This is a genomic window from Desulfopila sp. IMCC35008 (genome assembly GCF_010646885.2).
In the GTDB taxonomy this organism is placed as follows: domain Bacteria; phylum Desulfobacterota; class Desulfobulbia; order Desulfobulbales; family Desulfocapsaceae; genus Desulfopila.
In genome coordinates this window covers 931372-989042 of sequence record NZ_CP050700.1, presented here as the reverse complement: position 1 = coordinate 989042, position 57671 = coordinate 931372, and the positions used below count along the sequence as shown (strand labels likewise).

Here is a 57671-nt window from a genome sequence, read left to right as displayed (position 1 = left end):
GGTCTTCGGACTTACAGGCTTGTTTCTCTTCCTACTCTCCATCGCTTCCCGGAGCCTCGTCCAGTGCTTGAAATGGATTTCGTTCCTGTTCACCGCTGCGCGTCAGTTCCGGCTTCTCACCGGATTCCCTTTTCATTCCACTGATTGTTACCAGTGGAAACCACGTACTGATACATATATAGTATAGCTTGCCTGTTAACACCACAACAAATTGTTCATTTTACTCTTAATTGGAGACAGTCACACCTGCAAAAAAGAGGCAATCTCATCTATTGTTTCAATTTCAACATGTTACCACTTGAACTTCCCGACCGTTTCGGTATAGTTTAGGAATCTATACTTTTTTTCTTACCAATATGTGTCATGAAAACTGCAGCGAGCAAAACGTACACTGCTTATTTCACCAAAAGGAAATCATAATGACATCCAAACTATACTGTAAAAGAGCCGTTCTTCTGGCAGTCGTGTTGCTCGCCTGCCCGGCAGTTACCATGGCGAATCAACCTGTAGCCGTTAACAGCACAACGACCAATACCAGCGAGAGCTCAACGACCATCAACGTTAATCAGAATATTGTCAAGGTGTCCGGCAGACTCTCCTTAGGACTCCTAAGCGTTGAAGCCAACGAGTCGGTCTATGACACAAACGGAACCAACAAGGCCAGCCACCTGATCTGGGAGAGCGACAACGTGGCAATGCTTGGTTTCGGCGGCTCCATAACACCGGTCCACTGGCTGAAATTGAATGCAGATTTCAAGATCAATGTATCAGAAGGGTCCAGCACCATGGACGATTATGACTGGTTTATTACCGGCGCCGACTGGACCCATTGGTCACATCATGAGGATACTGACGTTGACTCCCTCACCATGTTTGACATCAATGCAGAATTCACCATGATGGGCAAGGACCAGACCCGGCTTTATGGTGTTGTTGGTTACAAACAAGATACTTTCGAATGGTCTGCTTACGGCGGAACATATGTTTATTCCGTTAACGGTTTCCGTGACAGTACAGGTTCCTTCCCGGATGGGGAAAAGGGAATTTCTTATGAGCAGACCTACAAGACACCATATCTCGGTCTCGGTTTTGAAATGGATGTAAACCCCGTCACTTTTGCCGCCCGTTTTACTTATTCTCCAGCAGTCGACCTGGAAACCGTGGATAATCATTACCAGAGAAACCTGGAGTTCACTGATGATTTTGAATCCGGTGACATGTTCGGACTGGACATTGCCGTTGCCTACGCCCTGACAACAAACCTGAAGTTAGCGGGGTCCCTCCACTACCTCTCCTATGATGAGGTCAAGGGTTCCACCAATGTCAAGGACACGGTGAGTGGGTATACCGTCCATTACGACGGTGATGTCGCCGGATCTGACAACAGCAGTACCCTTATCGCCGCAACACTTATCTACGAATTGTAAAGAACAGGATTCAGCGGTCTGGAAACCATCCCCTCATTTCACCTCCAGCCTGTACCCCACGGCGGGAACAGAACTGACAAGGATAGAGTTTTCCAGGCCGTTTTTCTTTAATTTACGGCGCAAATTAGCAATATGCATCACCAAAGCCTTGGTTTCAGCCTCAGCATTGTAGCCCAATACATTTTCGAGTAACTCCCCATGGGGGACAACCCTGGGGCTATTTTCTGCCAGGTATAGCAGCAAATCAAATTCAGTTTTAGTCAATTGATCAATCGGCTTGCTATCAAATAAAGCGGTGCGAGCCAAACGGTCGATTCGAAGCTGATCGACTATAACCTGCTTGGTTATGCCCCCCTTACGCCGCAAATTACTCCGAATTCGAGCATACAACTCCCTGAAACTGAAAGGCTTGGTGATATAGTCGTCTGCCCCTGTCTCCAAGCCATGAACTTTGTCGTCCACCTCTCTTTTCTCTGTTAACATGAGTACGGGAATATCAATCTTTGCCGCCCTCATTTCCGCAAGATGCGTAAATCCATCTTTAATCGGCAACATAACATCAAGCAGGATAATATCAGGTTGTGTATTTTTTATTCTCTCGATGAGATCCGCTCCATCCAGACTCTCAATGACCGTATCGCCCTTTTTCTCAAAATTTGCCGCCAACATCCGCATAACAGTCGGATTATCCTCGACAATCAGAACCGTAAATGACACATCGCTGGTCGTATTCATGCTCGTCTGTCCATCCCTTTGATGACAATACTATTTGCCTTTCTAAAAGGCCTAAAGGCCCTCGAATTGTTATTGAGGTTGTCCGGGTGTTGTATGAATTCCGGAGCAGTGCAAGATAACACGCACCATTTCAACCCTGCAGAAGTAGTATTTACACAAAGAAAAAGAAAAAGCCAGTATATTGAACAAATTGAAAGACAGTGGTACAGACAGTCAGCACGGAAGCAGTACTGCAGAAAAAGAGGCAATAAGCCTGGACAATGAAAGTGGTCAGGGGACTTTTACCCCCGGCAGCAAGGTAAATATCGGCCACCACTTAAGATGGTAATCGAATTTTATGGCAACACCTTTCCGATCAGTCCGTACGATCCGGCCCTCCACGGAAATAGTTAACTTGCACCCTTGCCGTTCAAGGAAGATATTAACTTCGACCGGTTCGTCAAGCAGGATGAAATCACTTACAATTCCATCAATATACATATACATACTATCCAGAGAGATATCCCGAAGCTGGCCTTCGAGTACACGGTCATCTCCGGATCGAATCTCAACTAAGGCCTCCCGGTGCAAACGAAGACGCCCCCGGGAGTCGTTATCAAAAACATCAGCTTCCTCTGTTACATCAACAAACTCTGGCAACGATTCTTCCATACCCTGCATAATACCCTTGGACTACATGTGATTGCTACTACGCTTACCGATTGGCTTGATTATATACTCTCGTAAGGCACACGTTCGAAGCTATTTTCACCGTTTTGTGAATTTTCCGTAATGGTTACCTGTAATCTCCCTGTCGTCAACCTGGGTTAAGTAGAATTTACTAGATACTTACCCAACAAATATAACATCTCCGGAAGAATACACTTAACAGCTTCTTGCCCCCTGTCACACATCCATTAATAAAGCCAAGACATCTTGTTTCCCCCTCCATATCAGTCAAGCACTGAAATGTCCTGACAGGCAAAGGATTTTTTTATGTATAGCATACCCACTTTCATTTATCACGCTGCAACGATACAAACAGAGGAAAAAGATGTTAACATGAGTTTTTCATAAACAATGCGTCGGCATAGTTCCGGACCAGGCCATTGGATGGTCTTCCATATGTAATCGCCAATTAAAAAATCGTACACAACCTTCACCGAAAGTCGGCAGCAGGTGATAAACGAAGACGTCCAAGGCCCTTGGGGTGCAGCATATGCGTTACTATCTTCTTCAGTCTTTTAACAGTGTATAGAATTTTCTCTGATTCACTGCTAAAACCTTCGAAGGTTCTACCACCTGAACTGACGAGAAAAACCTGGGCTAGGAAGCTTCAGGAGTTTTCCTGACAAAAAAGAGGTGAAAAAAGTAAGGAAGACGTCGAAAAAAAAATGGCCGGGGTTATCTTGTTCTCCCGGCCATAACATTACAGTAAAAAAGACACCTCACGAGCTATTTGCCCGAGATCTCCTTGCGTCCCCGGTAGGCAGCCTTACCCGCCAACTCTTCTTCAATCCGGACAAGCTGGTTGTATTTGGCAACACGATCCGAACGACAAAGAGAACCGGTCTTTATCTGCCCAGCCGCTGTCCCAACAGCCAGGTCAGCGATAGTCACATCCTCAGTCTCCCCGCTCCGGTGAGAAATAACCGCTGTAAAACCAGCCTCTTTAGCCATTCGTATCGCTTCAAGGGTCTCGGTCAGGGAGCCAATCTGGTTGAATTTGATGAGAATAGAGTTGGCCACACCCGTATCGATCCCACGTTTGAGAATTTTTGTGTTTGTCACAAAAAGGTCATCACCGACAAGCTGGATAGTCGAACCAATCTTATCTGTAAGACTCTTCCAACCATCCCAGTCACTCTCGTCCAGGCCATCTTCGATGGAGATAATCGGGTATTTCCGGGTCAACTCCGCCAGGTAATCACCGAAGCCTTCAGAATCAAAATCCTTCCCTTCTCCACTCAGGTTATAACGCTTATCCTTGTAGAACTCAGATGCTGCGCAGTCAAGTGCAAGAGTAATATCGTCACCCATTTTATAACCGGCGGCTTCCACTGCCTGGACAATGACAGCAAGCGCCTCTTCATTGGAACTGAGGTTCGGAGCAAAACCGCCCTCGTCACCGACAGCAGTATTCAGCCCTTTACCCGTCAGTACTTTTTTAAGATTATGAAAGACCTCAGCACCCATACGAAGAGCCTCGGTAAAAGTCTTGGCCCCGACCGGTTGGATCATGAATTCCTGAATATCCACATTATTATCCGCATGCTCCCCACCATTGATGATATTCATCATCGGCACCGGCATCGAATACTGTCCGGGTGTTCCGTTCAGTTCAGAGATATGTTGGTACAATGGAATCTGCTTATCAAGTGCAGCCGCTTTGGCATTGGCAAGTGAAACGGCAAGAATGGCATTGGCACCAAACTTCTCTTTGTTATCCGTACCATCCAGTTCGATCATGAGCTGGTCGATACCTTTCTGGTCATAGGCATCCTTGCCGAGCAGCGCCGACTGGAGCTCATTATTCACAGCCCCGACGGCCTTTAACACACCCTTCCCCAGATACCGGTTTTTATCACCGTCACGTAGTTCAAGTGCTTCCCGCGAACCGGTTGAGGCACCAGACGGCGCAGCGGCCCGCCCCCAGGCACCCGAATCAAGATATACATCCGCTTCAACAGTTGGGTTTCCACGTGAGTCCATAACTTCACGACCGACAATTCTGGTAATTTTTGCCATGATTGTTTCCTCGCTTTTATGATAGGCCGCAAAACACGCGGCTGTTACATGATTTTCGGAAGGTATCAACAGGAATCTGCCAAACGATCCTGCGATGCTGCAATTTAGTAGAAAAATGTACTTCTGAAAAGAACCGCTTTCAATATGAAAACAGGACTATACTACAACATGGAGACGTCATCCATACTTTTCCGAATCCCTTGTCCCCCATACTTTTATTTCTCACTCTCATTCTGCCAGGCCTTCTCGGCGATGTCTGCAAGGTGCTGAATGAAAGCTGTGGACTTCAATCGATTATTCTGCAATTTTATCGGTACCGCCCCTGGTCCTCCATACTGTTGCCTGAAATATCCCTCAATAAAATCATCATGGAGTTCAGCTGATTTAGTGAGCATAAGAGGAGCATTTTCTCTTATGTGTTGGGGGAGGGATGCCAATTCATCAAGAAATGTCTTTTCCTTGTCAACAGACAAGAGCATCTTCACCATTGACTCTAAACCACCATCATTTACATACCTGGTAAATCGGTTGAAATCATCATGGCTCAGCTGATCAGCTCCACCAAACAGTTTAACGATGGTAAATATCGCTGCGATAAAGCTGCTCCGGCTCACTTCTTCAAGAAACGGCCTGTTTCTTTCAATGACCTTAGCGGTCTCAGCCATCAGCCATTCATGCCGACTCCCTTCCTGACCACTGTGCATGGTATATAATGGCTGCAGCACATCGTTTTGTAATTTCGATATTTTCGATTGCAGCGAAAATGGGTTAATCATCTCAGTCCCTAGAAACTCCACACCGATAAACGGGATAGGTGTGATAATGAGGAGGAATAGACATTGAATTCGATTTTGACGTTTACATTCGCAGAGTCCATTTGTTACAATTGTAGTACATTATTCAAGCAACTGACAACAACAGATGCGTCGCTATTATTTTACGCCCCTTAACTTACCCATATGTCATTTAAAAAGCGGATGAGACAAAACCTGGTTTCTTTAGCACTTATCCTCAGCGTTGTCGTTGCATTATGGATGCCGGCAGAGGCGAACGCGTCCAGCCAACCGGAACAGATCAAGTTTGTATTCAGCGAATGGAAACCCGTCTTCTACCTGGATCAGAACAAAAGGATGCGCGGAGTCTACGCAGAGATTCTGACCGAGTTATTCGAAAAAAAGCTGGGCATGGAGATCCGGTATGAAATGCTTCCCTGGAAAAGATGCCAGCATTACATCCAGACCGGGGATGCCGATATCACTATTATGTTTCCTACGGAAGAACGTCTGCAGTATGCAGCCAAGTCAGCATCACCCCTCTACCAGTTTTCCCTGAATATATTCACCTACAAAAACCATCCGAAACTGGAAGAAATAAAGAAGGTTACATCACCTCAGGATATCAAGCTGCTCAACCTGGTACCGGTGACCAACCTTGGTAACGGCTGGCATAAAAACAATATCGACAACCATGGTATCAAGACCCATTATCTGGCAGAAGATATCCAGTTATTTGAATATCTGGCAAGAAAGAGGGCTGACATTGTCATAGACCTGTTGGTCCCCTCACTCCACTATATTAAAGAACAGGAACTTGAAGACGCCATCGAGGTGACGGATGTCCGATTCGGCCCTCTCGAAATGCACCTCATGCTCAGTAAGAAGTCAAGATTTCTAAACAGATTGCCGGAAATCGACGAGGCATTCGAGCAGCTCAAAAGTGAAGGCGCTATGGACAGCATCATACAACGTTACGAATCACTGGATGGGAACTCTGATTAAGCTTTCCTGGTTCTCATTATACCGACAACAAAGACTACTTGATCCGTCGGTACATCCATCCAAGAGTTGTATCCAAAAGAAGCATGACCATTCTCCCAAATGACATCACCAGCAAAAACAGCAGGAAGTGAAAAACATAATCTTTCACAAAACTACCCAGCATATCAATCTGATAGCCTCTTGAAAACCCCGGCTCACCGAATTTGGCCCAAAAGAAACTCACCAGATTTGCCGATACGGCAAGAAGGCCTGCAGCAGCTGTGAGGCATTTAAAGCTTGCAGACTTCAAACCCGCTAATAACAACACAATCGTAATAGGTGCCAGATAGCAGAGCCACCAATACAGGGGTATGGATTGCAGAGACTCCAGACCCGGTATCATCAACAGTCGATACAGGACAAAATGTTGTATCAGCAGTGCCCCGATACCAGCAAGAACGACCCGGAACAGATACCTCAATGGGTTGTTCCTCTTTTTCTTAGCCATCCTGCGTAACCAATAATTCAAGGACATACTTCTCCAATTCATACTGCAGGGACAGCAACCGCCCGGTCAACTGTTCCATCTGTTGTACGTCTTTCGCCTGTTTCTTCTCATGAATATGTTTGCAGTTGTAGTTCAGGCAAAACATAGGCTTGAACAAAAAGATACATCCTGTATCACTTAAGAAAACACACTCCTGACCTTTATCACACACCAGATGCACATCCACACCGGCAAGACTGTTGAGTGCCATCTGCACAGCATCGGTTTCGCCACTCATAAACAAACTGCAGCACCCACCGGTTGGCTGGGAGGCGCAATGACTGCAAAGAGACCCGAGACCCATACCTCCCATGTGATTATTGAGATCTCCCGCAACGTGTTGCAAGTTCCTAAACATCTGGTGAAACTGCCCGTTTTCATGCAACCGTGGTCCTATCTTTTGAACTATCACCCGGCTATAAACCAAGCGGGAGTGAACCGGTCCTTCAAAAATGTCTTTAAATAATTGCTGACTTATTTTCATTCAGTAAATCCTGATGTCTTTCCTGGTTGTATTTAAGGTTTTTCCATTTCCATCTGTCGGATTCCGCTTCTCCTCTACGCATCTGGATACGTAACTCGTTCAATCCATGAAAAAATATCTACCCAATCAATTGCCCCGTATAGCAGGTAAAAAAGGTCCACACTACTACGACATCGGCAACATGATATCAGTGATGAAGTGTAAAATGGAAAAACAGGCGGGATAATCGAATAATACCCCAAAGAAATAAGAGGGGCAGGGCAATGGCACTGAGGAAAAAAACCACAATCAGATCAACAACACGGTCAATCAGGTCAAGCGAGGCCCTCTTCACCGCCTCAATCCTGCTGTTTACATCCAGCATCCGTACTCCTTGATCCATGGTACTATTTACCAGGTTTCTGGCCCGATCCCATACCCCCAACTCCTCAGGATTGGCTCCTTCAGCCATAGAGTCATACTGTTGTGATTCCATTTCAGCAACGGTCTGGGCCAACGCTTCCATTGACTCATTATGCTGGTCCTGCAAAAACACAATATATACCTGTTCGTTCAAGTAGGCCATGGCCGGAACTCCGAACCGTAGCACAACAGCGCTTAATAACAGGACGGAACCTATCCGACCCAATCTCAGGCCTTGGGTTTCTGGTAACCAAACTCCGAGGAGCAGACAGAACAATGCACCAGTCAGAACAATTCGAGTACTGATAAAAGGAGTTATCTCAATAAGAAATTGTTGTGAGCCAAGTGAAGTGAGGCTGGCAAGCATAACCCAGGAAAATCGCTCAACCAAATCATTCACCGGGTCAAGGGCTGCACCAAGTGCCAACGAGACACCGATCCCACCCGGTTCCAGTTGCAGTTCACTTTCTCTGAAAACAGAAACCACACCATTAAAAGTACGGGCCATAGCAAAGGCCGAAGCAGCACGCATCAGCCCCTGTTGCACATATTCGTCACCCGCCACATCAATCTTCCGAAACAGGCTATTATCAAAAAGCAAATCCCTCGGCACCTGGAGACATACGGCCAACAACAGTAACGCCAGAATCAAAGATTTTCCTGTTTTGTATTTCAAGCTCACCTTCCTCCTGCTTCATTGCTGTGATATGATGTTGGTAGTCCGGCTTCTGCCACTTTCAAGATGAAAACGGACTATACAATCGTAACGACAATAGCACACGTAAAACCCGCAATGTTCCCCTCAACACAAGGAGACCGCTATGACCCTGAAAGGAAAAAAAGTCGCTATCCTCGTTGAAGACATGTTTAACATCTATGAGTTATGGATCCCTTACTACCGACTTCTTGAGGAGGGGATCAAGGTGACAGTGGTCGGCTCAGGTCGCAAAAAATTTTTTTCCGGTAAACCTGCGACTGAAATAGAGGTGGATGTCTCTGCGGATAACGTGATGGCCGCAGACTTTGACGGCATTGTCATCCCCGGCGGTTATGCTCCTGACATGATGCGCCGGTTTCCGGGTATGGTAAAGCTGGTTGCTGATGCCGTACAAGCCGATAAAATGGTGGCAGCAATCTGCCATGCCGGCTGGATGCTCTGCTCGGCAAAAGTTCTTGAAGGCAGAAAGGTAACCTCGTTTTTTGCAATCAGGGACGACATGGAAAATGCAGGAGCAACATGGGTTGACGAACCGGTGGTAATCGATCAAAAACTTATTACCAGCAGGACCCCGGACGACCTTCCGCAGTTTATGCCTGCCATACTCAAAGTTTTAGCTGGATAAACGATACCGTCATAACCTTGCCAGATTTCATATCTAACCGGGAGGAAAAAATCAATCCTGCACGACAACGAGTTTTAATTTACACAAAGAAGCAGACACATTTCCAGACTCAGAAATTTTCTATAAACCACAAAAACTTTCAGAAGAGCACCTATCCTGCTGGCCTCCTCCTAAAGGGAGGTCAGCAGCAGTAAGCATCCTCCCACTTCGACACGAGCAGGGCAGTTCTTCTAAAAGTGTTCTTAACCCAATCTTGTATTCAAACTCCTTCATTTTCCAATGGTGGGTTCAGGAAACGTTTTGACTTGAAATAAAGCGACCACATTAGACTTCAGAAAAAATCTATACCACGTCCAAAATATGCCCACATGAATTTGCGAGGGAGCCTGCTGAATTGCTGCAGGCCCTCAATAATTTACTCCATGGTTTTTATTCCTTGCTGATGCATTCAGCCGGGCAGGATGCAATCGCCTCATCGACACAATCCTCTGCGGCATCGCTATCTTCCAGCACTACTGCTTTCCCTTCATCCTCATCCATAACGAAAACCTGAGGGCAAATTTCCACGCATGCTTCGCAGCCAATGCATTCATCCTGATCAATTATAACTTTCTCAGCCATGACATTCTCCTTAGTTTTGTTACCAAACAACTTCTTCCAACACCAATTTTCATTGGGGGGGGGAGCTATGATAACTATAATCCTCATTTCCAAGCAAGCCCGTACCCTGTGAGTATAAATATCAGAATTTCTATTGAAGCCCCCTCCGAACCTAACTAGTTTCCGTCCTAAAACGACCCTCCTGCCCCATCTCAGCGTTCCGGCTACATTATTTATCCTCCAAATATCGTACATATGCGTGCGGTAAATAATGAAACCACACCTTTATATTGAACAGAATGCTGAGTTGTAGGATGGGAACTAACTACAAGATCTCATGTAGTCCAGAATTGATACGATGCTCATGAAAAATACGGGATAGACCTTGGCTTGGGCAATCATGGTAATGGGTATGAAAAGCCGCAATCTGCATGACCTTGCCACACGGCTTGTTAGTCGAAACAATAATAGAAAGTAATCCGACATCGTTGCCTGTCCACCAGAACTCCCTTCTCATTGACATCATTCCCTGATAAAACTATCATCAATCTGCAATACACTCTGTGCAGCCATAACGTTCCCCCAATAAATCATTCGTTGTTATTAATGCCAAGAAGGAGATCTGGGATGTTAGTTAGTGTCGATTTTTCAAAATGCAATAAAGACGGCCTTTGCGTTCTTGAATGCCCCGCCAGGATACTGGAGATGCAAGACAACGGACCATTTGCAATCGAGGGAGCAGAAGATATCTGCATACAATGCGGGCACTGCGTGGCGATATGCCCGGAGGCTGCAATAAGCCTTGATTTCCTTTCACCAGACGACTGTATGGAGGTCGACCAAAACCTGCACCTGCCCGCAGATCATGTTGAGCATTTCCTGAAATCACGCCGATCAATAAGGACATACAAAAAAAAGCCGGTTCCAGTGGATCTTCTGGAAAAAGCATTGTCTATTGCGTCCTACGCCCCCACTGGAAGCAACAGGCAATCCGTAAGATGGCTCGTTATCCACGACCAAAAGGACGTTCATGCTATCGGTTCTCATGTCATTGACTGGATGCGGTTTGTGATAAATGAACATCCTGATATCGCCTCTAACTTTAATATGCCGAAACTGGTCGGTGCCTGGGAAGAAGGCATTGATAGAATCTGCAGAGATGCACCTCATCTCATCTTTGCATACGCCTTAAAAGAGAACACCAGCGGCAAGGCAGATTGTGACACGGCACTTGCCTACCTGGAACTAACCCTCCCCTCTCTGGGCCTTGGAAGCTGCTGGGCTGGATATGCAACCGCCGCAGCGAACCAGTGGCCACCGCTGACAGCCTTCTTAAAATTGGAGGACGACCACTTAATCCACGGTGCGGTGATGGCTGGATATCCTAAATTTGCCTACAAACGGATACCCACAAGAAACAAGGCTGACATTGTCTATTTAAAATAAATGATATATTGAGAGACAGACGCCTGTGTCGATTTGACTTTAACTCAGGGCATTGCTTGACATTTGCACGGCCTTGTCCATTACCAAATCGGCACAACATTCACCAAAGGTGAGCTGAGAAAGAGATAAGCGAAGACTTCGAATACCCTTGTCTTGGGAACAACCCATGCGGTACCTTTCTTCGGCATTTTTTTAGCAATAGATTTCGCTTGCCACTATTTACTGACCAAAACTGTGAATCAGGCGGCGCCTGTACTGATGAAATTCGAGCTAGACACTTTAGCTCCTGACGTCATAACCGACTGGTGAGAGATCGCTATTGACAATATAATTCTGCCTGGGTGCCTCACACGCGGTGACCCGGTAGGAATAGTATTTCCTTTTCTTCATTGTTTCACATAAAATCAGGGGAAAATCGGCATAACAGCCCGAAAGTGTCAGCGGCGTTCTGGAACTACCCCTAACCGGGCGGCTTGAAAATACGTAATCCGTCTTCTTCGTTTTACTTCTCACCAAGTGTGTAACACTCTCTTCTTCCTGCTTCTTTTTCTTCCTTTTTTCTTACCTGTTACAGTTCAAAATCAGTAAACATATCCCTCAGGAGGACACAGGGATATGGCACGGTCACGACGACGGAAATGTAAGCATTGCCGGGAGTTATTCATCCCGGATCATCGTAACAGAAATAAGCAGCGCTACTGCTCCAAACCGGAATGCAGGGTGGCAAGCAAAGCTGCCGCCCAGGAGAAGTGGCTGCAAAAAGAGGAAAACAAAAACTACTTTCGGGGACCGGATAATGTCCGTCGTGTACAGGCATGGAGAGAGCACAATCCAGGGTACCGGCAAAAGCAGCGATTAAGACGAAATGCGTTACAAGATCACTCGTCTGGAAATAACAAAAGAAAACAAGAGGATAAGCCAAAGTTAACGAAAGAGCCGTTACAAGATCTCTTGACGAGCTATCCCATCGTACTTGTGGGCCTATTGGCACATTTTAGCGGTTCACTGTTACAAGATGACATTGTCCATACCGGCCTTCGTCTGCAACAATTGGGGCGGGATATTCTTACCGAACCATCAATAGATAAAGGAGGTCGTCATGACAGTAGAAAAACAACCCATACTTCCGCACATGATCCGCAGGGTGCCGGAACAGTTCAGCTGGCTGGATCACCGCCTGGTCCGTGAGAAGTACATCGATCAGCTCAGCCACCAGGCATCGGCGCTGTACTTGTTCCTGGTTACGGTCTCAGACAATCAGGGACTGAGTTATTACAGTGAGAAAACCCTGAGCAAGCGGCTCAACATGGACACTCTCAGCCTGGCGGAAGCCAGGAGTATTCTGGTGCAGCACCGCCTGGTCGCGTACCGGAAGCCGTTATACCAAGTGCTGGCCCTGGAACAGCCCAGAGAACTGGCGCAGACGGATTCCGAGGCAACTTCACTCGGACAGATCCTGCAGCAACTGGCGGGAGGGGTACGATGATAACGTACGAGCAGTACTGCCGGATAAAATCCTACAGGGAAGAAGGGTTGAAAGCGGGTCAGATCGCAGAAAAGCTTGCGCTTAACCCCCGTACCGTCTCCAAGTGGATGGAACGAAATGGCTACCAGCCAAGGTTACCGGGCCATCGGACAAGTAAACTCGACCCCTATAAATGCGACATCCTGTCCATGCTGGAGCGACACCCTTTTACCGCCGCCCAGGTTTTCCAAAAGATCAAGGATCAAGGTTTTGACGGAGGCTATACCATCGTCAAAGAGTATGTCCGGAAAGTCCGGCCGAAACGGCATAAGCCTTATCTGAAGCTGAGCTTTGGCCCAGGTGAGTGTGCACAGGTGGACTGGGGCTCTTATGGCTCCATTCGCGTTGGAAGCACCCGGAGGCGGTTAAGCTTTTTTGTCATGGTGCTCTGTCACAGCCGCATGATGTATGCGGAGTTTACCGTCTCCCAGACCATGGAGCACTTTCTCGGTTGCCATCAGCGTGCCCTGCAGTACTTCGGCGGCGTACCCGACAAAATCATGGTCGATAACCTCAAGTCGGCGGTGCTGAGAAGGGTCACCGGACAAGCCCCGGTATTCAACCCAAAGTATCTGGATTTTGCAAACTACTACGGCTTCACCATTGTTCCCTGTGGTGTCGGTAAAGGTAACGAGAAAGGCATCGTAGAGAATGCTGTCGGTTACATCAAGAAGAACTTCCTGGCGGGACTCGATCCCGGTGACTTCAAGACCGTAAATCCGGCCGCTGCCCACTGGCTCGCCAACATTGCCAACGTCAGAAACCATGGGGAAACACGGAAAAGACCGAAGGATATGTTCGCAGAGGAGCAGCTGTCCGGGTTGCCGTCCGAACCCTACGATATCGGTACGGTCTCCCAGATACGAGCAACCAGCCAGTTCCGCATAACCCTCGACACCAACCGTTATTCCGTCCCGGCGGAATATGCCGGAATCCGGCTGACGATGAAGACCTACCCGGACCGACTCTGCATCTATCATGACAACAAACTTATCGCCAGGCACACCAGAAGTTACGACAGGCATCAGGACATAGAGGATCCTGATCACCCGAAAGCACTGCTGCAACAGCGCCGTAAGGCTAAGGATCAGAAGGTCCTTATGCGCTTTCTGGCCCTGTCTTCACTCTCGGAACAGTACCACCAGGGGCTTGTCGAGAAAAACCTCAACACAATGCATCATATCAGGAAAATCGTCGGGTTATCGGAAATCTACTCGAAAGAGCGGGTGGCACGAGCCATGGCGGATGCCTTGGAGTTCCGGGCTTTCTCCTGTGACTATATCGCCAATCTCCTTGAGCAGAGAAAATACTTCACAGAACCACAGGGTGCCCTGCACCTGACCAGATCTTCCGACCTCCTGGATCTTGAACTCAAAGAGCCAAATATGGACGTGTACGCAAAGGGGAAAAAGGATGAATAGCAAACCGCAACACCTCACAGAGCAACTCGACTATCTCAAGCTGAGATTTATGGAAAACAATCACGAAGAACTTGCAGCGACGGCGGCCGGAAACGGTTGGAGCCACCAGGAATACTTTGAGCAACTTATCCGCGGGGAGACAGATCTGCGCTGGGACAATGCCATTCAGCGCCGGATCAGAATGGCTCGCTTCCCCGTCATTAAAACCCTCGATCAGTTCGAGTGGAACTGGCCGGAGCAAATCAACGAAATGCAAGTGAAGCACCTCTTCCGGCACAACTTTATTGCCGATAAAGCCAATGCCATCCTCCTTGGCGGCGTCGGCCTGGGTAAAACCCATCTTGCAACCGCTATCGGCTATGAAGCTTGCCTGCGTGGTTACTCCGTACTGTTTACTACGGCGGTTGATGTGATCAACACTTTGTCCGCTGCTCAAACAGGCGGACAACTGAAAACATGTCTAAAAAAATATCTCAAACCTTCCTTGCTGATACTCGACGAACTTGGGTACCTGCCAATAGATAAACGAGGAGCCGATCTGCTCTTCCAGGTGATCAGTAAACGGTATGAGAATGGAGCGATACTCATTACATCAAATCGGGCTTACAAGGACTGGCCGGCTATCTTCAATGATGATGCGACACTGACATCGGCAATGCTGGACAGACTCCTGCATCATGCGGATACGGTTGTTATTGAGGGGAAAAGTTACAGAATGAAGGCGCAGGTAGAAATGTAAAAAGGAAAGAACCAACCGTCGCCGGTGGTCGACTTACGGCGGCGGTTAAGTCGTGTTTAACGGCTGCACTTTCAAACCGCCGTTTCTTGGTACTTCGACGCCGCCGCTAACACGAAAGTGAAATGTTATGCAAACATGTCGTTTTACCTTATCAGAGAGTTATCATATGCTAAAAAAAGTTTTCAAGTTCCTGCTTTACAGCCTTGGATTTATTTTAATTATTTCTACTGTTTTCATAGTTGCCGTCGTTTTCTTTTTCCCTGACATCGAAGAAGAGGTTGCACAACCCGGTTCAGAGATCTCTATCGATTCCACAGAGGGGAGTACCTATCACCATCAACCGTCAGGCTGGAGATTTAAGATCCCTGCAGGATGGCTTTTACAAGATGCTGCACTCGCCCAACAATCATACGAACAAAGCAAGAATTTTATTGAATCCTCCACCGGGCAGAGCATTCGACAGTCAGCAAAACCTTCCGGAGACCTGGCACTTATACATAGCCCGGGAAACACCCTGAATTACAAATACCAGGCATATGACCAAAAACGGTTTCCGGCGTTTGAGCAAGCCGCAACCTTTGTATATCAAACGCTATCTGAGGCATACAAGAAGTCCGCCGAGCAGGATGGCACTAAGGCAGTTATTGAACGATCAAAGACCAGGATTGGACATATTGATTTTGACACCCTCAACGTCTCCATCCTTGATCCTCAAACACAAAATGTATTGTTACGGAACATGAGCTATGTTGCTGATATTAAAGGTCTCATGGCCATGATAACCTTCACTTGCGTCTCAGAAGATCTCTGCTCAGCTGTAGAGACAGCAGTTATCTCATCGTCTTATGAAACCACAGAAACTCTGGCAGCCTCACCCTCGATTGAAACCGTAGAGACAACGAGTACTTCATCATCTTTTGAACAAGCACCTAGTGACGTCAGCGTATTATACAATAAAGCGATAAATGAACTCCGGGAAAATAATGCTGCTGAAGCATTTGATCTTGCGACGCAAGCAATCGAAATCGATCCTAATATCGCTATACTCTACATAGTGAGGGCTGACGCGGCTTCAAGGATTCAAGGCCAGTCAGCAACGTACTTCAGTGACCTGGATAAAGCAGAATCTCTCGAACCACAGCTTCCTGATATATACTGGTTAAGAGGGGTGGTTGCAAAATCTGCAGGGGATACGGTTGGCGATTATTATTATTACCTCAAATCTAACCTGTTTCAAAAGCTCCAGCAAAACGGTACCCCCCTGCCTCGATACATGATCGGCATGACGGAAAAGGAATATCTGTCAACAGACGGGGAGGAAGGATATGTTCAATCAGGTGTGGACCTGAACTTTCAAGTAATGCTACCTATCCCAATAACAGGCGAAAATGCCGATGTAGTGTTCAAAAAGATGGAAATCGTCGATGAAGCAGGTACTATAAAATGCTCGGATAATCTCCCTGTCGGTGATGAGAATTATAGAATTACGGCTTCCAACCTTATTACCGCATTTGAAGATTCCTCCGGACAATTTTATCAACTTTATTACAGGGTCAAGTTCATAAGGGAATGAGTTGATAGTGTAACGACTTCTATGCAAAATGAGAATAATTATCGGTAGAGGTATGCGATGCCTATTCCTTTCTGTTTCATTGAGTAGAATGAACAGGTGCTTAGGTAGCGTGTCGAGATGACCTGCTAGTCAGGCTGCACAATGAATTGCCCTACTCGGGCAGGCAATTCGCTGTTGCAACGAAGGATATCTGGTCATCTCGACACGTCTGCAGAGTGAAAAGTCTGTATAAATGATCTCGAAATCTTTAGGGACAAATCTTTATTCTGGACGGTCACAGAGTCAGGGATAATTTGAAGTCCTTCGCATAACCAATGAAATGCACCCATAATCAGCATGATATAGTTATTAATAACAAAAACTAATTCAGATCAGAATAATCAACTGTGCCCTTTGTAACAAACTGACTTACATCATTTGCAAATAAAACAGGTAAATCAATATGGGGGGAAGTGTCCGCTGCCTGGATATATTCTAATATAAACTTTACAGCCGGCAGCAGTCATCCGATTTTAAAATGGCTTTATCAAATTTTCCTGTAAATCTTTTAACCCACTTATCTTTTTAGGATAAAAAGGCTCATCTTCTCCAAAAATCAACAGGATTGGTACTCTTATCCGATCGTACCGTTTGAAAATGGAGGTGGGATTTTCGTTGAAGATTTCAACTCCTAAATTGTATATGTCTCGAAAGCTTGTCATGCTATATCGGTCAAATTCGCCAGGGTTCCCTGTTATTATTTTTTGCCTATTTTCCGTTGCTAATCGAGCATCAATCGTGTCATTTTTGAAAAATCCTGATGGAACTCATTTGCCGTCGATCTTCAGTTTAACATAATAGAATTTCTCTATATTTTCAGAATTTATACTATAATCAAAACGTCATCTCTTTTGATAATAGGATATCTTGGTGAAGTCCTCCAGTTGACTGCTCTGTGCAAGATTTGCGGGAAAATACTTGCCAGGCAACTCTTCAAGTAATTCTTGATCCTGAGAAGGGTAGAAACTAGCCGGACAAAGTCGCTTATGCTCCCCTTCTGTTTTTCAGCAATAGAGGAAGAAGGCTTTATCTGATTCACAGTGTGTTGAGCTTTCCTAATCTAGCGATTTGTTTATCATTTAAACCTTGAAAATTATCATTCAAAGAGACGACTGGAGCTTTCTTGAGAGGGTTATCGCCTACGATGTCCACTATTCTGTATTGCAGAGCTTCAAGTTGTTTAATCTTTCGACGAACTATAGTTGGGTTTTTACCATCCAATATCTGTTTGACGCCTGGAATAATATTCCCTATGATCCCATTATAATCAGGAACTATCAGTGGCAGACCGTCATTTTCCCCAACAATTGATAGGAGCCCCTTGTACAGACTGAACGGTTCATAATTAGTTTTTTCAATTGTGTCTCCACTCCACGGTTCTATTACACTTGGCTTACTTGATCTCACGATACCAGCGAGTATCTGAGTAGACATACCACGCTCAAATGATGATAAGTTATCAGATATGAAGGAGGCAAAATCATTGTCATAAATTCTGTTAAGAGCATGTTCTTTGGGGTTGTAGTAAATAATACTTAGTTCTCTTATGGTAGTGCCATTTTTCTTGATTTTCACTAATGACAACACTGGAACAACTGGCGTCTTCGTGTCAATGAGTTGATCAAAATATTGATATGTTGGCTCAGGAGTATGATCAATCATTTATATATCATTTTGTTGTCGTACGATGAGAGATTTTTTCTAACCAGGCATCATCCTAAATTTTGCATTCACTTTTACGATTTATCACCTTTGACATAATTTTAATCTAATCACATTAACACAATGTTTCATATAGGCATAAATACCTATTTCCATCTTCCACAAATGAAGTTATACAAGCATTCTACTGATATTGTTAGTGAATTTAGCAAAGTTATAAGTTGAGACTATTTTGTGAATCTCAAAATTAATCTATGATCAAATTAAACAAAAAGAGCACCGAAGCATTACTCCATTGCAGGCAATCCTAATGGCAGATAGTGCTTTTGAAAGGTAGGCTGAGATGGAGCCGTAAATGGAGGGTCTGATCAAGCGAAGAACTGAGATATGACCTTCCCTTTTCTTTCGTGTAGACCTTGTTTTGCTAACTACGAATAGCACATAGATGATTATCGACCATTTACCGACCGGAATCACCTGTAATATAGTATTGTAATTATTAAAATAAGATGGTGGGCGAGGCGTCCACCAATCTTTGAATTCATAACAATGATTTAATTATAATTATTCAGATTCGAATTATATTTATACCGTCATAAATACCGACATATATTTTCCTTACCTGATCTATTTTCATGCTGTTCCCCCCACTCCCCTCTTCCTGAAAAAAAAATTGAAACAGGGTACTCACCATATGACACCCCTCCCGATGTATTGTTGCTGGATATATTACAGGAGGCATTATGTCAAAAGCACTGAAAATGGATCTGGACCCAATAGATTCCGGTGAAGCACAGGAAATGTATCATTGCGATACCGACAGGCTGCTTCGTGCCGCTTACCTCAAAGCGTTCACCCCAGATGAGTGTAAGAGGTGCATTAAGAAGTTTCCCCAGTTTCGGTCCTGGTGGGTTACGTTAAGTGAACGGCAAAAGGAGAGGGTGAAGGGGGCTTTGGCTGCTGAGATGTTGCATCTGTCTCGGGAGTAGCGTTGGTCAACACAGAATGAGTATCGAGCATCTATACAGTCCTGTCAAAACAGAGGAAATGAAAGTATTGTCCTGCATCAGGGTGTGACTGGGATAGAGCAACAAACCAGATATCTTGTGCCGTGTATCTTCCATGTTGCCTAACACATAATCTTTGTATATAACATTACAACATCGACGTTTCACAGTTTCTGTATAATTACTTGTTCTGTATAAAAAAATGAATGGAAAACGTACTGCGATAATATTAGGCGCCGGAGCATCATTTTGTTATGAGGATGGTGCAACTAATTACCCCACTCAATATAATATTCTCGGTAGGCTGATTGCCCAAATTAAATCTTCTACTGGCGGCGCACCTACTTTATGTGATGCCTCAGGAATGAAACATTCTCATGGGTTAAGTCAGTTTCTGCGTCAAAAATACAATATACCAGAGGATGTGGCCAAAGGGGATATGCCCACAGACTATTTCCCTGAATTGCAAAAAAGTGGATTTAACTTAGAATCCTTGTATAGCGAGATTGAAGAAGAAGTTATCCAGGCTGAGTCTCACGGCTATTCACTGAGTTGGCTGCTCGATGATTTTGAAGCTATCATAAGAACATCTGTTACAGAACCCAATACTCCTCGTGATCAAAAGCGTGTTTGCCGTTACCATAAAATGTTATGTGAAGCTTTAGAGCCTGGAGATTATATAATCAATTTTAATTGGGATTCAATTATGGCAGATGCTTTGCTATACAATTCCAATTTTTGGTTTCCTAGCACAGGCTTTGGTTTAAGCTCACTCTTTCCTTTGATTGCCCCCTCTCAAAAAGCTCTAAATATCCCATCTATGGTGCAACTTTATCATATACACGGATCAATTTGTTTGTATGAGTGGCAGCATAAGGAAGGGAGATTCGGGCAACCTGCAACGCTATATAAAGGGCCAAATTCTCATAGCCAAATGAACGATCTGCATGAATTGATGCAAATTTCAAATAGTGAAAATGGCGTTGGAAAGATTAACAGAGAAGCAACAGATGATGAAATTAGAAAAAATACTTTGGGCTATATTTATCATCAAAATGAATGGTTTAAGCCAATATTTGTATCACCCAGCAAATACAAAAGTGAATACGCAAACTGGTATTCGTTGGTCATGAGAAGAAACATACATTCATCACTACCTACCACTAAGCAATTTATAGTAGCAGGTTATAGCTTCCCAGATGCAGATATAAATCACCTTTCAGATATTTTCGTGAGAACCATTATACCAAGTAAGGCACAGGTGACAGTAATTGATCCTTCGAATCAAAAGGAAGACTTCCAAGAACGAGTAAAGAAGATATTTCCAGAGATGGATGAAATCAATTATTCATATCAAGATTATAGGAAATTTTGCCATGATCTTCCAACAACAGCATCACTAAATATGGGAAAATTTCCAATCTAGGAGGAATAATGAAAACCCGATGGCTGTTAGTGTTCGCCGTTATGATTGTGGTTGGAGGGTGTACAAAGTCTACAGGTGTTGTCCCAGATGGAGTAGATGCTTTTAGAGTGATGCATACAGGAGACACAGGTTTTACAAATTCAGCCACTCTGCAGAAAAATGCTTACCAAGAGGCCACGACGTTTTGCGCTCAACAGGGAAAGATTGTTGAAACTATCAACATGGAATCGAAACAGGCTCGTCCTTTCGGTGGTTGGCCTGAGGCTACTCTTCTTTTTCGCTGTGTAGATCAAGAATGAGGTTAGAATTATATACAAATGAACATCAACAAAAATTTCAGGTTAAAGCGTATGTAGATTCCAAATAACTCGAGTGATTGTAAAATGAAGATATACCACTACGACAAGTTCTACAAATTCTACACACATTCTGAAAATATTGTTGACAGGATAGAAGGCCAGGGATTACCAGCCAGTAGTACTGAAATACCACCACCGCTGGATCAATGTCAGGAAGATGAAATCCCAATTTTTTCTGATGGGGAGTGGCTCATTGTAGAAGACAGGTTCTGGAGGCCGCAGATTGTTGAAGTTAATTATGATGCTGGCAGATCTATATCAGATTTTCATTTCGAGGATCTGTCGTATATGGATTTTCCTGTTTACCCTGAGATGCCACAATTATGTAATACCCAGCTGGTAGTCCAAAAAATTATCCAAAGCATAAGGGTGGTCAATAAGAAATTTTTGAAGTCATTGTCGCTACTTAAGAAGTGCCATGATCGCGATGATATTCAGATATTAGACTCACCCAAAAGGAATGATTTAGTTTTAAGCCCGACAACCCTATACGAATATAAATGTGAGGTAGAGTCACTGGTATTCATAATGCGTCGAATCATTGATTCACTAGTTCAATTGACTGACCTATTAGTAAATTTTGATGCTTTTGTGGAAAAGAAAAAACTGTACTTTGAGTCTATAGGATCTACGTTTGCTTCTAAAAATTCTGATCAATTGGTTACAAAAATAATCATGGGTGGTGATCAGTATGAAAGGGACGAAACGAATTTCCTGCCAGTCATAAATCAGCTATTTAACGCTTTTAAACACACGCTTATGCATGATGAGACTACTACTTGGATGAGGGAGGATGGGCCTACGATTCTATGCCTGTCTGTAAAGTACTCAGATTACAAAAAAGAAATAACTTACCATAACCATAATGCTTATCACATTATGATGGGCTTCCAGGATTGTATAAAGCGAATCTTAGCTAACCAGAAAAAATACATTGCCCTTCAACAGATCTAAGTTCTTAATGACATGGCGCTCCATACTCTTTATTCCAGGCATATTACTATGAGAGAATTTCATTCAATACCTCTAAGCCTTAAAGAATATGCTGCAAGGCGTACACGATTCCTACCAGCTCTATGTTTGACTCCTTTTATCGGGCGAGTAGATGCGGATGGGAAACCGCTGTTGGCTCAAGTCATGAAACGCCGAGCCGCTGCAGAAAAGGAACTGCGATATCAGAATTGGCTAGCAAGACCTCGGCATACTTCAGACTCTCCTATTGATATATTGTCGGATATGTCATTTGGCTTTTAGCTTTAATGATATTCATGTCAGTTTTCTTCTCTAACTAATTGTTAACATATTGCATATTGATTTGGATAGGTAAATGAATCATCTACGTGAGAGGGTAGCATGTTTGGTTTATCCAAAGAAGAAAAGTTTTGGTCAGCTTGTAAAAAATCTGATTATTGGTCTATAGTTTCGCTGTTGAAAAACTCCCCATATTTAACCGTTCGTACAGACAGACATGGCAAACATGGTTTAACATATGCAGTTGATGCGGGGGATTACCAATGTGTAGAGGCTATATTAGAATCAGGTCGGCGCATTCCGATAAACGAATACGATAAAACAGCATCGAATCCATTATCAATAGCTATTAAGAAGAGGAACTTGCTAATAGCAAAACTATTAATTGAGCACGGAGCCGATGTTTCCCAAAATGATTATTTAAACATTACTCCTGTATGGGACAGTTCGCACAGAGGAGCTATGGAGAGATCTGGCGTCGGCGGTTTCTGTGATCTAGCCATGAATTGCTTTATCGAGCAAAACAATCCTCTGACGAATCAGTGGGGGAAAATAAATACACCTAAAGTCGATACGTACAATACCAATGGGACTATTGAGCGTCAATTTGGCATGGAGATGGGTAAGTATTGCACATGGCTTTCATCATATAGTGGAATTTTTGATGACCTAAACCTCCGACGACTTCCCAACACCGATATAGTCTTGAGAATGCTAATATTGGCAATATCTGAACAATGCATCCAAAAAGTCTTTCACATTAGCGATGAGAGAGTGGCGCGCATTTCAGAACCTCAAGCAAAAGAGGTTTTTGATAATTTCATAATGGCCAACCGCATGAGCTTATCAATAGGAGATTTGAACCTTCCCAGTAACTATTATGGAGCCCTCACTAATTTTTATAATTACAATATTGAAGACGATTTGACCTATGAGTTTTTGTTTGACCTGTATGAACTTGTAAATGAAGTCTTCCGGAATTCTTCCAAAGAAATACGACAAAGGTGGTACTTGATTCAGCAAGGACATGCAATTGACTTTATGCCAATTACTGAAGCCGCCACAAACTTGCTATGTCAATGCTATGATTATGATGAGAATATCCTCAAAGGGGGGCTATCTAATAAAATACCACGACTATTTGGCGAATTGCAGTGTAAATGCAAAGCCCATCATTCTCTCTTTTGATGCAAATGTAAGCCAATTATGGTTGCTTTAGAAAGCATAAAACAAGCGCTCATCCTGGTGCCAGATTGCGCTAAGTGCCTGTGACGGTACTATGCTTTTCTACTTTTTAAACTAGTTCCTCACTTTAATAGACCGAGTTTTTACGGCGCAAAATTGCGCCACAAGTTGACTGGGAAATATTTCCTTACGAGATTCCTAGATTTGAAATCTTGGAATAGATTGGCTCGTAAAATTATCCGAGCGAGATCCTGTTATGGGATATCACATAACGGCTAGCGGGTTTTCCACGCTTTGTGTGAAACCCATCGCGCCACTTTTCAGCCAGTTCTGATATTTCCAAGCTGGACATTGCGGGTGAATCCGCCGCCATCTGATTTTACTATTGGTACAATGTTCATGTCGCCCCTTTTTTTGCTTGTTTGATGCGCTCCTTGTCTCCAGACAGCATCGCGGCCCTTGCAGCCGCCGCCTGTTCTCTGATTGTCATTGCTGATCGTGGGTTGTTGAGGCGCGCGATTGTTTCCTCTAAAATGGCAACACGCTTTTCGAGTTCTCGGATGGTAGTCATGTCAGTCTCCTTTTCGCCTTGCTTTTGGATTGTGTATTGAGAGCAATGTGAGTCGTGTCAAGCCTAGTAAGCCCTACAAAATACCCTGTATCATTTTCTCGGGTCTCTGCTTCTGCGGTGCACCTTTGTGGACATAAACCATGCGTCTGCTTGTGTAAGGTCGAGCAGGTAGCTTTTACCAGGTTTGTAAGCGTCGATCTTTTTGGAATCAACAGCCCGCTTGATAGCCTTGCGGTCACACGTATAGCGCTTCACTGCTTCTGCATATGTGATGGTTTCAGGGATCATGCTATTGCATTGCTTTTTATCGTTTTCGTTCTGCAATACTGCCATTTCTTCACGGACAATTTTCCGTATCTCTTTTTCACTTAAATTTTCCATCGTCTTGTCCTTTGGCTTGATAGATATCTGTAGGGTTCTGATTGATACAATAAAATATATTCTTGATTCTGACCAGCCAGTGGAGTATTCTCTAATTGTTGCTGGCAAAATCCAGCACCGGGTTTGACGGCCCGACTTCAGAGGCGGACGCACCGCCACTATTCTATACTGGCGGTATTTTTGTGCCCGTAGTTCAGCCATTGCTCTTTGCTTGGGCAGGCTGAGCAGGGAGCTATATGCTCGCCAGCCCTCTGACTGGTCCGTCAACCTGCTCGGTTCTGCCCTTTTTGTTTGACGGCAAAAGGGGCGGATATTTCCAAACCTTTTTCAGAGGAGCAAGCCATGAATGAACAAACCCAACCCACCTACACAACTACCCCCTGTATTCCATTCTTCATCACCGACAGCGAAAAGTACAAGGATGAGGATCCCTTCTTCGAACTTCCCTTTGTTGTCAGAAGCAATAACCACCACAAGTGTTGGCATGTACACCCAACGGATATAATCCACGCCGACGAAGCCTTGGGCATCATCTATGCTACAGAGTTCATGAAATTCGTTGCCGTGGACCCAGATGAGCGCCGTGAATGGCTGTTCGACATCATTAAGGATATGGCTCACAGCAATAAGGGTGATCTGGAAACGATCGAAATGGCTTTCCTGACACAGGTCCAGGCTGTATTTGCTCTCGGAATAGAAGCAATCATGAAAAGGGAGGTGGCATAATGGAGAATTGGAAAGACATCGATCCCAGAATTTATCTGCAGACTATTGACCAGCGCCTATCCCTCTTGCATCACACCCTTTATAATGCGTCACGGAACAGCCTTACTGAAAACATCCTTTCTGCAATGATTCTGAACATCGAAGATATTCAACAAGACCTCGCCATCCCTATGCAATACTGCGAAGATGCTGAAGGATTCCTGTGGCCCTTGCAGGACAAACTGGAGAACGGTCCACAGATCACATCAACCCTTTTCGAGTTACTGGTCAATATCGATCCTGGAGGTAAGATCCAGGAGCACCTGTTTCGGCAGTTGATTGATGATAAAGGTGAAGTGAAGAGGGAGATCTTGGCTATAGAGAGTTAGGGTTACCTTTTAAACGCCCTGGGTGCTACGGTGTCAGGGCGTTTTTGTTTGCATTATATGAATTATTAAGTCGGGTCTTTTTTCTTAAGATATTAAGAATATTCGACTTGAAAACAGGCGTGATCAATTAGAAAATTAGGCAATTATACCCATTGATAAAAGCGAGGAAATTGTGCTAACGTGATATAGAATGATGTTTTGATGCTAGTGAAATCGTCACCCATAATTGGCACAGGAGGTTGTTCAATCCTCCTGTCTCGTTCCCACCATCTCGACAACCTGTGCATAGTGAAGCTTTAGGCCAAACACTAATACTCCGTGCGTTGTTTCGATTGAAAAGAAAGCACCTTCAACCATCTTCCCATTCTATGATCGTGACTGGCACGAGAGTACTATTGGTCATGAACTAGACCGTTAGACTCGGACCAACTCTATACGAGTATCAATCTTTATATTACTCTATAAGAAAAATGAAATAATGAACCAATTACCATGCTAATCTTTCCAAAACATACTAATATGCAACATATGAAGTGTATGATTGTTTTTTATCTAAAAAAGTTCAATCAAATCATTTAAATCATACTACATTATTGTTTTGTCTCATTATATTCTTTTTCAACATTGACATCCCAGATATTATGTTTTGTTTTAATTCCGCTACAAATATTTTTAACAGCAGCCATTGCTGTCAACATGGAATGATCTGCATTGTTATACCGATGCATTCCATTTCTTCCGATTAAGAAAAGATTTTCAATTTTATCAGTAAATTCAATGAGTTCTGCAAACCTGTTATATGTTCCAAAATAAGCAGGATATGTTTTAGGTATTCTTATTATTGTTGAATCAAGGACATCTTCTTTCATTATCATATTAATCTTTTCTAACTCATTGATAGCAAATGAAATAAATTCAGAATCTTCTTTTTCCCATAATTCGTCACCCTCATTACAAAAATACTCAAGCCCTATCCAAACATTATCTTCATTAGCGACGAGATAAGGGCTCCAGTTATTAAATATTTGTAAGCGTCCAATCTTAACATCTCTTTCTTGGATATATATCCAATTATCTGGGACCACATCATTTATCGTTTTTCTTTTTGTATCATTAGTTAGTTGCATTCTTTTCAATAATAAACCAACCGTGATGAAATCTCTATAAACTAACCCTGAAGCAATACTATTAATCTCAATAGGCACTTCATTGCTTGGCATAGAATTCACGAGGGTTTTGATTGGCATAGTAGAGATTAAACAATCACATTCTAGATCGAGAGTTTCACTGGTCGCAGTATTCTTGACGTGCACGCCAGTAACAATTCCAGAAGAAATATCTACTTTGATAACCTCATGTAGTCTTTCAATACACCCTCCCATCTCTTCGATCTTACACGCAACTTCTTCCCAAAGTTGTCCAGGGCCTAATTTAGGATAAAGAAATTGCTCGATAAGAGAAGTTTCAGTATTTTTCTGCCTAATTGAATTGTCTTTAAAGAAAACATTTTTTATTGCATGTATCAGTGTTTTACTAATGGATAGACCTTTTATTCTTTGAGCTCCCCAATCTGCAGGGATTTTACTACAAGGAACGCCCCACACCTTTTCCGTATAATCTTTAAAGAATGTATTGTACAATTCTTTACCGAAACGGTTAATTAGAAATTCCTCTAGATTTTTTTCGTTTTTTATTGGTTGCAGTTTGATCAATACATATGTCCAACCTATTTTAATGAGTCTAAGGAATCCAAGATTTTTAAAAGTAGACCATTTCAAGGATATGGGATAATCAAAAAAAGATCTAAGAAAAAATATTCGTGACAATCTTTCCCTGATGAGCATTACCCTGTTTGTTTTTTCGGGGTCAACGTTACCGGTCGGGGGAAAGGTTATTTTTCTACCAAGTTCCAGATCATCTCTAGCTGGTTTTCCTTGTACTGGCATAATTGCCTGCCACCAGTCCATCACTTTTTCTGACTTTGAAAAAAATCTGTGCCCTCCGATATCTATACGGTTGCCTTTATATACAATCGTTTTTGACAGCCCACCAATATCTGGTGACATCTCAAATATTATTACTTCACTATTACTATTTTTTAGTAATTCATATGCCGCAGTAAGACCAGCTGGACCTGCGCCAATAATAACGACTTTCTTATTCATAATGCCAAATTGCTAATCATTAGTATTTAATTTGAATATAATAAGTACCATATTATGGTGAAAAAAGACTTTGCCTTCATTCGCTAATCAATATGCTAAAGAACACTTTAATGTATTTAAATCATGTCTATTTTTTCTTTTCCTAATGCTACATATTTATCTAGTAGACCTATTAGTATGACTACAATCACAGGCATGACATGAATTGTTAAGCGATTCCATGACCCACCAGTTTGCCAATAGACATCAGCGTCGTGAAAAACAGTGATAACAAAGTAACCTACGAGTAAGAGCACAGGTAAAAAAAGCATAATTCGAAATTCTTTATGGAAAGACATAGGAATTATGGCAAGAGTTGTAATGGCCAAAACTATATTCCATTGCTTTATATCAATCCACATACGGGCAATAATTTCTGCCACGATTGGAGCTCTACCTAAAGCCCGTTGTATATTACCTATGTCAAAGTGTAACCCAGAGGTAGCGTGAGATCCTAACCCTAAATATATTTTTACCCACCAAAACCAAGGTGCATATGTAACAAAGAATACGACTAAAAAGATCGAAAAATGGGCTAGTGGACGACGACCCGGTAAAAATAAAATCCATATTGAAGCTAAACAGCTAAATAACACTCCTTCATTTTTGGTATAAGCCGCTCCTGATGCCAGCAATGCTGCTATCACAGTTATTAACATTTTATCATTATCTTTTCTCATTAAAAGACACCCTACACAGGTTATGATGAATAACCAAAATGGGGCTTCAGCATAGCTCCAAGAAGCAACAAGTGGAACCATTGGCATTGACGAGAAAAGAGCCGCACCGAACAGAGCTAAAAGAATATTATGCTTCCAGCGATATATAATAACCGCAATTTCCCAACAACAAAGGATCAGGAATATGCCTCCCCAACCTCTGCTCCACATTTCTTCCCATCCACCACTCAACCAACCTGAGTAAGCCCAGATTGTAGGCCAAAGAAGAGGATAATCTGCTTGATCAAATGCAGTAACATCTTGCAGCGGACCTTGGACAAGAGCTAACACCTTTGCTTTCGAACCCCATATCGCCCATGCATCCCAGTCATCAGGGACAACAACTACCGACATTAGCATTACCCAGATAACACTGAGACAAATTATTATCATAAATGTCCAGCCCAAAAATTTTTCGAAGTTATTAGGGTGGTCAATCATGTGGATTGTAATATTAGAGGATCTTTTTTTTCGCCAAATAGTGAATAGCAAGAGCCACGAAATGACTCCAACAATTGTATTAATAATGAATCCGTACGAGGCAGAGCCGGTTAAACCTTTTGATATGATTGGCCAAATAACCAGAAACAATAAAGAACACCCGGCAACTTCTGGAAAACTAAAATTAGAACCATGATTAGTATTTTTTAGAATGAGAGTAATTCCAAGTAATAGAATAACAGCAGTAATCGGCCCCCATATTGTGCTCAATTTTGAAGGATTAGTTGTATCAGTTATCTCACCTGCTAAAGGGAAATATCCACCATCACCATAGACAATATAATCCTTTTCTCCATAAGGCATTCTTGGCAGTAGTAAGTATGCTGCATATGAAAATTTAACCCTATCTTCTTTTCTTTTATAATCAATATTTTCAGGCCATATCTGTGTTAGTTTCTCAGTTGTTGCCAATAATGGTTTATAAAATCCTGCCTTTTGCCAAATTATTTCGCGTTGCTCTGTAACTGACTTTGATAGATAATCAACTCTTTCTCTTTCCCACCAAAGCTTATACATTGCTGCTAATGCAGCAAAACTGACAACAAGCCACCCGGCTATGAGTGAATAAATAAAAATTTTGATGTATTTAGATTGCATTATTTCTTATAAATTCAAGTTATTAATCCGTACACCGGACAGTCGACATTAGACCAGGAACAATAGGCTATAATTACATCGACATGAGCACAGCTATTCCCGTTATGGCAATTTACTCAATGAAAAATGAGGAATTACCACCAATCGAACCATTGCTATTCTAAGTTTACTAGTAAGAAGAGACCTCAACCGTAATTCTACAGTGTTGATGGCCATTTCTTACTGAAAATACAAGTTTTTCGGGCACACATACCCGATTCCCTATGAAAACATAGGTTTTCAAGGGCACCTGATCTTTGACAATTCGATTTTCAATTAAGCAATAAACCATTACGTCTTGAACGCCTCCTTGCTTCCAAAGACTATAATGCGCAGAACCCGTTCCATAGAGTCAACTTCAAACAACTGCATTGTAGAACGAATGAGTTCCCACAAGGTTCTTTTTATCCTCCCCTTGATCAGTGCGGCCTGGAATAACCAGCAACTCAACTGCTGTGCCTGATCTACAAGAAAAGCCAACATCATCAGGATAGTGAAAACACCGCTCAAGTTCTTCTTGCCCAGACCATAATTGTGACCAAGGTTATACCCTTGATTCTTCAAGGTGTTGAACGTCTCGTTTTCGATCTTCCACCGCGCACGTCCGGCCCTCATCAGCTGGTAGACATTGTCATCTGTTATCTCAAGATCTGTAACCCAGCTGAATTCCGTAACCTTACCTTTCTTGTTCACCTGGTAGTATTCCAGTACGTTGACCAAAAGGTCGGGATGAGATTGATTGAGCGGTACATTGTTCAGGTATTTGAAAATATGACCTGTCTGCTGATCTTCTGGATCCAGGAATTGAATCTCAGATACTCGGCCTTCATTTGTAGCCCGATCCAGTTCTGTAAAGAGCGCCTTGTGATCTTTTGGTTTGGCTCCGAGAATAAAGCGTAAATCGTGCTTTTTCAGCTCTTTTACGTGTGGTCCGTTACTGCTGAGTGCATCTTCAACAACGATAACTTTCAGGTGAGGATGTTCACGCCTGAAATCTTTGAAAAATCTTTTAGCAGCATTGCGCTCACAATCATTTTTACGGGTGCCGTCATTCTGGGTTATCATCTCTGGAAAGACAGGGATGACAACTTTACACCCTGGTTTGACAAAGCAGGCTGCATACATTTGCTGATGGTACAGGGTATTCCCGTTCCTGCTCTTTTTTCCCATACAGTACGGTGAAGAAACTTTTTCAGAGCTGTAGAAGCCGGTGCCGTCACCACTGAGGAGATAGTGCCCATCATAATAGGCCATCTTCTCGAAGTCCTTCCCTCGTTGTATTTGTCTGAATACAGAAAGGAATGGCGCTCTCAGTACAGACAAGGGTAACGGGTCCAAAATTGTACGCATCTGGCTGTCACAAGGGATATTGGAGAGGCCATAGACAGAACGAAGATTATGATCTTCTTCACTACGTCTCTTATCAAACGCCAGAAGTGATTGATCTTTGAGCTGAAACATAGCAAATGCGGACATCAAAGCATCATCAAGGGTTATTTTCGAGTTCGCACCTCGGTTGTCCGGGATCTTCTGAAAATCTAGCCGGATTGCTGCAAGAAGTGAATCTGCATTGAGGTGTTTTCTCACTTTTCTGCCTGCTAATGTCAGAGTTAAGGCTTTGCTTGTGTTGTATACTGACAATCTCATCACGTCTCCTATGTATATATATGATATTCCATAGAAAACGCACGACATTTTTTATTGGAGATGTCAAATAAAAAATGTCATGTTTGTGGATATTTATTTTCTGTTATTTCAGTCTATTGTACTCATGCCTTGTGTCAAATGTTTACGAAAGCTCAAACTTAAATAACACCTATTTTCAATTACATAAAATTCAGCCGGGAATCGCTGACATGAGCATCATTTTTATTTGTGCCAATGTCTGCTGATCAGGTTTCGTCTTAATATTTTATTGAAAACTATATTTTAAAATTTCAACTCGCACATTATGCTCTCAGATAAAACCGTTTTCCCTGTTAGTTGAGCATCTTAAAACGAGATAAAAGTGACATATTCTAAGTTCTGAGTCAAAACACAAATCAATCTCAGCACAAAAGGAATTATATGCTATTTATGACTCTAATATAGAGCTTATTGCAATTTGCATTGCCCGTCATATACCATACGATGAGATCAGGATCAACTTTCAGTTTTGCATAAATTGTTCTTATTGGTCAAAGGCATGACAGATTGTACTCTCCAGTTTCCCACTCTTTTAAGGTAGTAATGTGATTAATACTCATTCAGAATTGAGCATAGCCGCTCACGGATAATTCTCGTATAAAACCATTCAACATCCACAACCATAAGACCCTGTAATCATCCGAGCTGATGGGGCATATACTTCTTAGTAGAACTGCGTGTTCTGCTTCTCCTCTCGGGATGATGTCTCTCGCAATGCATCATCCTGTTTTTATTTACCAAATCCTTACTGGATCAAAAAGGTACATGCTTGGTATGTTTTTCATATTGAAATTACATTAATTATTCGATCATGGAGCAACCAAGTCATGAAAATAACCAAGGCCAGTCTTGCCGAAGTCATTTACAAAAACCACGATGATTTAACGAAAAAACAAGCTGAAGAGGCGGTGGAATCATTTCTGCGAATTGCCAAGGACGCTCTCATTGATGGTTCAGGTCTACTTTTGAGCGGTTTTGGGAAGTTCAATGTGAAGGAGAAGAAGCCGCGAATAGGGCGTAACCCTCAGACTGAAGAAACCCTTATTCTCGATGCCCGTAGAGTCATAACGTTCAAGCCGTCTGGCAAGTTGCGGAGTAAAGTGAATGGAAAATGAGAAGACCGCTCTTTCGAAAAGATCGCCCAAATATATATGATCAGTTTATCGTTTAAAGCGTTATTGACAGCATTACTATAGTCGGGATTGTTAAAGCAATATGGGGGGGATTAATTGAGAAAGACAGAACCCGAAGGCCCTCCCTTTCTTTGCTCACAACTGGGGGCGTGAGGTACTGCTACATGGGGAATGATAAGCGATAGGGTTTCGCTTAAAAGGGTTAACTACATAATACCTTACTCATTTTTTAATGTTTGGCATTTTTGCCAAATGATCCAAAAAACTGAATAGCAATAAAAACGTCCAGGATAGCCCAAATTTTAACGATTATAAGTTTTGCATGGTCATGTATTCGAATGCAATAAATGCCTCAATGTTGACATCATGAATGTGTCAGGCAAGGCTTTTTCTCAATACGGCACTATATGGCTATTAGGAACGGCATCTCAAGTCTCCTTGTACTGAGATAGTCCGCACCGGAACTCCAAGCCTGTGCCATTTGGTTCGCACCTGAAGTTCGCACCTGAATAGGGGGGGCAAACTAAGAAAGTCCGCAGTGAGGTCCGCACCCCGATAGGGGTTATGTTGGTGCGCACTTTCATCTGCTCAGGGTAGTCAATCACCCTTTTCGCGTTGCGAGTATCTTTTCCAGATAGGCGCCCCGATCCTCTTCCGACAATTGATAAAATGCCTGTCTCTGTTGTGGACTCATCATCTTCAGAATGTTTTTCTTCAATCGCTCCCGTTTTGCGTCTGCTAATTTGTTTTTTTCTTCCGGTGAATGCTTTGAAACACGATCATACCAAGATGCCAATGGGCTGTTACCTCCGGGCCTGAGTTCACCAACGGTTTTGTTTGGGGTATGAGATGATTTCTCACTTGCAGCAACCTCTGTGCTATGCCCTGCAGCCTCCTGCAATTGTTCTTCTCGATCACCAAATATTGTTTTTATATTGCCAAAAAACTTATCCCATCCGCCAGATCCATCTTGAGCGCCGGTTGCTTCATTGATCAGCCCTGAAGCAAACTCAGAACCACCACTTGTTTCATCCCCGGTCCATTCGCTATAAAGCTGGTCTACTCGTTTTTTGATGGTAGCAGAGATCCTTTGCTTTTCTTCAGAAGATTCAGCTCTGGCAATATCCATCTGCATTTCACTTGTCGCCACCTCGTAAGCATCTTTCTTCAGCCCCGCTTTTTCCTTGGCGCTTAGTGAGCCGCCGCTGTTTTGCTTGCTCATGGATGCCTGGATAATGCCTTTTGCTTTCTCGTCACCGAAAACACGCGCAAGGTCATCGTACATTTTCCCGTATTGTCCTCGCTTATCCTTCATGTTGTTCTGGAAGGTGGCGAATTCCTTGGCGTCTTCCTTACCCCTTTTGTAAACCGTATCTTCCCTTTCTGTGTTCTTGTCCCACAACTCATCTGCCCTTTTAGCATTACGGTTGTGGGTGATTTCGTCACGCTGAATACCCAGGCGGTTCAAAAACTCATGGTCATCAAGGCGATGCTCCTGAAGAAGTTTGGCGTAGCTCTCTCTCCTCAACTCAGCAGCGTCTTTTACAAGTTCAGATTGCTGCGCTTTTGCGCCACCGGCGATCCCCTGAAGTACCCCGTTGATTATTGCGTTCGTCATGTTTTACTCTCCGTCAGTGTGGTTAGGCCGTACAATGCGGTACATAACTACTTGCTTTCCAGTTGAAAGCTCTTCAACTTCCCGCTCTGTCAAGACCCGATCATCATTAAGGAGGGTAACGTGACCGTTCACGTGTTTCATGAAGGTAATGACCTTTTTAAGCCCCTGTCCATTTTGCTGTTCCAGCCGTTTCACTCGCTTCTGCATTGTGCTCATTTCATTCCCTCTTCGAGTTTTTCAATTCGTGTTTTCAAATCTGCCAATTCGGTTACTGACAAATACTTCTCATATATGTTCGCTATCCTGGCGGCATCTGCAGAACTGCATTTCCCTTGGTTGACCAACAGTGACAGCTTGGCCAGGGCATCCTTGCAGGTTTGAACATCGATCACCTTCGGGAGGCCAAGAGGCTTACGAGGGAAACCTTTATCGCCGTAAAGGATTTTCGATGTTTGTAATACCGTTTGAGTGTCTCCCTTTTCCAGGAGATCGAAAAGCTTATCAATAACCAATGGCTCAAGTCCTTCGATCAGTCGGTTCCGGGCCAGTGTCGTCTTGTTTTTTACCCCTTCTCTACTTGCCATTTGCTCCTACTCTGTCAATAATGGTTGATAACTGGGGCCTGGATTCATGGCTATCGAATTAAGTGCACTCGCCACAGAAGCAGCCTTAAACCTTTGCCGTTCACGATCCAGGTTACCCTCCGTCAGCCCACAACCTCGATCCAGACCCGTTTCCTTGAAATGCAGGTCCGCTTGAACATCCGCAAGCAGATAGAGTGCTTGGGTCAATTCCTCTCGGCTTGCTTTTTCAATTAAGCGGTCAGCGTCTCGAAAAGGTTTACGACTTTTCTCGTGGTCTCGTTCTTTTTTTGATTTAATTCTGGTAATTCGCGCCATGCGGCCTCCTTTGATTTGTTAGGCAGAATTCTCACACCGGATGACAATGTTTCTCCCATCCAGGAAATTGTGATTTTACTTGTATTTCACGCAAGGCATCATCAGCCTCCTCAACCGATATACCCATGTTCTCTGCGAGTTGTTCGGCGGTAATCGCTACTCCTCCGTTTACCTGTTTAAATCCAATGTCAGAGATGAATCCGTCCATCTTGGCCATTGCCTCTGGATCACGTTTACAGAGGTCATCGACAATGAAGTGGAGACAACCCTCTTCGTGATAAGTTCGGTCGAGTTTTTCACTGTGCTGAAGAGCCTGGTGGACCTCTTGCCGGGATATCCGTTTTGATACGGCGCCAGCTGTGGCAATGCCATCAGCAATTGAAAGGGCCTTACAGCTGCAGGTAAGAATTTTCTGACCACACAGGGGGCAGGACTCCAGCGGACATCCAGGCTTATGCAGTTCTCCGGCCTTTACCTTGCAGTTCGGACACGTTGAGCAGATCTGATCAGGGTATGATTCATTACCGTAGGGACACCTTGGCATGTCACTACCAGGACGGGACTCGCCGAACAATTCTTTGTCAGCCTCTTTAAGCTCTTCGTCAGTGATTTCTTTCCACTGGTGAAGGTAGCCAATGATCTCTGCATCACACAATTCCTGCAAGCCATCAATAGGCTTGCCGTTGGATGAAAAACTCCAGAGGCAGTCAATATCTTCCGGACCAGGGCCAAATTGGTCATTCTTTGAAGCGGCGTTAAGTCCATCTCTCTTTGCAAACCTGTTAACGAGTTTTCCTACTGTGTCCATTTTGAAATTCTCCTTTTTACCAGCACCCGCAGTCTTTACAGTGTGGGAGTTGTTTGTAGAGATAGTGGTAAACTGTGCTATAGGTGTCATGGGACTGCAGTGCGGGGTTATCTGAAAACCAACCCACCAGCTGGCCCATGCGAGCTTTGAAGTTTGGTCCATCCAGAGTCCTGTACCACAGGTGATTGGCACAGAAGTTCGGAACGTCACTGTCAACGGCCTGGATGTCATCCTCCAGTTGTTTCAGTCTTGGCTCCAGATTGAATATTTCTGGAATAGTCATGCTACACCTCTTGGTGGATATATCGTTTTGGTTCCGCCGATTGGCGTTCCAGGAACTGGCAGCTTTGAGGGTGGAACCAAAGTCCAAAACTTGGTTCTTTTCCATTCTCCCTCTGTTTCGTGCAGATCAGGAGCGTATCGGCCTCTTGCTTGGCTTTCTCAATTTTTGCCTCGTCGCCCCCTCTCAAGAGCCGTTCTTTCCGCTTATTCCTCCACACGATGAAGACCGAACTGACCATGTCGGCTATTCCACCACTGCCCTTTAGGTCGAACTTGCCTGGAGGCTTCTCCTCGGTTTCGCCTTTCCGCATGTGGACAACGAGGGCGACATGAACCTTATGCTGCAGAGCGTATTCAAATAATTCGTCCACATAGGATTTTTGGGATGGATAGTCATCGTCACGGAATCCCGCTTTACTCAGTGAGTCCAGAATGAAGTGGGTTACCCCGTAACGTCTTCTTGCATATTCAAAGACCTCAAGAATGCGAGATGATTTAGCGGTACCGTATGCGTTGAAAATAAAGATATTGTTGTCAATCAGTTGCTTGATCTTGGTGGCATACTCCGGGGTGGGGTTTGATACGCAACCGGCCTGCCGGTAGATCCTCGCTCCCAGCTTGTTGGCTGGCATCTCAAGAGAGGCAACGCACCATTTCGTCGACTGATACACGCCGTCAAGCATTACCTGTCCGAGGAGTTCAGATTTACCGTGTCCGTTGATCCCTCCCCATACTGAAACCTCAGCAGGGCGAAGGCGAACTGAATCGAATGATTTCTGCCATGGCAAGCGGAGCCCGCTCTCGGTATTTTTATTCGGGTCCAGTTCATCAAGGATGTCGTCATGGAAATCGCTCAAGAGACGCAATTCTTCAGGGTCTACGGTACTGGCTGCATCGAGAAACGTTTGAAGTAGTACGCCGTCTTGGTGTGCTTCGTTGGGGTCTTTGTACGTGACACCACAGCATTCAAGTTTTACGACTTTGCAACGGTGTCTACCGAGTCGGTCTAGAATTTCGATCACTGCTTCCTGTCCAGCTTTGTCGGAATCCATGCAGATGTAAATCTGGTCAAAGCGTTCCAGGCGATCATGTTCATACTCAATCCAGTCGTGTTTTCCACCGCTACCGGCACCTTTAGGAACCGATAACGCCGGAATTCCCTGTTCCCAAAATGTGAGACAGTCCTTTTCACCTTCGCAAATGACGATATCTCGATGGTTATCCCCAACAGCTTGCCAAGAAAAAAGGCAAGGGCAAGGTGCCTCGTTGCTCCAAAACTTCTTTTCATCCATGTCACGGTACTTCACTAACTCCAGTACACCGTTAGGGTTGATGTACGGAAAGACTATCGCGTTTCCTCTCTGACCAATCCGGAGCTTTGCAACTGTCACTTCACTTATCCCGCAGTCCTTCCACCACTCCAGCATCTTGGCATTAGGCTTTGTGCACTTCGGTTTTTCAGGAAGCTTGTATTTTGGTTGTTTAAATTGGGGAGGGTCATCAACGCCGAGATAATTTTTGATTTCTGCAAGTGCATCCTGAAAGCTTACTCCGCGTACAGATCCCCACAGGTCAAATAGATCACCTTTATCACCTGTAGCGAAATCACTCCAAACGCCGGTTTTATCCCCTTCAAGGTGGATAGCGAGGCTACTACCTTCTTCCCCAGCAACACTACCAATGACCCATTCTCGGCCTCTTCGTTTACCTGCAGGCAAGAGATGCTGAACAACTGCGACGATATTACCTTCAAGCAAACGGTGTAATTCTCTGGGAGTCATTATTGAACCCCCTGCATGAAATCTGGATAGTCGTTATCTCCAGCAATACCTGATCCGTTATTAGCGGCAGGCATTTTGAGAACCAGTTGGTCGAACTGTTTCCTCAACTTCGATCCCGACAAAATATTGCGACTCCAGAAGTCATCATCCATACACCACTCAACAACCGACCTGATCTGCTCCCATGGTCTATCATCAAGTCGATGAATTTTCTCGATATCGTCAGACCAGTTTGCGAGAGTCTTCTCACGTTCACCAGCAACAAGGAACCTATAGCCAGGATCACGCTGGAGGATGGTATCTGCCATCAATGAAGCAATCTTGAATCCCTCTGTTTTGATTGCTGGCAAATCATGATTGTCAGATAAAGAATTCTCGTCGGAATTTGATTCCGGCATGAGAGTAGTTTCTGTCTCTGTCTCTGTCTCTGTCTCTACAAGAGCATTTTGCTTGCACGGTGCTAGCATATCGCTATCGACATGCACCACCTCAATAAAACCGCTGGCTACAAGAGATTTGAGATCAATTTTGTCAGTTGCATTAATCCGACGGGCAATCCATTTGGAGTCATTGGGAACCTTGTTCTCAAGCTGGCTTGCCAATAACCAAATACCCAATAGGTGCGCTTTGCTAGCATCTTGCAAGCATGAGAATTCATAATCGTTAAGAACGTCACGATGAAGTTTGATCCAGGGAGGGCAACGATCCTTATAGTGTTGCCACTTATGCAATGATGGAACTGTGATATATGATGTGTCAGGCATTTTCCAATACCTCTTCGATACGATTCCGTTCTTTTACAAGCATGGCATGCAAGAGCAATGCGGTTTTTTCGATTTCGGAATCCTTCCCGCTGCCGCTAATTTGGCTATTCGCGATCCACTCCACATTATCAATCTGGTTAGAGATGATTACCTGTCTACATTGTAAAGAATTGGAATTTTTCCGGGAGAGGAGCGCTTGCGGATATCTCCCAAGGTTGCTACTATTGCGTAATAATTTGTTTGAAACTCCTTGCCGTGCCACCATAGCCGTAAGATGGTTGTTTTTGGTGGATTTCATGCTGCCACCTCCTCTTTCCCTACAAGGTCAACCCGCTGAAGGTTTTCAAGATGACTTTCTACCTCGTCTTCAAAAAAACCAGATGTGCGTCTTGATAGTCTCACTCGACGTGGAAATCGTCCTTCAAGCTCCATCCGTCGGATTGTGCTCTTGCTCAGTCCTGTGATCTCCGTCACTCTGCCCAATCGTATAATTCTCCGCATTGTATTCTCCTATGCCAGTGGGTTGATATGGACCTTAGTGGCCCTCCTGGTATAGAGGTCAGCAAATTGACTGCGGATATCAGCAATTGGGCTGCGGATTGTAAAAAAAAGTGAAAAAGGAGAAAAAAAATCCCATTGACACTAAGGACAATGGGAAGGTTGATATAAGATATGGGTATGGAGGGTTTTAGATAGATATGTACCAATCAGGAAAATCGTGTGGTGGGCTATATACGTTAACCCTTTTGAGTAGATACCTTGTAAGGTGATCGGCGAGGTCGGTGTACGCCTCCTTCTTTAACACTTCTATAGCTCGCTTAATAGCTCGCTGTGCATTTGACTCCGTATTGTTTTTTGGGTTCCTCTCTGTATTGTACACCCACCTGATTGAGCCAGTGTCAGTGTCTAAATAGGCGCCATATTCTTTTTTTAGAACCAATCCTACTCGTTCAAGTTCTTCACTTTTCACCAGAGCTTTCTCAGACTTTCCCTCTTGTTGAAGTCGATTGATTTGACCTAGTATTCCCTGAACATTTTCTTTAATTTTTTCTTTACCTTTCTGGGTGATTTTTTCATCCACTCTATCTCCTCCCCCGTGAGGGTCTCTGTTGTCAATACTATCTTGTCCTTCAGAAATGGCTTGCTCTGTACTCAAGACTGGACTTGTTACACCTTTCCACGAACGGCAAACCTCAGATCGATTCAGTTCAACATCCCTGTTATTTAAAAAATCTGCTATGATCCCAAATCCTAATTGGTGATTCATATATATTTCTTTCTGCCCTTGAAAACGTATTCTCCAATACTCCCCTGATCGTATAAAATAATTGTCTGATGTCTCATGATTGACAGAGGCGAGATTGTTGTTATTTGACTGAAAGATTATTTTTTCTGCTTCTTCTATCCTACCATCATATCTTTCCACATTATTTTCATAGGAGTCTATCCCGGCTTGATCATCTTGGGGAAGATCTTCAATCTTATCCCGCATCCAGAGAGCCTTTTTGTACTTCTGCACCACTGAGTCTTTCATGGCCGTCTGTTTCAACTCGATATACTTTTTTAGGAAGATGTCTTTTTTGCGCGATTCTTGAACGTCTTGAGCAGGAATATTCAGCTTTCGTGCAAGATCAATTTCCACCCATAGGTCATCTTCACGTGCTTTTTCAATCTGTTTCCACAGAATTTCATTTGTCGTAGAATCATTAGATTTGTCAGTCATCTTCTCCCCGCAGAATCCCCTAGAAAAAAACAGACACGGAAAACCGTAGGGGAACGGCTTTTCGGGAGCGACCCTATCCGTGTCCGAAAGTTACGCTTGTTTTCTGATCGGTATAATCTTTCCTCCAGCTTTCAGCCCGTCGAGGTAATCGGCCCAATACTGCATCATCTTTCTTCTTTCTGGTAGGTGTTCAGCATGGTTATATGCAGCCTTGACAGTATTTTTTTCCACATGGGCGAGTTGTCGTTCGATCACTTCAGACTTCCAACCTTGCTCGTGCAGGTTTGTAGAAGCCATGGCTCTGAAGCCGTGCCCAGTCATCTCCGTTTTGTCGTAACCAAGCCGACGAAGAGCCGCGTTTACGGTATTTTCTGACATCGGCCTACTGGTCGTCCGTATTGAAGGGAAAACGTACCCTGCCCCTTCCAATGCGCCTGTTAGTTGTTCTATTTCCCGTAAGACATTTATCGCCTGCCTAGACAAAGGGACAAGGTGCGCCCCTCGCATTTTCATTTTCTTTGCCGGTATCTTCCACAAGGCTTCGTCTAAGTCAATCTCACTCCACTGAGCATGCCTCAGCTCTCCAGGACGGACGAATGTGAGAGGAGCAAGCTTCATTGCACATTTTGTCTGGAATGCACCCTCATAACCATCAATGGCTCGTAGCAAAGCACCAATCTCTGCAGGTTCAGTTATCGCCGCCATATGAGTTACTGTGACCTCGGTCAGCGCACCTTTCAAATCACTAGCGGGATCACGTTCAGCCTTACCGGTCGCAACTGCATACTGAAAGACCTTACTACAAAGACCTCTAACACGCCTTGCTGTATCATGTGCTTCACGGGATTCCATTTTTCGTAACACGGATAGCAATAACGGAGCATTGATTTCTCCGACAGGAATTGTACCAATATAGGGGAAGATGTTGAGCTCCAATCGCCCGATTACAGTTCTCGCATAGCCAGGAGCCCATTTCGGTTTTTTCTTCTCGAACCACTCACGGGCCACAGCTTCAAAATTATTCTGTACAGCCTGTTTACGTAGGTGCTTCTCCTGCTTCCGTTTAATGCCAGGGTCAATTCCCTCTCCAAGAAGCTCTTTCGCCTGGTCCCGCTTCTTCCGAGCATTGGCTAATGATATCTTTGGATAAACGCCAAGAGCGAGCGTCTTCCTCTTTTTCAGGTATCGATAGTCTAATCGAAAATACTTTCCTGATTTGGTGACGAGAAGGTAGAGACCACCTGAGTCGGACAGCTTGAACTGCTTGTCGACAAACTTGGCGTTCTTTATGGCGACATCAGTAAGGGGCATGACGGTATCTCCTTTATGGAGTGACGGTACCGCCGACGATATTTCCAATAAAAAAAACACTGGAAAATCGAAATGATATGATTTGACGGTACAAAATGGATGTTACCGATTTATACCGTATAAAATACCGCCATCTTGACGGTATGTCAAGGATCGTTCTGGATCACAGTGAACACGAGAAACAAAAAAGACCCAGCAAAACTGGGCCTTTTGGAGCGTTTCAAACTTTCATGAAACTTAAATGTGGTGGGCGAGGCGGGATTCGAACCCGCGACCTACGGCTTCGGAGGCCGTCACTCTATCCAGCTGAGCTACCCGCCCGAGTGAATTATTATAGGAGGTACGTTTATACCAAATTCAAACGGTAATTTCATCCCAATAAAGATCATATCAGAAAAAACAGATCAGATGAACAGTTCCATGCCTCATCTAACATTTTTTTGAAGTCACTTGTAATTCTAACAGGTTTGGATATGCTTATGGAAGTAACTCCCTCGTTTAAAATACATCACCAAAACAAATAGAATATCATTCAATCTCAAGCAGGTGCGATGAATCATACCGTAGAGGAAGTCTGGAAAGAAATACTACTGGCAATGAAGCACTGTATTGGTCAGATTCTCATCATCCACCTCGTCTATATAGCTATAGGTCTAACAGTTTTCACTCCTCTGGTTGGTTTTTTAACCCGGATACTGCTACATATTTCCGGTAAGCCGATGCTCTCGGACCTGGATATCGCTTACTTCATCCTGACGCCTCCGGGCATGATATCCGCCCTGCTTATGGGCGGAATCTTAATCACAATCGTCGTCTTTGAACAAGCCTCACTGATGGCCATTATCTCAAATACCATCAAGGGGACAAGAGTTACTATTGCTTCTGCCCTTCTCTTTACTCTCAACCGGTTGAAGACCATATATCTTTTTTCCCTGCGCCTTATCATAAAAATCCTGATTATCGTGTTGCCGTTTCTTGTTGTAAGCGGGGGGATCGCCTGGCTACTACTTACCGAATACGACATCAATTATTACCTGCTTGAAAAACCGCCTGTCTTTCTTCTCGCTGCTGGTGGTATAGGCCTGCTCCTCTTGTTGATGGTAATACTTGTCGTACAAAAGTTGCTTTCCTGGATTCTAGCCCTACCCCTAATATTACTTACTGACACAAGGCCCCAGGAATCATTTGCCGAAAGTGAAACCCTTACTGAGGGGTTTAAACGCCTGTTGCTCAAGATCTTTCTTCTGTGGGCCTCGATAATTTTCATACTACAAATCGTACTGGTCGGAATTCTACAAATTTCTGGCACCTTCCTCATCCCATATGTCTATGCAGCGCTCCCTGTACTGGTTCTCTTTCTTGGAGGCCTGGTCGCACTCTATTCGGTTGGCAATATTTTCATTACGACCTTTGCCTCAGCAACCTTCTGTTCCTTTCTGGTTGTTTTCTCGACCTATTCCGGACTTGACCTCACGCCCCTGAATGCCGACACTCCAGTCAATTCCGGACAAGTAAAAAAAAATTTTCTGTCCGTGCCGCTCGTATTCCTGTCCCTGATTTTTAGCACGGGTGTAGCTATGGCAGTCGGGGCATATCTATTCAACGGCATACCCACTGATAATGATATTGCCATCATTGCCCATCGCGGAGCAGCTGGCAAGGCACCTGAAAACACCCTGGCGTCAATCCGGCAGGCAATCGACGATCAGGCCGACTGGGTCGAAATTGATGTTCAGGAGAGCAGCGATGGGCAAATCGCTGTTATACACGACAGCGACCTGATGAAGATTGGCAACAACCCGATGAAGGTATGGAATGCTCCCCTGTCGGACCTGAAGACTGTCGATGTCGGAAGTTGGTTCGATCCCAGGTATTCATCAGAACGTATTCCGAGTCTGAGAGAGGTGATTGATGTTGTCAAAGGCAAATCCAAACTTCTAATTGAACTGAAATATTATGGCTACGACGAGCACCTGGAACAGCGTGTCATTGATATCGTGGAAGAAACGGATATGATACATGATGTTGCTATAATGTCGCTTAAACTGGATGGTGTTCAAAAAGCCTCCACCCTCCGGCCCGGGTGGTCCTTTGGTCTTCTGTCCTCAAAATCAATAGGCGACATCTCCAATCTCAACATGGATTTTCTGGCGGTGAACATGGCAACAACGACCCCAGGTTTCATTCGGCGGGTACACAACGACGGGAAACAGGTGTATGTGTGGACAGTCAACGATAAAATATCCATATCCCGAATGACTGCACTTGGTGTCGACGGCCTTATAACAGACGAGCCGGAGTTGGCCCGTACAGTCCTGGCTGAACGGGAAGAGTTGAATCTCACAGAGAGACTCCTGCTCCATACCACCGTACTTTTAGGTCGCCCCATACCAAGTAGACAATACAGAGACCAATCACCATAAGGCAAATCAAGATTATGAAAGATTTCCGCTCTCCCATTATCCTTTTTCTTACAGGTGTTTTAGTATTTGCCGGGTGTAACGCCCATGCCCAATCTCATGGGAAGCTGAATTCAGCGGTCGATGCACTCGAGATCCAGTTGGAAATGGGAAGACACGATCAGTTCATCGAAATAAAACAGCATTCTGAAAACGTCCTCAACGAATTCAGCACCGATGGATGCAGCGGCGGTCTCTCTGTCGGCTGGGAGTATCTGGCTGGCAAAATTGAGAGTTTCCACGAGATACACGGTACCCAGCCGGCATGGGAATCATGTTGCATAACTCATGACCGTGTGTACCATAGCGGAGGTTCCGGTGTAACCACCCCGGAAGCCAGCTTTGAGGCGCGGAAGAAGGCAGATGAAGAATTGCAAAACTGTGTGGTACAAACAGGGATTGAACGAAGCACTTTACTCAGTAAGGAGTATCACCTTCCGCCGGAGGAAGTTGAAAGGCTCTACGGTGTAATTGCCAAGCTGATGTACCGGGCCGTTCGGGTTGGTGGTATGCCTTGTACCGGTCTCCCCTGGAGGTGGGGATACGGCTGGCCTGAATGCTCTGAAAACTGATCAATCGCCTACCAGGAAAGGTACCAATGGAAGATATATAATTCAAAATCGAAGCTGCCATGAGAAACGGGGAAATAATAAAAGTCAAAAGTTTACAGAAAACCAAAGATCTCCAAATATGGCGTTGATCACACCTGATCTTCACAAAAGCCAGGTGCTTCATTAACAGGTATACTGACGAAACGTCCAGGGCATAAAATCACTTCAGCAAACCCGAGTCTCTCATATCCTTGATAATAAGGTCGGCATTTTTCTTTACAATGCCTTCTGCCGATGAAGGATTAAAACTCCTGGTCGCACCGGCCCAGATCATTTTGCCACTGCTGGTGGCAAATACTGTGGTCTCTAGCTTGACTATGGTATCGGTGGTCGTATATCCCGGTGTACTCACATACCGGTACGACCTTCCATAATAACTGTTGAAACCATGTCTGCGACCGAACATCGGCTCGTATTCATAGGTGGGTGGTACATATCTCTGCTTTTTTTCAATATCTGCAAGACAGGCGATAATCGCTGCATCCACCCCGGTCTCCGCAACCGCTTTACGAATTGCCTCTTCGCTATATGGTTTAACCGAATCCGGGATAATAGTGTAGGCGGGAATTCCCGTTATACCGCCCTCATTTATGCGCGCGACAAATTGGCTTTCATACATTTTCCGCTGGATATCATTTTTCATAACCCCGACAACAAGTACTTTCTGAATAGGGGGGCCAGAAAAAGATTTGTCACTCCAACTGGTCACAAGCTTGGTTGAAGAACATCCCGACAAGAGAAGCAGAGTAAAGGATATCGCAATAGCAGTACAACTGATGCTTTTTCTGAGCACAACATCACCTCCGGATAAGCAACCAATACACACAGCGACCAGGAGTCGCTGTCCGAGAAGGCCCTTTCACCCCAGTTCTTCGTTAGTATATAAAACCAATACTCGGTATATCAACCATATGACTGCGCTTATTATTCTAAAATGCCCCGCTCTGAGAAAAAATGTCAAATCTCGGACAACCTCCAGAAAGACATATACAGAACAGACAAGGACCAGTAACAGCAACCGGACCCGATTTCGAATCCATTCCCAGGTTCGCAGATGAACACTCGCTCGTCAAATAGCTGGTGGCCGGATTTATACCTGGCTTTTTTTCAAATCATCCCAGTACTCTTCCCACTCCAGGGGAAGCATCGCTTTTTTTTTGGTATTGCACTCCTTACAGGCGGGTACAAGATTATCCTTGGTAGACATTCCACCTCGTGCCAGTGGTACAAGGTGGTCCATGGTTAGTTGTTTGTAGCTGAACTTTTTTCCACAGTAATGACAGAGCCCTGATGCGGTTTTACGCTGCCACCAACGACTTTTCCGCAACTCCCTGGCTTTAGCCCGCTCTGTTCGCAGGATCGCCTCGTCTGTCCCGTCAATACTGAAATATTCCATTACTGATCAACTAACTGTCCGACCAGATCTGCACGGACGGCACCTACCAGATAGAGTGAACCGGCAACCACTATAAGATCTTCTTCCGTCGCAAGTTGTTCCGCTTGAGACAGAGCTTTTGCCACATCCCGCTCCAGAAAAACCTCAACTCCCGAGTCTTCGGGAAGACACGCTGCCAGTTGTTCAGGTTCCGCTGAGCGTTCACCTTCCGGTCTGGTAAGAATAACCGTATCAGCCAGGGGCAACACCTCCCTTAACCCCGCTCCGATATCCTTATCAATCATGGCTCCCCAGACCAACACGATATGACGATAGCTATACTCGTTGGCAAGTGTCATTGACATATTTTTGACACCTTCCGGATTGTGCGCACCATCAAGCAGATACCTCACATGCCTTTCCCCTGCAGCTGAGCCAACAGGGAGTTGCTCACGGTTGAGACGGTCAAGCACCAGATACTCCAACCTCCCCGGCCATCGCACCTTGGTCAATCCTTTCCGGATCTGCTCACCTGACACCTCAAAGCCATGCTTGGCCAGTAACTTTAGAGTGGCCAGGCAGAGCGAACCGTTCTCACGCTGATAAGCACCCCGCATGGTGCATTGCAGCCCGGTTACGTCCTCACCAAGTTGTATTGCACCACTCTTCCAGTCCCAGTTATCATTGCTTTGCCCGCTATAGCTGAATTCCCGCCCGAGTAGATAAAGAGGTGCATTACACTCAGCTGCCTTCCCGGTCAACACATCAATTATCTCACGGCCACCACCCGCAGCCACAACCGGTATATTCTCTTTTATGATACCGGCCTTTTCACCCGCCACTTCAGCAATGGTCGTACCAAGGTACGCCTCATGATCCATGCTTATCGAGGTGATAACCGAAACCATCGGCAAAACCACATTAGTAGCATCCATGCGCCCCCCAAGGCCCGTTTCAAGAATCACAACATCCAGATCCGATTCTGCAAACCAGAGCATGGCCAGGGCCGTGGTGAATTCAAAATAGGTAATGGTATCTTCACCTAGCGCCTCAACAATACGAGATGCATGGCGGGCAAATGCCTCCTCACTTATATAATCCTCGTTTACCCGGAAACGCTCCCGCACATTGGAAAGATGAGGAGAGGTGTACAACCCTACCCGATACCCCGCTTCACGCAGGACGGTCAACAGTGATACACTTACAGAACCTTTCCCATTTGTGCCTGCCACATGGATAAAACGGAGTTTCCTATCCGGCTGATCTACCCGTGCCAGAAAGGAGCGCATTGCCTCCAGGCCAAGCTTAATCTTGTGGAGCTGGAGGTTATCGAGAAAGACAATGGCCTCATTAAAGTTCATAATTTCCTTTGCCTAATACGGTCCATTTACATATGGGATGACTATAAAATTTTAAGTTTGGCATAATCGAGATGTAACGTCTTCATGCCATGGCGATCAAAAGCAACATCGAGGGACCGCGGTGGAGCCAATTTCCTGACCACGCCCTGTCCAAAAAAAGGATGTTGAACCCTGGCCCCCACACTCAGGTCTTCCATGGTCAGTTTCCGCTCTTTTTTCTTCTTGGGAATTGGAGGAGAAGAATACGACTCCTGCCGTCTTGGCGGTCGATCAAAATAACTCGATGCTTCAGCCTCAACCCGTTCATACAAACCGGAACTGATCTCAGATAAAAACGGAGACATACCGACCCGACGAAATTGCCTGTCCGGAGTCATCAACTCCCGGGGATAGGTGAGGTACAGATGTTTCCTGGCCCTGGTTGCAGCAACGTACAGCAGGCGCCGTTCTTCCTCCCACTGTTCGCCTTGAGCCGCAGCACCGTGGGGGAAACGTCCTTCCGCCAGACCTATAACAAAAACTGCATCGAATTCAAGCCCCTTGGAAGAGTGAATGGTAGAAAGAATCAGCCGTTCACCACTGCTGTCTGATTGTTTTTCTGACTCTGGCGGATCAAGAGCCGTATCATCTATAAAGGATTGCAGGTCATCATATCCTGCCATTATATTTTTAAGCTGATCCAGATCCTTTTGACGTTTCGGATAATCATCGCTGTAAAGATCCATGAAAACAGGTTGATAATATTCGGTGATGATCTCGAACAATCCGGACGGGCGCTGGTCACTGTCATGAAGGTCACGAAACAGCTTATTCAAACGATCCAGTCCATACTTCCAGGTTTTCCCCGGCTTATAGGCCTGCAGGGCCACAAACGGATTTTCTGCTGCAGCAATTGAACCGGTAATTTTCTGCGCGGTTTTGGGACCGACCTTATCCAACTGCAGCAGGATTCGGTTCCAGCTCAGATTATCGTAGGGGTTGACCAGAAGCCGTAGAAAAGACAACACATCTTTCATATGGGCCGACTCCGTCAGTTTAAGCCCGCCTCGTTTCTCAAAATCGAATCCTTCGGTATTGAGCTCCATCTCCAGTTTATAAGAGTGGAACCCGGAGCGAAACAGTACCGCGATCTCCTCGAGAGGAAGGCCGCCCTCATGCAGCTGGCGGATCTTTTTCACCACAAAACCAGCCTCTGCACGCTCGTCTCTCGCCCCATAATATCGAGGCTTCCGGTCACCTTCTATGCGGGTAAAAAGTGTCTTGGTGTACTTTTCCTCGGCGTTTCGGATGATATCATTGGTAAGTGAGAGAATCGGTTGGGAGGAACGGTAATTTTCTTCCAGCTTGACGATACAGGTATTCTCGAACACCTTGGGGAAACGCATGATGTTATAGAAATCCGCACCCCTGAAGCTATATATGGATTGAGAGTCATCGCCCACCACCATAACATTGTCATGGGTATAGGCGGCGAGACGTACGATATCGGCCTGGATCAGGTTCGTGTCCTGGTACTCATCAACCATGATATGGGAGAAACGGTTTGAAATGATCTCACGAACCTCAAGCGACTCCTCGAGCAACCGTTTCCAGTTCACCAGCAGATCGTCGTAATCCATCAAACCGTGATTGTACTTAAAGGTCTGGTACTCTTCGCGCAGCTTGATAATATCTTCCAGATGATCGCTCAAATGGCTGTACTGCTCGTAGACCAGGTCCTCAAGTTCAATAGATTTATTGACAGAACCGCTGATGATATTGATAACGGCCCGTTTTGACGGAAACTGCTTCGATCGACCGCTCAGACCTAACGATGATTTCAACAGGTTGACGATACCCTCCGCGTCAGCCCGGTCTATGATGGTAAACGCGGATCCAAAACCTATATGTGAGCCGTACCTCCTGAGCAGCATGTTGGCAAGACCGTGGAAGGTTCCGCCAACGACCCTGCTGCACGACTCATTCAGCAGATGTCCTGCCCTCCAAAGCATCTCCTGGGATGCCTTTCGGGTAAACGTAAGAAGCAGGATTGACTCCGGTGCCACTCCCTTATCCATCAAGTGAGCAACCCTATACACCAGGGTGCGGGTTTTACCACTGCCGGCCCCGGCAATAACAAGAACTGGTCCATCAGTCCTGGTTACAGCGGCATATTGCTGTTCATTGAGGTCCTCCAGGTTGATTCCGGAGAGCGAAGGCGTACCTGTATTGGGTAAAAATTCTGAATTCATGGCGGCCACTATATCACAGGGATCAGGCGCTGGCAACGTCGGTTGACAAATAGGCTGGGGGAGGTATAGTACCTGTCCCAAAGGGGCTGTTTTGTATAGGAAGCAGCTCATGTTCCTCATCTACAACAGCAAGGGAAACTATGCAGACAGAATCTTTCGCAAAGGTATTTAGCAGGGAAACACTGACGGCGATTTTCCCGCAGGACCGTTCAAACGAATTCTTTGACGCCCTGTTCGGGGATGCAAGTGAGGGAGCATACGACATCGAGCTCGCCTATGGGTCAGCAAGCAACAATAAACTGGTTATGGAACTGCACCTCCACGAAAGACCGGGGCATTGTCTGGCATGCAACCTCACCCAGGGACTACCGCAGGTTTTCAGTCGCCACCCCATTATAAATCTCAACGGTGTAGTTGAAAAAATTGATGAACTTCTTGGTGATACTGTCAACTGCAAGGACTGGAAGCTTGGATACACTGAACAACGAAGCAAATCGACCCACGTTATCCCGCTTACAATAAATATTGAGATCGCCTGATTTCCGTTCGTTTACCAAAATGAAAAAGGCCGGTTCGAAAATGAACCGGCCTTTTTCATTCAATTTATTACGATGCTGTTACAGGGTAGCAACCCGTGAACGTCCCTGCGCTTTCGCATGATATAAAATATCGTCTGTTCTTTCCAGCCACTCATCCAACCCTTCACCCTGTTGTAACTGAGATAACCCTATACTGACCCCAAGCTTTATATCCTCATTGGCACGAATATCGAGTTCGTCAACTGCAGCGCATAAACGCTCTGCCAAATAACAGGCATTTTCATGGTCGGTATTATCAAGGATCAACAGAAATTCGTCTCCACCCATCCGCACCAACAGGTCGCTTGAGCGAACCGCATTTTTGAAAACCCTGGCCACAGCTTTTAACGCTTCATCACCTGCCAAATGACCGAGATGATCATTAATGGACTTAAACCTGTCAAGGTCCATAGCGATCATGCTCAGCGGATTGTTATAACGAATGGCACTATCCATCATCCCATGAATTCGCTCTTCGAAACTGCGGCGATTGGCTAAACCGGTCAAGGCATCGTTACTGGCCCGCTCGAACAGTTCCTCGTATTCAAGTCCTCGCTGAAGGGATTCTGCCAGGACAACAAGTGATTCGTTTATGAGCCCAACTTCTTCGTTCGACAGCTGGCGACCTTCTTTTAAGATCAGCAATATTCCGGCATCTTCGGAAGTCTCAAACAACCACTTATGGGCGTACTGCCCATCTTGGCTGGTATAGTCTCCGTCTTTGGCAGACTGAGAGGTCAAAAGTTTTTCGGCATAGGCCATGGCCTTCCGCCGGTTCGGTCCGTGCCCGGAACAGAAGAGATGTTTTTTATTACGGGTAGAGTTGTTATAACCGATCAGTTCATGGGCGACCAACGGCATAAGCCATACAGAATATGCCTCAATCATGCCTGTGATGCTAAGAACCCCGGCCATACGACCGTGAAGCTGGTTCATCAGGTCCAGTCTTTGCGACTGCCGTTTCAGGTGATCGAGCTCAACCAACACATCAGACATCTCCGCAGACTCAGTCCCGGGTGTCATGGTGTTCTGTTTGAGTGTAAGTTCGTTCATGAATGCTATCTCTAAAAGTAAATTGCCTGCTGTTTTTAGTCTCTACTTATGTATCGACAGGATGGCTGAAAACTTTACTGCTTTTTTACCCGCTCCCCCTCTTTTGAACCTCTTGAAAAGATAACTCCGTCAAATCACAGGTGCTACAATATGAACATGCAACCGGAAACACCCTAAACATAGCAATATTAATGCCATACTCCATCGACATCCTTACCAGAGAACCTGTTGACTATTTATTAGTAGTGTATTTTCCCATAATTAGGACCTGCAAAAAAGTATAGGAATTGAGTTGGCAAACACTCTTCTGAGAGGTACATTCTCTGGGAGAATATATGACACCAACTGCTCTTGCCATTAATTTGACACATACACATACACCGGAATACATGCAAACAGAACAACTGATAGGTCAGCTCTTTCTAACTGGATTCTATGGAGAAAGCGTCACAGCAAAAAGCCCGGTGATACACGACATACAGGAAAGAAACCTCGGAGGTGTCATTTTCTTCGACCGTTTCCTGGCAGGTAAAAAGCAGTTCAACAACATCATCTCCCATAACCAAGTCAAAGAACTGACAAGCAGATTACAAGATACTGCGGGTGGACAACTGCTCATTGCCGTTGACCAGGAAGGCGGCCAGGTCAACCGCTTCAGAAAGGAGTCGGGATTCCCCCAGACCCCTCCGGCCCAGGAATTGGGTGAATCAACAGACACTACTCGAACCAGGAATGCATCATCAGCCACCGCTCGCCTGCTTCTTGACATCGGCTGCAACTTCAATCTTGCACCCGTTGTCGATATAAACAGTTTTCCAGACAATCCAATTATCGGCAGATACAAGAGAAGCTTCTCCGACCTTCACGACATGGTCACCAAACATGCAGCAGCTTGGATAGAAGAACATCACCAAAGAGGAATCCATTGCTGTCTTAAGCACTTTCCCGGGCACGGCAGTTCAAGAGCAGACTCTCATCTCGGCTTTGTCGACATCACAGACAGTTGGCAATCCAGCGAGCTTACCCCGTATCGATCGTTACTGAAAGAAGGCCTGGTAGACAGTGTAATGACTGGACATTTATATAATCGTAGTATAGATTTTGAATATCCGGCGACCTTATCTGCCTCCACCATTTCCATCCTCAAAAAGGACCTGGGGTTTAACGGCCCCCTACTTTCGGATGACATGCAAATGGGTGCCATCACCAGCCGTTACGGGCTGGAGCAGGCGGTCTGCCTTGCCATACAGGCCGGTGTCGACATGGTCGTGGTTGGCAACAACCTCGCGTACGACCAAAATATCCTCAGTAAATTGGTCAAGGCAGTACTCAACAGTATAAAGCGCGGTGATATTTCTGAACAACGATTATACGATGCGTATCATCGAGTTCAAAAACTCAAACAACCCCTACAACAGTAAAGGAACGTCATGCCAAAACAACAAACTCATTCCGTTATGTTTGGTTACCTGATGTGGATATTCGGATTCCTGGGAATGCATAGATTCTACTACGGTAAACCCATTTCCGGCACCATCTGGTTTTTTACCCTTGGCCTTCTCGGCATCGGCTGGATTGTTGATCTTTTTCTTATTCCGGGAATGGATAGGGAAGCGGATATCCGTTTTGCGGACGGCGATGTCGATTACAATATCGCCTGGCTGTTACTTGCCTTCCTCGGTGCTTTCGGTATACACCGCATGTATATTGGCAAGTGGATCAGCGGCCTTCTCTATCTGGTAACCCTCGGCTTTGTCGGTATCGGTGTCATCTACGATCTCTGGACCCTTAATGACCAGATCACGGTCATTAACGGCAGACAATAACTGCAGTGCGACCTACAGTGCCTTGGCCATCGTGTTGTGTACAATGGCCGAGAGTTCGCGCATGGAAACGGGTTTCATGCAGTATTGATCCACCCCTGCCTCATCGGCAGCCTCACGGGGTAACTGCTCTGAATAACCAGTAATGAGAACCACCGGCAGGTCGCTGCGCAACGCTTTGACTTTCTTGCACAACTCAATGCCGGTGAGTTCAGGCATTGTCAGATCTGTGAGCAATAGGTCATAGTCTGCCGGACTCTTTAAAAAGAGGGCAAGGGCGTCAAATGCCGAGGTCTTACCAGTAACCTTGTAGCCAAGACTGGTTAACAATTCACCGGTTACCTGGACGACCTGTGCTTCATCATCTACCAGAAGGATATGCCCCGAACCCTGGATGAGATCCGTTGTATTAACAACGTGATCAAAACTGGTTGCCTGTTCAACCACCGGAAAGTAGAGGTCAAAGGTGGTTCCCTCACCAACCTTGCTTTCCACCTCAATCCTACCCCCCTGCCTATTTACGATACCGTGAACCATAGCCAGTCCCATGCCGGTACCACGGCTTTTTTCCTTGGTGGTGAAATACGGTTCGAAGATACGCTCCAGTTTGTCTTTCTCAATCCCGCATCCGGTATCTGCCACGCTCAACTTAATGAACTTCTCATCGCTTTCCGATTCATCCTGACTGAGCGATACGGTCAAGGATCCGTGCTCTCCTGCCATGGCCTCGGCACTGTTGGTACAGAGATTGATCAGCACCTGATGGATCTGGACCGGGTCCACAGATACCATTCCACAGTTTTCATCGATCCTCTCGTGAATGATTACCGTACTAGGCAAGGAAACCCGCATCAGTTTCATAACTTCTTTGATGATAGGATGCATATACTGAAGGGTCTCTTTTTTTTCGCTTGAACGGGAAAACGTCAAAACCTGCTCAACGAGTTTTTTGGCCCGTTTGGCAGCTCTCAGTATGCCGTCCAGGTAATCCTGAATCGCCTTGTCCTCAATACCATCCTGCTGCATTTTCAGCCGAATAATCTCCGAATAGCCCATGATAGGGGTCAACACATTGTTAAAATCATGGGCAATACCTCCGGCTAGCGTACCAATAGCCTCCATCTTCTGGCTATGACGCAGCTGTTTTTCCAGCTTGAGCTTTTCAGTGACGTCCCAACCGATTATAAGATAGGAAAGCATTTCACCATCGGCTCCCAGAACCGGCGTCCCCGCCATCTCAACCATATACTCTTCACTCCCCCCATTCTGAATATCAAAGGCTTTTATGATTGGTTCCCGGGTACCGTTCTCATTTCCCTTTGGGATAGAGCAGAGCTCACAAGGTTCCTGCCGACCGCAGAAAACTTCATGGCAGCTTTTACCAACCGGGTCCTTATGCAGTTTTTTTACCTGCTCATTGACCCAGACGATCTGGTCCTTGTCATCCACAAGGCAGATAATTCCGGGGAACCCATCAAGAATAGCCTTCTTCTCTGACTCACTTGCAAGCAGGGCTTTCTTTATTCGATCCAATTCGGCTGCAACCTCGGCTACCTCAATATCTGCTATGTTTTCAACCACAATTCCAGCCTCATCCATGAAGTTCTGTACTATGAGTACCTTGAGATTTTCGGTATTCTTCCATGAAATCCCCTTCAGTACTGATCGTTATAAACGTTTACACTCTTTAAATATTGATTCTATCCATAATGGCCATCCATTACAACCCGTTTTGCTCGTCAGGCCACCACTCGTTTTACTTGACTCTTCAACACCACTCGGTAATACTTGCGCCACAGAAGCTGCACTCTCAAAAGAAAGTGGTACCGTTAACAGTTGCTGTGGGCAACTTCATTACACGAGATCAACACGTATAAAACTAAAGATACATGATGAGCAACACCACAAATAAAATGCCTGACAAGCCTGATATCGATTACCCCTGCACCTGGGTTTACAAGGTCATAGGGGAAGACACTCAGGTTTTACAGGAAGTTATTGTAACGGCATGTGCCCCGACTGAGGTGGCTATCTCCCACTCTCATTCAAGCTCCGGCGGCAAATACCACAGCCTCAATGCAAAACTTACTGTTGAGGACGAAAAAACCAGGCTGCAAATATACGAACTGCTGAAACAGCATCCCGCTGTAAAAGTCGTGCTTTAATCTCCATCGGATCAACAGACGTATGAGTAACGAATCACCAGAAAAAAAATCCCAGCTTCTCGCAGTTCTTCGCGAGGGTATAAGCGTTGTCCAGATGATTGTTTTTAAGGAAGTTCGAGCGGAACTCGCTATCAAGTTCCGGGACCAAGACAAACAATTTCAGTCTTTACTGGCTGGGGCAATCACTAACGAACTTTTTGGAACACCGAACACGGAAGGAACATTTCTCAAATTTCGTGAAAAAAACAAAGCCACAATCGAGCAGGAGCTTCTCTCATTAAAAGAGGATTATCCCACCCTGCTGTCTCCTCTGACAGATGCCCTCCGCGTCCAGGCACTCTGCGATAACCAGGATGGCCTTGACGGCTCAGCGGCACTGGCACGGGCGAAGGAACTGGGCTTTCTCTTGCTTGACCGTGATGTTCCACTGCCATCAGCCTTTATGACCATGGTCCGGATGCTCGGCCACCAGCACAACCTGATAATTCCACCTGTCCAGATCAGCCCGGAGCAGGATAAAATCATTCACTAGGAGCGTGTCCGAGAATGGCTATTTCTCAATCTCTTCGGAATTGTAGAAAAAGAAGATCGGCCATATCACTGATATAAAATGCATTATATTCATGAACAAGGGGAAACTGGGGGACGTGCATTCCCATACAACCATCCAGGTCGCTCCCTTATCCTTCAATGAGCTGGACCCGGATCACACCACGGACAGAATTGCAGCAATAGAGGGCGTCGGCACCGAGGATATCGTGCGGATACAGAACCTGCTCATTCACAGGGACCTCTACCAAGCCCATCAATTCCTGTATCATTACACCTTTTAACAGACCACTGGATGCCGGGGGAGTGAGGTACGAGCCATCTTTATAGATAATGATATTTGTAATTGCTCCTTCCGTCACTTCTCCGGACTCGTTGACAAACAGGTAGTCCAGGCACCCCTCCGCACACGCCCTGACAAACTCTTCATCATATAGTGAACGCATGGTTGTTTTATGATACTGCCAAGTCTGGGTGGAATCTACTGCATGCTTTGAAAACCTTACCCTCGGCAGTGATTTTCCACCAGCCACCGGGCATTCAGGCAAAGTCCTATTCCCTGGTAGTTTACAATCGGCGGTGGTTAATTCAAATGTTCCATCTTTAGCAAGCGTCAAGCGAACCCGGGCAGGCTCTGTAAGGCCTTCGACACAGTGCTGAAGCGCACGTTCAATCCCATCCCGATCATAGCTGAAATAATAATATTCAGCTGAGCCACCCAAACGCTGCAGATGTCTTTCAAGAAGCCAAAATCCTGCCTTCGGCTCCCACAGGAGAGTTTCAATCAATTTGAATTCAGGCACAGGATCTGTCAGAAATTTTCCTTTCAATAAACACTCCTGCCACTCATCACCGGAATCGGAATCATGAGTCACTCCTGAACCAATCCCCATTTCACCCCGCTCACCATTTAACACCACAGTACGAATCGGCACATTAAAAACAGAACTGCCATCCGGTCCAAAAAAACCGATTGCCCCTGTATACACACCGCGATACTCCTTTTCGAGTTCGGCAATAATTTCCATGGTCCTGATTTTAGGCGCCCCTGTGACCGAACCACAGGGGAACAACCCTTTGAAAAGGGTTGCAAGTGAAATGCCATTCAAATCCCTGTCATTCCCCCTGCCATGGACGGTCGAGGTCATTTGCAGCAAACCCTCATAGGTTTCTACATCGAAAAGCGAGCGGACCGTCACCTCACCGCCCCCCGTTTCGTGAAGTACGCGACCTAGATCATTACGCAACAGGTCGACAATCATCACGTTTTCACTGCGATTCTTCCCATCATTTTGCAAAAACTCCCTGGCACTCTGGTCTTCCTTGAGGGTGCGGCCTCGCTTCAATGTTCCTTTCATGGGCCTGGCAGTAAGCAGTTCCACGTTTTTACGAAAAAACAGCTCGGGTGAAAACGACATCACTCGCTCATCTCCCCACCTGACATATGCCCCATACGCAACGGACTGGTTCCTTCGCAGATCTCTATACAAACTCTCTGGAGAACCGGATAAGCCGAACAAAAGTTTCAGCGTGAGGTTCACCTGGTAGGTATCCCCGGCACAAATGTATTCCTTAACCCGCTTTAAGGCATCGAGATAGTCTTGCTCTGTTATATTTGGGGTTATGTCCTGGACTGAATATGTGCCGGGAGAAAAGGCCGCTGTACAATCTAATTTTGAAAAGTCTTCTACTCCCGTAAC

Annotated in this window: 57 protein-coding genes, 1 tRNA gene and 1 riboswitch (2 of these 59 only partly in view); of the genes, 24 read left to right on the top strand and 34 right to left on the bottom strand. The window is 45.0% G+C overall.

The annotated features are described in order from the left end of the window. Positions 1-180: riboswitch (cobalamin riboswitch) on the bottom strand; it reaches 22 nt to the left of the window's first position. Between the two features lie 239 nt (positions 181-419). Continuing rightward, on the top strand, positions 420-1427 hold the full coding sequence (locus GA520_RS04450) for an omptin family outer membrane protease (protein ID WP_163339745.1): 1008 nt from the start codon (positions 420-422) through the stop codon (positions 1425-1427). A gap of 33 nt (positions 1428-1460) precedes the next feature. Here GA520_RS04450 and GA520_RS04445 read toward each other — a convergent pair whose 3' ends face one another. From GA520_RS04445 to GA520_RS04430, 4 genes are all read right to left on the bottom strand, one after another. Beyond that, positions 1461-2162 (bottom strand): response regulator transcription factor, encoded by a 702-nt coding sequence (locus GA520_RS04445; RefSeq protein ID WP_163339746.1) that lies wholly within the window; start codon positions 2160-2162, stop codon positions 1461-1463. Between the two features lie 270 nt (positions 2163-2432). Next, entirely contained in the window at positions 2433-2813 is a 381-nt protein-coding gene (locus tag GA520_RS04440; protein WP_163339747.1) for a PilZ domain-containing protein, read from the bottom strand. 783 nt (positions 2814-3596) lie between these two features. Next, positions 3597-4889, bottom strand: a complete 1293-nt coding sequence (gene eno / locus GA520_RS04435; RefSeq protein ID WP_163339748.1) for a phosphopyruvate hydratase — start codon at positions 4887-4889, stop codon at positions 3597-3599. Positions 4890-5104: 215 nt separating this feature from the next. Further along, a complete protein-coding gene (locus tag GA520_RS04430; protein WP_163339749.1) occupies positions 5105-5665 on the bottom strand; it encodes a hypothetical protein in 561 nt (186 codons plus the stop codon). A 183-nt stretch (positions 5666-5848) separates the two neighbouring features. Here GA520_RS04430 and GA520_RS04425 point away from each other — a divergent pair, with 183 nt between their 5' ends. Further along, a complete protein-coding gene (locus GA520_RS04425) occupies positions 5849-6667 on the top strand; it encodes an ABC transporter substrate-binding protein (protein ID WP_163339750.1) in 819 nt (272 codons plus the stop codon). 34 nt (positions 6668-6701) lie between these two features. Here the strand turns inward: GA520_RS04425 and GA520_RS04420 are convergent, their stop codons facing one another. From GA520_RS04420 to GA520_RS04410, 3 genes are all read right to left on the bottom strand, one after another. Next, positions 6702-7154, bottom strand: a complete 453-nt coding sequence (locus GA520_RS04420) for a hypothetical protein (protein ID WP_163339751.1) — start codon at positions 7152-7154, stop codon at positions 6702-6704. Next, positions 7147-7677, bottom strand: a complete 531-nt coding sequence (locus GA520_RS04415) for a hypothetical protein (RefSeq protein ID WP_163339752.1) — start codon at positions 7675-7677, stop codon at positions 7147-7149. The genes GA520_RS04420 and GA520_RS04415 overlap by 8 nt, the downstream gene beginning before the upstream one ends. Before the next feature lie 187 nt (positions 7678-7864). Next, the gene (locus tag GA520_RS04410; RefSeq protein ID WP_163339753.1) at positions 7865-8755 is read right to left on the bottom strand and encodes a hypothetical protein; all 891 of its coding nucleotides are present in this window, start codon (positions 8753-8755) and stop codon (positions 7865-7867) included. 145 nt (positions 8756-8900) lie between these two features. Here GA520_RS04410 and GA520_RS04405 point away from each other — a divergent pair, with 145 nt between their 5' ends. Continuing rightward, positions 8901-9422 (top strand): type 1 glutamine amidotransferase domain-containing protein, encoded by a 522-nt coding sequence (locus GA520_RS04405; protein ID WP_163339754.1) that lies wholly within the window; start codon positions 8901-8903, stop codon positions 9420-9422. Positions 9423-9851: 429 nt separating this feature from the next. On the opposite strand, the gene GA520_RS04400 is transcribed toward GA520_RS04405, so the two are convergent. Further along, positions 9852-10043 (bottom strand): ferredoxin, encoded by a 192-nt coding sequence (locus tag GA520_RS04400; RefSeq protein ID WP_163339755.1) that lies wholly within the window; start codon positions 10041-10043, stop codon positions 9852-9854. Positions 10044-10649: 606 nt separating this feature from the next. Here GA520_RS04400 and GA520_RS04395 point away from each other — a divergent pair. The 6 genes from GA520_RS04395 to GA520_RS04370 all read left to right on the top strand — a co-directional run bounded on the left by GA520_RS04395 (position 10650) and on the right by GA520_RS04370 (position 16726). Next, entirely contained in the window at positions 10650-11468 is an 819-nt protein-coding gene (locus tag GA520_RS04395) for a nitroreductase family protein (RefSeq protein ID WP_163339756.1), read from the top strand. 615 nt (positions 11469-12083) lie between these two features. After that, a complete protein-coding gene (locus GA520_RS04390; protein ID WP_205749431.1) occupies positions 12084-12656 on the top strand; it encodes a hypothetical protein in 573 nt (190 codons plus the stop codon). After that, positions 12568-12954: a hypothetical protein gene (locus GA520_RS04385; RefSeq protein WP_163341153.1), complete on the top strand. Its 387-nt coding sequence runs from the start codon at positions 12568-12570 to the stop codon at positions 12952-12954. The genes GA520_RS04390 and GA520_RS04385 overlap by 89 nt, the downstream gene beginning before the upstream one ends. Then, on the top strand, positions 12951-14414 hold the full coding sequence (gene istA, locus GA520_RS04380) for an IS21 family transposase (protein ID WP_163341155.1): 1464 nt from the start codon (positions 12951-12953) through the stop codon (positions 14412-14414). The genes GA520_RS04385 and istA overlap by 4 nt, the downstream gene beginning before the upstream one ends. Beyond that, the gene (istB, locus tag GA520_RS04375) at positions 14407-15153 is read left to right on the top strand and encodes an IS21-like element helper ATPase IstB (RefSeq protein ID WP_163341158.1); all 747 of its coding nucleotides are present in this window, start codon (positions 14407-14409) and stop codon (positions 15151-15153) included. Before istA ends, istB begins: the two co-directional genes overlap by 8 nt. 166 nt (positions 15154-15319) lie before the next feature. Next, positions 15320-16726, top strand: coding sequence for a hypothetical protein (locus GA520_RS04370; RefSeq protein WP_163337904.1), 1407 nt, complete (start codon positions 15320-15322; stop codon positions 16724-16726). Between the two features lie 1074 nt (positions 16727-17800). Here GA520_RS04370 and GA520_RS04365 read toward each other — a convergent pair. Beyond that, positions 17801-18427, bottom strand: a complete 627-nt coding sequence (locus GA520_RS04365) for a hypothetical protein (protein WP_163337905.1) — start codon at positions 18425-18427, stop codon at positions 17801-17803. Positions 18428-19170: 743 nt separating this feature from the next. Between GA520_RS04365 and GA520_RS04360 the strand changes: the two genes are divergently transcribed. From GA520_RS04360 to GA520_RS04340, 5 genes are all read left to right on the top strand, one after another. Then, positions 19171-19416, top strand: coding sequence for a hypothetical protein (locus GA520_RS04360; protein ID WP_163337906.1), 246 nt, complete (start codon positions 19171-19173; stop codon positions 19414-19416). 220 nt (positions 19417-19636) lie between these two features. Continuing rightward, on the top strand, positions 19637-20860 hold the full coding sequence (locus GA520_RS04355) for an SIR2 family protein (RefSeq protein ID WP_163337907.1): 1224 nt from the start codon (positions 19637-19639) through the stop codon (positions 20858-20860). Between the two features lie 8 nt (positions 20861-20868). Then, positions 20869-21159 carry a hypothetical protein gene (locus GA520_RS04350; RefSeq protein WP_163337908.1) on the top strand — a complete coding sequence of 97 codons (291 nt, stop codon included), beginning with the start codon at positions 20869-20871 and terminating at the stop codon, positions 21157-21159. A gap of 84 nt (positions 21160-21243) precedes the next feature. Next, entirely contained in the window at positions 21244-22173 is a 930-nt protein-coding gene (locus GA520_RS04345; protein WP_163337909.1) for a hypothetical protein, read from the top strand. A 399-nt stretch (positions 22174-22572) separates the two neighbouring features. After that, on the top strand, positions 22573-23658 hold the full coding sequence (locus tag GA520_RS04340; protein ID WP_163337910.1) for an ankyrin repeat domain-containing protein: 1086 nt from the start codon (positions 22573-22575) through the stop codon (positions 23656-23658). A 394-nt stretch (positions 23659-24052) separates the two neighbouring features. Here the strand turns inward: GA520_RS04340 and GA520_RS04335 are convergent, their stop codons facing one another. Further along, positions 24053-24226, bottom strand: a complete 174-nt coding sequence (locus GA520_RS04335) for a hypothetical protein (protein WP_163337911.1) — start codon at positions 24224-24226, stop codon at positions 24053-24055. Positions 24227-24316: 90 nt separating this feature from the next. Next, positions 24317-24607, bottom strand: a complete 291-nt coding sequence (locus tag GA520_RS04330; protein ID WP_163337912.1) for a hypothetical protein — start codon at positions 24605-24607, stop codon at positions 24317-24319. A 342-nt stretch (positions 24608-24949) separates the two neighbouring features. Here GA520_RS04330 and GA520_RS04325 point away from each other — a divergent pair, with 342 nt between their 5' ends. Further along, the gene (locus GA520_RS04325) at positions 24950-25333 is read left to right on the top strand and encodes a hypothetical protein (protein WP_163337913.1); all 384 of its coding nucleotides are present in this window, start codon (positions 24950-24952) and stop codon (positions 25331-25333) included. Then, positions 25333-25701, top strand: coding sequence for a hypothetical protein (locus GA520_RS04320; RefSeq protein WP_163337914.1), 369 nt, complete (start codon positions 25333-25335; stop codon positions 25699-25701). The genes GA520_RS04325 and GA520_RS04320 overlap by 1 nt, the downstream gene beginning before the upstream one ends. A gap of 590 nt (positions 25702-26291) precedes the next feature. Here the strand turns inward: GA520_RS04320 and GA520_RS04315 are convergent. From GA520_RS04315 to GA520_RS04305, 3 genes are all read right to left on the bottom strand, one after another. Next, positions 26292-27866, bottom strand: a complete 1575-nt coding sequence (locus GA520_RS04315) for an NAD(P)/FAD-dependent oxidoreductase (RefSeq protein WP_163337915.1) — start codon at positions 27864-27866, stop codon at positions 26292-26294. Between the two features lie 116 nt (positions 27867-27982). Continuing rightward, a complete protein-coding gene (locus tag GA520_RS04310; RefSeq protein ID WP_163337916.1) occupies positions 27983-29722 on the bottom strand; it encodes a hypothetical protein in 1740 nt (579 codons plus the stop codon). Positions 29723-30052: 330 nt separating this feature from the next. Continuing rightward, positions 30053-31408, bottom strand: coding sequence for a transposase (locus GA520_RS04305; protein WP_163337917.1), 1356 nt, complete (start codon positions 31406-31408; stop codon positions 30053-30055). Between the two features lie 866 nt (positions 31409-32274). Between GA520_RS04305 and GA520_RS04300 the strand changes: the two genes are divergently transcribed. Beyond that, the gene (locus GA520_RS04300) at positions 32275-32562 is read left to right on the top strand and encodes an integration host factor subunit alpha (protein WP_163337918.1); all 288 of its coding nucleotides are present in this window, start codon (positions 32275-32277) and stop codon (positions 32560-32562) included. A 619-nt stretch (positions 32563-33181) separates the two neighbouring features. On the opposite strand, the gene GA520_RS04295 is transcribed toward GA520_RS04300, so the two are convergent. The 13 genes from GA520_RS04295 to GA520_RS04235 form a co-directional block, all read right to left on the bottom strand. Further along, positions 33182-34198, bottom strand: coding sequence for a hypothetical protein (locus GA520_RS04295; protein ID WP_163337919.1), 1017 nt, complete (start codon positions 34196-34198; stop codon positions 33182-33184). Positions 34199-34201: 3 nt separating this feature from the next. Further along, on the bottom strand, positions 34202-34414 hold the full coding sequence (locus tag GA520_RS04290) for a hypothetical protein (protein ID WP_163337920.1): 213 nt from the start codon (positions 34412-34414) through the stop codon (positions 34202-34204). Further along, on the bottom strand, positions 34411-34782 hold the full coding sequence (locus GA520_RS04285; RefSeq protein ID WP_163337921.1) for a hypothetical protein: 372 nt from the start codon (positions 34780-34782) through the stop codon (positions 34411-34413). Before GA520_RS04285 ends, GA520_RS04290 begins: the two co-directional genes overlap by 4 nt. Positions 34783-34788: 6 nt before the next feature. After that, complete coding sequence (locus GA520_RS04280) at positions 34789-35097, bottom strand: hypothetical protein (protein ID WP_163337922.1); 309 nt, start codon at positions 35095-35097, stop codon at positions 34789-34791. A 31-nt stretch (positions 35098-35128) separates the two neighbouring features. Continuing rightward, the gene (locus GA520_RS04275) at positions 35129-35905 is read right to left on the bottom strand and encodes a hypothetical protein (RefSeq protein ID WP_163337923.1); all 777 of its coding nucleotides are present in this window, start codon (positions 35903-35905) and stop codon (positions 35129-35131) included. 16 nt (positions 35906-35921) lie between these two features. Beyond that, the gene (locus GA520_RS04270; RefSeq protein ID WP_163337924.1) at positions 35922-36188 is read right to left on the bottom strand and encodes a hypothetical protein; all 267 of its coding nucleotides are present in this window, start codon (positions 36186-36188) and stop codon (positions 35922-35924) included. 1 nt (position 36189) lies between these two features. Then, the gene (locus GA520_RS04265; RefSeq protein ID WP_163337925.1) at positions 36190-37968 is read right to left on the bottom strand and encodes a toprim domain-containing protein; all 1779 of its coding nucleotides are present in this window, start codon (positions 37966-37968) and stop codon (positions 36190-36192) included. Next, on the bottom strand, positions 37968-38732 hold the full coding sequence (locus GA520_RS04260; protein ID WP_163337926.1) for a hypothetical protein: 765 nt from the start codon (positions 38730-38732) through the stop codon (positions 37968-37970). The genes GA520_RS04265 and GA520_RS04260 overlap by 1 nt, the downstream gene beginning before the upstream one ends. Continuing rightward, positions 38725-39030 (bottom strand): hypothetical protein, encoded by a 306-nt coding sequence (locus GA520_RS04255; protein WP_163337927.1) that lies wholly within the window; start codon positions 39028-39030, stop codon positions 38725-38727. The genes GA520_RS04260 and GA520_RS04255 overlap by 8 nt, the downstream gene beginning before the upstream one ends. Continuing rightward, positions 39027-39233 (bottom strand): AlpA family transcriptional regulator, encoded by a 207-nt coding sequence (locus GA520_RS04250; RefSeq protein ID WP_163337928.1) that lies wholly within the window; start codon positions 39231-39233, stop codon positions 39027-39029. The genes GA520_RS04255 and GA520_RS04250 overlap by 4 nt, the downstream gene beginning before the upstream one ends. A 187-nt stretch (positions 39234-39420) precedes the next feature. Next, complete coding sequence (locus GA520_RS04245) at positions 39421-40455, bottom strand: hypothetical protein (RefSeq protein ID WP_163337929.1); 1035 nt, start codon at positions 40453-40455, stop codon at positions 39421-39423. Between the two features lie 90 nt (positions 40456-40545). Further along, complete coding sequence (locus tag GA520_RS04240; RefSeq protein WP_163337930.1) at positions 40546-41766, bottom strand: tyrosine-type recombinase/integrase; 1221 nt, start codon at positions 41764-41766, stop codon at positions 40546-40548. 244 nt (positions 41767-42010) lie between these two features. Further along, a tRNA-Arg gene (locus GA520_RS04235) sits at positions 42011-42087 on the bottom strand. A 230-nt stretch (positions 42088-42317) separates the two neighbouring features. On the opposite strand from GA520_RS04235, the gene GA520_RS04230 reads away from it, so the two are divergent. Both GA520_RS04230 and GA520_RS04225 read left to right on the top strand, forming a co-directional pair. After that, positions 42318-44189: a glycerophosphodiester phosphodiesterase family protein gene (locus GA520_RS04230; protein WP_163337931.1), complete on the top strand. Its 1872-nt coding sequence runs from the start codon at positions 42318-42320 to the stop codon at positions 44187-44189. Between the two features lie 14 nt (positions 44190-44203). Further along, positions 44204-44797, top strand: coding sequence for a hypothetical protein (locus GA520_RS04225; RefSeq protein WP_163337932.1), 594 nt, complete (start codon positions 44204-44206; stop codon positions 44795-44797). A gap of 199 nt (positions 44798-44996) precedes the next feature. Here the strand turns inward: GA520_RS04225 and GA520_RS04220 are convergent, their stop codons facing one another. The 4 genes from GA520_RS04220 to GA520_RS04205 all read right to left on the bottom strand — a co-directional run bounded on the left by GA520_RS04220 (position 44997) and on the right by GA520_RS04205 (position 49803). After that, positions 44997-45629 (bottom strand): hypothetical protein, encoded by a 633-nt coding sequence (locus tag GA520_RS04220; protein ID WP_163337933.1) that lies wholly within the window; start codon positions 45627-45629, stop codon positions 44997-44999. 297 nt (positions 45630-45926) lie between these two features. Next, positions 45927-46232 (bottom strand): HNH endonuclease, encoded by a 306-nt coding sequence (locus GA520_RS04215; RefSeq protein WP_163337934.1) that lies wholly within the window; start codon positions 46230-46232, stop codon positions 45927-45929. Continuing rightward, on the bottom strand, positions 46232-47572 hold the full coding sequence (locus GA520_RS04210) for a folylpolyglutamate synthase/dihydrofolate synthase family protein (RefSeq protein WP_163337935.1): 1341 nt from the start codon (positions 47570-47572) through the stop codon (positions 46232-46234). The genes GA520_RS04215 and GA520_RS04210 overlap by 1 nt, the downstream gene beginning before the upstream one ends. A gap of 41 nt (positions 47573-47613) precedes the next feature. Next, a complete protein-coding gene (locus GA520_RS04205) occupies positions 47614-49803 on the bottom strand; it encodes an ATP-dependent helicase (protein WP_163337936.1) in 2190 nt (729 codons plus the stop codon). 140 nt (positions 49804-49943) lie between these two features. On the opposite strand from GA520_RS04205, the gene GA520_RS04200 reads away from it, so the two are divergent. Beyond that, positions 49944-50342, top strand: coding sequence for a pancreas/duodenum homeobox protein 1 (locus GA520_RS04200; protein WP_163337937.1), 399 nt, complete (start codon positions 49944-49946; stop codon positions 50340-50342). Between the two features lie 78 nt (positions 50343-50420). Here GA520_RS04200 and GA520_RS04195 read toward each other — a convergent pair whose 3' ends face one another. Then, positions 50421-51434: a GGDEF domain-containing protein gene (locus GA520_RS04195; protein ID WP_163337938.1), complete on the bottom strand. Its 1014-nt coding sequence runs from the start codon at positions 51432-51434 to the stop codon at positions 50421-50423. A gap of 335 nt (positions 51435-51769) precedes the next feature. Here GA520_RS04195 and GA520_RS04190 point away from each other — a divergent pair, with 335 nt between their 5' ends. Continuing rightward, entirely contained in the window at positions 51770-52855 is a 1086-nt protein-coding gene (locus GA520_RS04190) for a glycoside hydrolase family 3 protein (RefSeq protein ID WP_163337939.1), read from the top strand. 9 nt (positions 52856-52864) lie between these two features. Beyond that, positions 52865-53260, top strand: coding sequence for a TM2 domain-containing protein (locus GA520_RS04185; RefSeq protein ID WP_163337940.1), 396 nt, complete (start codon positions 52865-52867; stop codon positions 53258-53260). A gap of 12 nt (positions 53261-53272) precedes the next feature. Here GA520_RS04185 and GA520_RS04180 read toward each other — a convergent pair whose 3' ends face one another. Further along, the gene (locus GA520_RS04180; RefSeq protein WP_163337941.1) at positions 53273-54856 is read right to left on the bottom strand and encodes an ATP-binding protein; all 1584 of its coding nucleotides are present in this window, start codon (positions 54854-54856) and stop codon (positions 53273-53275) included. 314 nt (positions 54857-55170) lie between these two features. On the opposite strand from GA520_RS04180, the gene GA520_RS04175 reads away from it, so the two are divergent. Both GA520_RS04175 and GA520_RS04170 read left to right on the top strand, forming a co-directional pair. Further along, positions 55171-55422, top strand: coding sequence for a DUF493 domain-containing protein (locus tag GA520_RS04175; protein WP_163337942.1), 252 nt, complete (start codon positions 55171-55173; stop codon positions 55420-55422). Positions 55423-55444: 22 nt separating this feature from the next. After that, positions 55445-55954, top strand: coding sequence for a hypothetical protein (locus GA520_RS04170; protein ID WP_163337943.1), 510 nt, complete (start codon positions 55445-55447; stop codon positions 55952-55954). A 148-nt stretch (positions 55955-56102) separates the two neighbouring features. Here GA520_RS04170 and pabB read toward each other — a convergent pair whose 3' ends face one another. After that, positions 56103-57671: the 3' portion of an aminodeoxychorismate synthase component I gene (gene pabB, locus GA520_RS04165; protein WP_163337944.1), read on the bottom strand. It continues 348 nt past the right edge of the window; only the last 1569 of its 1917 coding nucleotides appear in the window; the start codon falls outside the window, past its right edge; its stop codon occupies positions 56103-56105.

Bases quoted from the DNA above. Each gene is read 5' to 3' on its own strand.
- GA520_RS04450 (WP_163339745.1), top strand. From the start codon at position 420: ATGACATCCAAACTATACTGTAAAAGAGCCGTTCTTCTGGCAGTCGTG.
- GA520_RS04445 (WP_163339746.1), bottom strand. From the start codon at position 2,162: ATGAATACGACCAGCGATGTGTCATTTACGGTTCTGATTGTCGAGGAT.
- GA520_RS04440 (WP_163339747.1), bottom strand. From the start codon at position 2,813: ATGGAAGAATCGTTGCCAGAGTTTGTTGATGTAACAGAGGAAGCTGAT.
- eno (WP_163339748.1), bottom strand. From the start codon at position 4,889: ATGGCAAAAATTACCAGAATTGTCGGTCGTGAAGTTATGGACTCACGT.
- GA520_RS04430 (WP_163339749.1), bottom strand. From the start codon at position 5,665: ATGATTAACCCATTTTCGCTGCAATCGAAAATATCGAAATTACAAAAC.
- GA520_RS04425 (WP_163339750.1), top strand. From the start codon at position 5,849: ATGTCATTTAAAAAGCGGATGAGACAAAACCTGGTTTCTTTAGCACTT.
- GA520_RS04420 (WP_163339751.1), bottom strand. From the start codon at position 7,154: ATGGCTAAGAAAAAGAGGAACAACCCATTGAGGTATCTGTTCCGGGTC.
- GA520_RS04415 (WP_163339752.1), bottom strand. From the start codon at position 7,677: ATGAAAATAAGTCAGCAATTATTTAAAGACATTTTTGAAGGACCGGTT.
- GA520_RS04405 (WP_163339754.1), top strand. From the start codon at position 8,901: ATGACCCTGAAAGGAAAAAAAGTCGCTATCCTCGTTGAAGACATGTTT.
- GA520_RS04400 (WP_163339755.1), bottom strand. From the start codon at position 10,043: ATGGCTGAGAAAGTTATAATTGATCAGGATGAATGCATTGGCTGCGAA.
- GA520_RS04395 (WP_163339756.1), top strand. From the start codon at position 10,650: ATGTTAGTTAGTGTCGATTTTTCAAAATGCAATAAAGACGGCCTTTGC.
- GA520_RS04390 (WP_205749431.1), top strand. From the start codon at position 12,084: ATGGCACGGTCACGACGACGGAAATGTAAGCATTGCCGGGAGTTATTC.
- GA520_RS04385 (WP_163341153.1), top strand. From the start codon at position 12,568: ATGACAGTAGAAAAACAACCCATACTTCCGCACATGATCCGCAGGGTG.
- istA (WP_163341155.1), top strand. From the start codon at position 12,951: ATGATAACGTACGAGCAGTACTGCCGGATAAAATCCTACAGGGAAGAA.
- istB (WP_163341158.1), top strand. From the start codon at position 14,407: ATGAATAGCAAACCGCAACACCTCACAGAGCAACTCGACTATCTCAAG.
- GA520_RS04370 (WP_163337904.1), top strand. From the start codon at position 15,320: ATGCTAAAAAAAGTTTTCAAGTTCCTGCTTTACAGCCTTGGATTTATT.
- GA520_RS04365 (WP_163337905.1), bottom strand. From the start codon at position 18,427: ATGATTGATCATACTCCTGAGCCAACATATCAATATTTTGATCAACTC.
- GA520_RS04360 (WP_163337906.1), top strand. From the start codon at position 19,171: ATGTCAAAAGCACTGAAAATGGATCTGGACCCAATAGATTCCGGTGAA.
- GA520_RS04355 (WP_163337907.1), top strand. From the start codon at position 19,637: ATGAATGGAAAACGTACTGCGATAATATTAGGCGCCGGAGCATCATTT.
- GA520_RS04350 (WP_163337908.1), top strand. From the start codon at position 20,869: ATGAAAACCCGATGGCTGTTAGTGTTCGCCGTTATGATTGTGGTTGGA.
- GA520_RS04345 (WP_163337909.1), top strand. From the start codon at position 21,244: ATGAAGATATACCACTACGACAAGTTCTACAAATTCTACACACATTCT.
- GA520_RS04340 (WP_163337910.1), top strand. From the start codon at position 22,573: ATGTTTGGTTTATCCAAAGAAGAAAAGTTTTGGTCAGCTTGTAAAAAA.
- GA520_RS04335 (WP_163337911.1), bottom strand. From the start codon at position 24,226: ATGACTACCATCCGAGAACTCGAAAAGCGTGTTGCCATTTTAGAGGAA.
- GA520_RS04330 (WP_163337912.1), bottom strand. From the start codon at position 24,607: ATGGAAAATTTAAGTGAAAAAGAGATACGGAAAATTGTCCGTGAAGAA.
- GA520_RS04325 (WP_163337913.1), top strand. From the start codon at position 24,950: ATGAATGAACAAACCCAACCCACCTACACAACTACCCCCTGTATTCCA.
- GA520_RS04320 (WP_163337914.1), top strand. From the start codon at position 25,333: ATGGAGAATTGGAAAGACATCGATCCCAGAATTTATCTGCAGACTATT.
- GA520_RS04315 (WP_163337915.1), bottom strand. From the start codon at position 27,866: ATGAATAAGAAAGTCGTTATTATTGGCGCAGGTCCAGCTGGTCTTACT.
- GA520_RS04310 (WP_163337916.1), bottom strand. From the start codon at position 29,722: ATGCAATCTAAATACATCAAAATTTTTATTTATTCACTCATAGCCGGG.
- GA520_RS04305 (WP_163337917.1), bottom strand. From the start codon at position 31,408: ATGAGATTGTCAGTATACAACACAAGCAAAGCCTTAACTCTGACATTA.
- GA520_RS04300 (WP_163337918.1), top strand. From the start codon at position 32,275: ATGAAAATAACCAAGGCCAGTCTTGCCGAAGTCATTTACAAAAACCAC.
- GA520_RS04295 (WP_163337919.1), bottom strand. From the start codon at position 34,198: ATGACGAACGCAATAATCAACGGGGTACTTCAGGGGATCGCCGGTGGC.
- GA520_RS04290 (WP_163337920.1), bottom strand. From the start codon at position 34,414: ATGAGCACAATGCAGAAGCGAGTGAAACGGCTGGAACAGCAAAATGGA.
- GA520_RS04285 (WP_163337921.1), bottom strand. From the start codon at position 34,782: ATGGCAAGTAGAGAAGGGGTAAAAAACAAGACGACACTGGCCCGGAAC.
- GA520_RS04280 (WP_163337922.1), bottom strand. From the start codon at position 35,097: ATGGCGCGAATTACCAGAATTAAATCAAAAAAAGAACGAGACCACGAG.
- GA520_RS04275 (WP_163337923.1), bottom strand. From the start codon at position 35,905: ATGGACACAGTAGGAAAACTCGTTAACAGGTTTGCAAAGAGAGATGGA.
- GA520_RS04270 (WP_163337924.1), bottom strand. From the start codon at position 36,188: ATGACTATTCCAGAAATATTCAATCTGGAGCCAAGACTGAAACAACTG.
- GA520_RS04265 (WP_163337925.1), bottom strand. From the start codon at position 37,968: ATGACTCCCAGAGAATTACACCGTTTGCTTGAAGGTAATATCGTCGCA.
- GA520_RS04260 (WP_163337926.1), bottom strand. From the start codon at position 38,732: ATGCCTGACACATCATATATCACAGTTCCATCATTGCATAAGTGGCAA.
- GA520_RS04255 (WP_163337927.1), bottom strand. From the start codon at position 39,030: ATGAAATCCACCAAAAACAACCATCTTACGGCTATGGTGGCACGGCAA.
- GA520_RS04250 (WP_163337928.1), bottom strand. From the start codon at position 39,233: ATGCGGAGAATTATACGATTGGGCAGAGTGACGGAGATCACAGGACTG.
- GA520_RS04245 (WP_163337929.1), bottom strand. From the start codon at position 40,455: ATGACTGACAAATCTAATGATTCTACGACAAATGAAATTCTGTGGAAA.
- GA520_RS04240 (WP_163337930.1), bottom strand. From the start codon at position 41,766: ATGCCCCTTACTGATGTCGCCATAAAGAACGCCAAGTTTGTCGACAAG.
- GA520_RS04230 (WP_163337931.1), top strand. From the start codon at position 42,318: ATGAATCATACCGTAGAGGAAGTCTGGAAAGAAATACTACTGGCAATG.
- GA520_RS04225 (WP_163337932.1), top strand. From the start codon at position 44,204: ATGAAAGATTTCCGCTCTCCCATTATCCTTTTTCTTACAGGTGTTTTA.
- GA520_RS04215 (WP_163337934.1), bottom strand. From the start codon at position 46,232: ATGGAATATTTCAGTATTGACGGGACAGACGAGGCGATCCTGCGAACA.
- GA520_RS04210 (WP_163337935.1), bottom strand. From the start codon at position 47,572: ATGAACTTTAATGAGGCCATTGTCTTTCTCGATAACCTCCAGCTCCAC.
- GA520_RS04205 (WP_163337936.1), bottom strand. From the start codon at position 49,803: ATGAATTCAGAATTTTTACCCAATACAGGTACGCCTTCGCTCTCCGGA.
- GA520_RS04200 (WP_163337937.1), top strand. From the start codon at position 49,944: ATGCAGACAGAATCTTTCGCAAAGGTATTTAGCAGGGAAACACTGACG.
- GA520_RS04195 (WP_163337938.1), bottom strand. From the start codon at position 51,434: ATGAACGAACTTACACTCAAACAGAACACCATGACACCCGGGACTGAG.
- GA520_RS04190 (WP_163337939.1), top strand. From the start codon at position 51,770: ATGACACCAACTGCTCTTGCCATTAATTTGACACATACACATACACCG.
- GA520_RS04185 (WP_163337940.1), top strand. From the start codon at position 52,865: ATGCCAAAACAACAAACTCATTCCGTTATGTTTGGTTACCTGATGTGG.
- GA520_RS04180 (WP_163337941.1), bottom strand. From the start codon at position 54,856: ATGGATGAGGCTGGAATTGTGGTTGAAAACATAGCAGATATTGAGGTA.
- GA520_RS04175 (WP_163337942.1), top strand. From the start codon at position 55,171: ATGCCTGACAAGCCTGATATCGATTACCCCTGCACCTGGGTTTACAAG.
- GA520_RS04170 (WP_163337943.1), top strand. From the start codon at position 55,445: ATGAGTAACGAATCACCAGAAAAAAAATCCCAGCTTCTCGCAGTTCTT.